56 protein-coding genes, 1 pseudogene and 1 riboswitch (1 of these 58 running past the window's edge) are annotated in these 55,945 nt (G+C 63.2%); of the genes and pseudogenes, 33 read left to right on the top strand and 24 right to left on the bottom strand.

Going from position 1 to position 55,945, the window contains the following annotated elements; translation table 11 throughout:
* The 4 genes from APH28_RS01170 to APH28_RS01185 form a co-directional block, all read left to right on the top strand.
* Positions 1 to 229: the 3' end of a hypothetical protein gene (locus tag APH28_RS01170; RefSeq protein WP_060507216.1), read on the top strand. The gene continues 536 nt to the left of window position 1, outside the view; the window shows 229 of its 765 coding nt (coding positions 537-765); its start codon lies beyond the left edge, outside the window; the stop codon is at positions 227 to 229.
* An 11-nt stretch (positions 230 to 240) separates the two neighbouring features.
* Complete coding sequence (locus tag APH28_RS01175) at positions 241 to 1,935, top strand: DNA cytosine methyltransferase (protein WP_060507217.1); 1,695 nt, start codon at positions 241 to 243, stop codon at positions 1,933 to 1,935.
* Between the two features lie 302 nt (positions 1,936 to 2,237).
* Complete coding sequence (locus APH28_RS28545) at positions 2,238 to 2,486, top strand: hypothetical protein (RefSeq protein WP_060507218.1); 249 nt, start codon at positions 2,238 to 2,240, stop codon at positions 2,484 to 2,486.
* 161 nt (positions 2,487 to 2,647) lie between these two features.
* Entirely contained in the window at positions 2,648 to 2,908 is a 261-nt protein-coding gene (locus APH28_RS01185) for a hypothetical protein (RefSeq protein ID WP_060507219.1), read from the top strand.
* A gap of 50 nt (positions 2,909 to 2,958) precedes the next feature.
* Here APH28_RS01185 and APH28_RS01190 read toward each other — a convergent pair whose 3' ends face one another.
* Together APH28_RS01190 and APH28_RS01195 are read right to left on the bottom strand one after the other, a co-directional pair.
* Positions 2,959 to 3,258: a hypothetical protein gene (locus APH28_RS01190; RefSeq protein WP_060507220.1), complete on the bottom strand. Its 300-nt coding sequence runs from the start codon at positions 3,256 to 3,258 to the stop codon at positions 2,959 to 2,961.
* 154 nt (positions 3,259 to 3,412) lie between these two features.
* A complete protein-coding gene (locus APH28_RS01195) occupies positions 3,413 to 3,625 on the bottom strand; it encodes a hypothetical protein (RefSeq protein ID WP_156340854.1) in 213 nt (70 codons plus the stop codon).
* A gap of 241 nt (positions 3,626 to 3,866) precedes the next feature.
* Between APH28_RS01195 and APH28_RS01200 the strand changes: the two genes are divergently transcribed.
* The 7 genes from APH28_RS01200 (at position 3,867) to APH28_RS01230 (ending at position 9,902) form a co-directional block, all read left to right on the top strand.
* Positions 3,867 to 4,262 (top strand): hypothetical protein, encoded by a 396-nt coding sequence (locus tag APH28_RS01200; RefSeq protein WP_060507222.1) that lies wholly within the window; start codon positions 3,867 to 3,869, stop codon positions 4,260 to 4,262.
* On the top strand, positions 4,259 to 4,645 hold the full coding sequence (locus APH28_RS01205; protein WP_060507223.1) for a DUF2591 family protein: 387 nt from the start codon (positions 4,259 to 4,261) through the stop codon (positions 4,643 to 4,645). Before APH28_RS01200 ends, APH28_RS01205 begins: the two co-directional genes overlap by 4 nt.
* A gap of 52 nt (positions 4,646 to 4,697) precedes the next feature.
* Complete coding sequence (locus APH28_RS01210; RefSeq protein ID WP_060507224.1) at positions 4,698 to 5,180, top strand: methyltransferase; 483 nt, start codon at positions 4,698 to 4,700, stop codon at positions 5,178 to 5,180.
* A gap of 54 nt (positions 5,181 to 5,234) precedes the next feature.
* Entirely contained in the window at positions 5,235 to 5,558 is a 324-nt protein-coding gene (locus APH28_RS01215) for a hypothetical protein (protein WP_060507225.1), read from the top strand.
* A gap of 212 nt (positions 5,559 to 5,770) precedes the next feature.
* Positions 5,771 to 6,964, top strand: a complete 1,194-nt coding sequence (locus APH28_RS01220; RefSeq protein ID WP_060507226.1) for a site-specific integrase — start codon at positions 5,771 to 5,773, stop codon at positions 6,962 to 6,964.
* A 20-nt stretch (positions 6,965 to 6,984) separates the two neighbouring features.
* Positions 6,985 to 8,571, top strand: coding sequence for an ABC-F family ATPase (locus APH28_RS01225; protein WP_060507227.1), 1,587 nt, complete (start codon positions 6,985 to 6,987; stop codon positions 8,569 to 8,571).
* A gap of 137 nt (positions 8,572 to 8,708) precedes the next feature.
* On the top strand, positions 8,709 to 9,902 hold the full coding sequence (locus APH28_RS01230; RefSeq protein WP_060507228.1) for an MFS transporter: 1,194 nt from the start codon (positions 8,709 to 8,711) through the stop codon (positions 9,900 to 9,902).
* Here the strand turns inward: APH28_RS01230 and APH28_RS01235 are convergent.
* Together APH28_RS01235 and APH28_RS01240 are read right to left on the bottom strand one after the other, a co-directional pair.
* Positions 9,873 to 10,907, bottom strand: coding sequence for a dienelactone hydrolase (locus APH28_RS01235; RefSeq protein WP_060507229.1), 1,035 nt, complete (start codon positions 10,905 to 10,907; stop codon positions 9,873 to 9,875). The two genes, APH28_RS01230 and APH28_RS01235, sit on opposite strands and share 30 nt — an antisense overlap.
* 132 nt (positions 10,908 to 11,039) lie before the next feature.
* Positions 11,040 to 11,651, bottom strand: coding sequence for an FMN-dependent NADH-azoreductase (locus tag APH28_RS01240; RefSeq protein ID WP_060507230.1), 612 nt, complete (start codon positions 11,649 to 11,651; stop codon positions 11,040 to 11,042).
* 184 nt (positions 11,652 to 11,835) lie between these two features.
* On the opposite strand from APH28_RS01240, the gene APH28_RS01245 reads away from it, so the two are divergent.
* The 4 genes from APH28_RS01245 (at position 11,836) to APH28_RS01260 (ending at position 15,080) form a co-directional block, all read left to right on the top strand.
* Positions 11,836 to 12,615, top strand: coding sequence for a helix-turn-helix transcriptional regulator (locus APH28_RS01245; protein WP_060507231.1), 780 nt, complete (start codon positions 11,836 to 11,838; stop codon positions 12,613 to 12,615).
* A gap of 93 nt (positions 12,616 to 12,708) precedes the next feature.
* Complete coding sequence (locus APH28_RS01250) at positions 12,709 to 13,668, top strand: zinc-binding alcohol dehydrogenase family protein (protein ID WP_060507232.1); 960 nt, start codon at positions 12,709 to 12,711, stop codon at positions 13,666 to 13,668.
* Between the two features lie 117 nt (positions 13,669 to 13,785).
* Positions 13,786 to 14,709 carry a LysR substrate-binding domain-containing protein gene (locus tag APH28_RS01255; RefSeq protein WP_060507233.1) on the top strand — a complete coding sequence of 308 codons (924 nt, stop codon included), beginning with the start codon at positions 13,786 to 13,788 and terminating at the stop codon, positions 14,707 to 14,709.
* A gap of 26 nt (positions 14,710 to 14,735) precedes the next feature.
* Complete coding sequence (locus APH28_RS01260) at positions 14,736 to 15,080, top strand: MmcQ/YjbR family DNA-binding protein (RefSeq protein WP_371263054.1); 345 nt, start codon at positions 14,736 to 14,738, stop codon at positions 15,078 to 15,080.
* On the opposite strand, the gene APH28_RS01265 is transcribed toward APH28_RS01260, so the two are convergent.
* Both APH28_RS01265 and APH28_RS01270 read right to left on the bottom strand, forming a co-directional pair.
* Positions 15,081 to 15,476: a DUF1294 domain-containing protein gene (locus APH28_RS01265; RefSeq protein WP_060507235.1), complete on the bottom strand. Its 396-nt coding sequence runs from the start codon at positions 15,474 to 15,476 to the stop codon at positions 15,081 to 15,083.
* A gap of 1 nt (position 15,477) precedes the next feature.
* Positions 15,478 to 16,308 carry an undecaprenyl-diphosphate phosphatase gene (locus tag APH28_RS01270; RefSeq protein ID WP_060507236.1) on the bottom strand — a complete coding sequence of 277 codons (831 nt, stop codon included), beginning with the start codon at positions 16,306 to 16,308 and terminating at the stop codon, positions 15,478 to 15,480.
* Between the two features lie 299 nt (positions 16,309 to 16,607).
* Between APH28_RS01270 and APH28_RS01275 the strand changes: the two genes are divergently transcribed.
* The 10 genes from APH28_RS01275 to APH28_RS01320 all read left to right on the top strand — a co-directional run bounded on the left by APH28_RS01275 (position 16,608) and on the right by APH28_RS01320 (position 27,510).
* Entirely contained in the window at positions 16,608 to 18,242 is a 1,635-nt protein-coding gene (locus APH28_RS01275; protein WP_060507237.1) for a methyl-accepting chemotaxis protein, read from the top strand.
* A gap of 106 nt (positions 18,243 to 18,348) precedes the next feature.
* A complete protein-coding gene (gene pnuC / locus APH28_RS01280) occupies positions 18,349 to 18,915 on the top strand; it encodes a nicotinamide riboside transporter PnuC (protein ID WP_060507238.1) in 567 nt (188 codons plus the stop codon).
* Positions 18,912 to 19,463, top strand: coding sequence for an AAA family ATPase (locus tag APH28_RS01285; RefSeq protein ID WP_060507239.1), 552 nt, complete (start codon positions 18,912 to 18,914; stop codon positions 19,461 to 19,463). Before pnuC ends, APH28_RS01285 begins: the two co-directional genes overlap by 4 nt.
* Positions 19,464 to 19,760: 297 nt before the next feature.
* On the top strand, positions 19,761 to 20,192 hold the full coding sequence (locus APH28_RS01290) for a hypothetical protein (protein WP_060507240.1): 432 nt from the start codon (positions 19,761 to 19,763) through the stop codon (positions 20,190 to 20,192).
* Between the two features lies 1 nt (position 20,193).
* Positions 20,194 to 20,778 carry a hypothetical protein gene (locus tag APH28_RS01295; protein ID WP_060507241.1) on the top strand — a complete coding sequence of 195 codons (585 nt, stop codon included), beginning with the start codon at positions 20,194 to 20,196 and terminating at the stop codon, positions 20,776 to 20,778.
* A gap of 53 nt (positions 20,779 to 20,831) precedes the next feature.
* Positions 20,832 to 22,319 carry a hypothetical protein gene (locus tag APH28_RS01300; RefSeq protein WP_060507242.1) on the top strand — a complete coding sequence of 496 codons (1,488 nt, stop codon included), beginning with the start codon at positions 20,832 to 20,834 and terminating at the stop codon, positions 22,317 to 22,319.
* A gap of 68 nt (positions 22,320 to 22,387) precedes the next feature.
* Positions 22,388 to 23,068 carry a C39 family peptidase gene (locus APH28_RS01305; RefSeq protein ID WP_060507243.1) on the top strand — a complete coding sequence of 227 codons (681 nt, stop codon included), beginning with the start codon at positions 22,388 to 22,390 and terminating at the stop codon, positions 23,066 to 23,068.
* 32 nt (positions 23,069 to 23,100) lie between these two features.
* The gene (locus APH28_RS01310; RefSeq protein ID WP_060507244.1) at positions 23,101 to 23,853 is read left to right on the top strand and encodes a hypothetical protein; all 753 of its coding nucleotides are present in this window, start codon (positions 23,101 to 23,103) and stop codon (positions 23,851 to 23,853) included.
* A gap of 47 nt (positions 23,854 to 23,900) precedes the next feature.
* A complete protein-coding gene (locus APH28_RS01315) occupies positions 23,901 to 25,181 on the top strand; it encodes a transporter (protein WP_060507245.1) in 1,281 nt (426 codons plus the stop codon).
* Positions 25,182 to 25,305: 124 nt separating this feature from the next.
* Positions 25,306 to 27,510, top strand: a complete 2,205-nt coding sequence (locus APH28_RS01320) for an LTA synthase family protein (protein WP_060507246.1) — start codon at positions 25,306 to 25,308, stop codon at positions 27,508 to 27,510.
* Here the strand turns inward: APH28_RS01320 and APH28_RS01325 are convergent, their stop codons facing one another.
* A complete protein-coding gene (locus tag APH28_RS01325; RefSeq protein WP_060507247.1) occupies positions 27,511 to 28,836 on the bottom strand; it encodes a sigma-54 dependent transcriptional regulator in 1,326 nt (441 codons plus the stop codon). It lies immediately after the preceding gene.
* A gap of 344 nt (positions 28,837 to 29,180) precedes the next feature.
* On the opposite strand from APH28_RS01325, the gene APH28_RS01330 reads away from it, so the two are divergent.
* Positions 29,181 to 29,447, top strand: a complete 267-nt coding sequence (locus APH28_RS01330) for a hypothetical protein (protein ID WP_027919312.1) — start codon at positions 29,181 to 29,183, stop codon at positions 29,445 to 29,447.
* 114 nt (positions 29,448 to 29,561) lie between these two features.
* Here the strand turns inward: APH28_RS01330 and APH28_RS01335 are convergent, their stop codons facing one another.
* From APH28_RS01335 to cobW, 4 genes are read right to left on the bottom strand one after another with little or no spacing between them, the layout of a single operon-like run.
* Positions 29,562 to 30,194, bottom strand: a complete 633-nt coding sequence (locus tag APH28_RS01335) for a VWA domain-containing protein (RefSeq protein ID WP_060507358.1) — start codon at positions 30,192 to 30,194, stop codon at positions 29,562 to 29,564.
* 35 nt (positions 30,195 to 30,229) lie between these two features.
* Entirely contained in the window at positions 30,230 to 31,234 is a 1,005-nt protein-coding gene (locus tag APH28_RS01340) for an ATP-binding protein (protein WP_060507248.1), read from the bottom strand.
* A gap of 1 nt (position 31,235) precedes the next feature.
* Positions 31,236 to 34,997: a cobaltochelatase subunit CobN gene (gene cobN, locus APH28_RS01345; RefSeq protein ID WP_060507249.1), complete on the bottom strand. Its 3,762-nt coding sequence runs from the start codon at positions 34,995 to 34,997 to the stop codon at positions 31,236 to 31,238.
* 3 nt (positions 34,998 to 35,000) lie between these two features.
* A complete protein-coding gene (cobW, locus tag APH28_RS01350) occupies positions 35,001 to 36,068 on the bottom strand; it encodes a cobalamin biosynthesis protein CobW (protein ID WP_060507250.1) in 1,068 nt (355 codons plus the stop codon).
* Between the two features lie 99 nt (positions 36,069 to 36,167).
* Positions 36,168 to 36,374: riboswitch (cobalamin riboswitch) on the bottom strand.
* Between the two features lie 152 nt (positions 36,375 to 36,526).
* On the opposite strand from cobW, the gene fni reads away from it, so the two are divergent.
* The 3 genes from fni (at position 36,527) to APH28_RS29380 (ending at position 39,415) form a co-directional block, all read left to right on the top strand.
* Positions 36,527 to 37,573: a type 2 isopentenyl-diphosphate Delta-isomerase gene (gene fni, locus APH28_RS01355; RefSeq protein ID WP_060507251.1), complete on the top strand. Its 1,047-nt coding sequence runs from the start codon at positions 36,527 to 36,529 to the stop codon at positions 37,571 to 37,573.
* 51 nt (positions 37,574 to 37,624) lie between these two features.
* Positions 37,625 to 38,536: a LysR substrate-binding domain-containing protein gene (locus APH28_RS01360; RefSeq protein ID WP_060507252.1), complete on the top strand. Its 912-nt coding sequence runs from the start codon at positions 37,625 to 37,627 to the stop codon at positions 38,534 to 38,536.
* Positions 38,537 to 38,662: 126 nt separating this feature from the next.
* Positions 38,663 to 39,415 (top strand): RHS repeat-associated core domain-containing protein, encoded by a 753-nt coding sequence (locus tag APH28_RS29380; protein WP_371263055.1) that lies wholly within the window; start codon positions 38,663 to 38,665, stop codon positions 39,413 to 39,415.
* A 369-nt stretch (positions 39,416 to 39,784) separates the two neighbouring features.
* Here the strand turns inward: APH28_RS29380 and madM are convergent, their stop codons facing one another.
* The 9 genes from madM to mdcA form a co-directional block, all read right to left on the bottom strand.
* On the bottom strand, positions 39,785 to 40,549 hold the full coding sequence (madM, locus tag APH28_RS01365) for a malonate transporter subunit MadM (protein ID WP_060507253.1): 765 nt from the start codon (positions 40,547 to 40,549) through the stop codon (positions 39,785 to 39,787).
* A gap of 2 nt (positions 40,550 to 40,551) precedes the next feature.
* Positions 40,552 to 40,974, bottom strand: coding sequence for a malonate transporter subunit MadL (gene madL, locus APH28_RS01370; RefSeq protein WP_060507254.1), 423 nt, complete (start codon positions 40,972 to 40,974; stop codon positions 40,552 to 40,554).
* A 60-nt stretch (positions 40,975 to 41,034) separates the two neighbouring features.
* The gene (gene mdcH, locus APH28_RS01375) at positions 41,035 to 41,955 is read right to left on the bottom strand and encodes a malonate decarboxylase subunit epsilon (RefSeq protein WP_060507255.1); all 921 of its coding nucleotides are present in this window, start codon (positions 41,953 to 41,955) and stop codon (positions 41,035 to 41,037) included.
* The gene (locus APH28_RS01380; RefSeq protein ID WP_060507256.1) at positions 41,952 to 42,566 is read right to left on the bottom strand and encodes a malonate decarboxylase holo-ACP synthase; all 615 of its coding nucleotides are present in this window, start codon (positions 42,564 to 42,566) and stop codon (positions 41,952 to 41,954) included. Before APH28_RS01380 ends, mdcH begins: the two co-directional genes overlap by 4 nt.
* A gap of 1 nt (position 42,567) precedes the next feature.
* Complete coding sequence (gene mdcE / locus APH28_RS01385; protein ID WP_060507257.1) at positions 42,568 to 43,359, bottom strand: biotin-independent malonate decarboxylase subunit gamma; 792 nt, start codon at positions 43,357 to 43,359, stop codon at positions 42,568 to 42,570.
* Positions 43,356 to 44,204, bottom strand: coding sequence for a biotin-independent malonate decarboxylase subunit beta (locus APH28_RS01390; protein ID WP_060507258.1), 849 nt, complete (start codon positions 44,202 to 44,204; stop codon positions 43,356 to 43,358). The genes mdcE and APH28_RS01390 overlap by 4 nt, the downstream gene beginning before the upstream one ends.
* A complete protein-coding gene (locus tag APH28_RS01395; protein WP_060507259.1) occupies positions 44,197 to 44,496 on the bottom strand; it encodes a malonate decarboxylase subunit delta in 300 nt (99 codons plus the stop codon). The genes APH28_RS01390 and APH28_RS01395 overlap by 8 nt, the downstream gene beginning before the upstream one ends.
* 1 nt (position 44,497) lies before the next feature.
* Complete coding sequence (locus APH28_RS01400) at positions 44,498 to 45,340, bottom strand: triphosphoribosyl-dephospho-CoA synthase (RefSeq protein ID WP_256248319.1); 843 nt, start codon at positions 45,338 to 45,340, stop codon at positions 44,498 to 44,500.
* Positions 45,341 to 45,453: 113 nt separating this feature from the next.
* Entirely contained in the window at positions 45,454 to 47,115 is a 1,662-nt protein-coding gene (gene mdcA / locus APH28_RS01405; protein ID WP_060507261.1) for a malonate decarboxylase subunit alpha, read from the bottom strand.
* Positions 47,116 to 47,369: 254 nt separating this feature from the next.
* On the opposite strand from mdcA, the gene APH28_RS01410 reads away from it, so the two are divergent.
* Positions 47,370 to 48,440: an enoyl-CoA hydratase/isomerase family protein gene (locus APH28_RS01410; protein WP_060507262.1), complete on the top strand. Its 1,071-nt coding sequence runs from the start codon at positions 47,370 to 47,372 to the stop codon at positions 48,438 to 48,440.
* 16 nt (positions 48,441 to 48,456) lie between these two features.
* Positions 48,457 to 49,608: an acyl-CoA dehydrogenase family protein gene (locus tag APH28_RS01415; protein ID WP_060507263.1), complete on the top strand. Its 1,152-nt coding sequence runs from the start codon at positions 48,457 to 48,459 to the stop codon at positions 49,606 to 49,608.
* A 6-nt stretch (positions 49,609 to 49,614) separates the two neighbouring features.
* Here the strand turns inward: APH28_RS01415 and APH28_RS01420 are convergent, their stop codons facing one another.
* The 4 genes from APH28_RS01420 to APH28_RS01435 all read right to left on the bottom strand — a co-directional run bounded on the left by APH28_RS01420 (position 49,615) and on the right by APH28_RS01435 (position 53,799).
* Positions 49,615 to 50,571, bottom strand: coding sequence for an AraC family transcriptional regulator (locus APH28_RS01420; protein ID WP_060507264.1), 957 nt, complete (start codon positions 50,569 to 50,571; stop codon positions 49,615 to 49,617).
* A 280-nt stretch (positions 50,572 to 50,851) separates the two neighbouring features.
* The gene (gene proX, locus APH28_RS01425) at positions 50,852 to 51,880 is read right to left on the bottom strand and encodes a glycine betaine/L-proline ABC transporter substrate-binding protein ProX (protein ID WP_060507265.1); all 1,029 of its coding nucleotides are present in this window, start codon (positions 51,878 to 51,880) and stop codon (positions 50,852 to 50,854) included.
* 65 nt (positions 51,881 to 51,945) lie between these two features.
* Entirely contained in the window at positions 51,946 to 52,899 is a 954-nt protein-coding gene (proW, locus tag APH28_RS01430; protein WP_060507266.1) for a glycine betaine/L-proline ABC transporter permease ProW, read from the bottom strand.
* 21 nt (positions 52,900 to 52,920) lie between these two features.
* Positions 52,921 to 53,799, bottom strand: coding sequence for a glycine betaine/L-proline ABC transporter ATP-binding protein (locus APH28_RS01435; protein WP_256248281.1), 879 nt, complete (start codon positions 53,797 to 53,799; stop codon positions 52,921 to 52,923).
* Positions 53,800 to 54,158: 359 nt separating this feature from the next.
* Between APH28_RS01435 and APH28_RS01440 the strand changes: the two genes are divergently transcribed.
* The gene (locus APH28_RS01440; protein WP_060507267.1) at positions 54,159 to 55,142 is read left to right on the top strand and encodes a LysR substrate-binding domain-containing protein; all 984 of its coding nucleotides are present in this window, start codon (positions 54,159 to 54,161) and stop codon (positions 55,140 to 55,142) included.
* 95 nt (positions 55,143 to 55,237) lie between these two features.
* Positions 55,238 to 55,853: pseudogene (locus APH28_RS01445) on the top strand (alpha/beta hydrolase); the annotation flags it as partial.
* Between the last annotated feature and the right edge of the window lie 92 nt (positions 55,854 to 55,945).

The following is a 55,945-nucleotide window of genomic DNA, read 5'->3' on the forward strand; positions in this document are numbered from 1 at the left end:
CGAAGGTTACTTCCGGGCGATCCGCCAGGACTTCCCTGAGCAATTTGAGGCGCTGTGCGCAATTCAGGACGACTTGGGCGAAGGGTCCTACCTGTTCCGCAACCGCACCACCAACGTTCGTTTCTCCCTTCGTGACCTCGGCGATGGCCCAGTTCGGCGAAACGAGAAACTGCCCGCCTGCTCCTTCTTCTGCGAGCTGGCCGAGGCCGACATCATCGCCCGCGCCTGACCGGAGATCCTATGCCCATTACCTACGGAAGCGTCTGCAGCGGCATTGAAGCTGCGACCGAGGCCTGGCATCCGCTGGGCTGGAGTGCCGACTGGTACGCCGAGATCGAGCCGTTCCCATGCGCCGTGCTGGCCTACCACTACCCCGAGACGCCGAACCACGGCGACATGACCCGCCTGGCAGCCATGGTGCTGTCCGGCAAGATCCAAGCGCCCGATGTACTGGTTGGAGGAACACCCTGCCAGGCCTTCAGCGTGGCCGGCATGCGCGAAGGCCTGGCCGACCCGCGCGGCGCCCTAACCATCAAATACGTGGAGCTCCTCGATGCAATTGACCATGTTCGAATCATGCGCGGCGAGCCAGAGGCCGTCTGCACTTGGGAAAACGTCCCCGGAGTCCTCTCCGACAAAGGCAATGCGTTTGGCTGCTTCCTCGGCGCCCTGGTGGGCGAATCCGAAGAACTCCAACCGCCAGGGGGCAAATGGAAGAACGCTGGTTGTGTGTATGGACCCACGAGAACAGTCGCATGGCGGGTTCTGGATGCCCAATATTTCGGCCTGGCCCAACGTCGCCGCCGTGTGTTCGTTGTCGCAAGTGCTCGAGCAGGATTCGATCCCCTCGAAGTACTTTTTGAGCGCGAAGGCGTGCGCCGGGATACTCCGCCGCGCCGAGGCGAGGGGCAAGACCTTGCCGGAAGAGCTCCATTCGGCCCTGCGCTCCAGTGCGGATGCGGATACGTCTTCGGTCCAGGCCTAGGCCATTACGGCTGCCCCAACTGCGAGGGCGAGGAAGGGCCAGCGGTCGAAGTGTTGGCCGGCGTGCCAGCTTATGGCGGCCACGGCCTTCAAGGTGATGTCAGCCAGGCTGCAACGCTAACTGCGAAGGACACGCGCCTGGACATCGAGAGCGAGACCTTTTGCATTTCCCCGTCGCTCCGGGCACAGCCAAATGCCAGTCACCGGCTCGACTCCGACGCGTACGTGACCGGCACCTTGAGCTCTCGGACCAGCGCAGGGGGCGGTCTTGGCACAGACTTCGACCTTGATGGCGGCCTGCAGATCGCCAGCGCGCTCACTGCGAGCTACGCGAAGAATGGTGGGATCCCGGCCGGAAAGGACTGCATGCCAACCAATCTGGTTGCGGGAACGCTACAGGCCAACGGCAAAGCGGCCGGCAGCGCTACCCAGCAGGACGCCGAGAACGGCATGCTCGTGGTGCACGGCACGCAGGATCCATGCGTTCTTAATGACCAGGCATTTGCCTTGGGCCGGAACAGCGGTCAGGAGAACGCCCTGCTGGCCTTCAGTTGCAAGGACCACGGTGCCGACGCCGGAGACCTTGCCCCGACGCTACGTGCAATGGGCCACGGCGCCAGCCACCCCAACGCCGGCGGTCAGGTCGCCGTTTGTATCACTGGCGAGATCACCCACACGCTGAAGGCTGAAGGCTTCGATGCAAGCGAAGACGGCACCGGGCGTGGCCAGCCTATGGTCCAGGGGGGGGCTGGTGTTCGCCGCCTCACCCCTCGCGAGTGCGAATGGCTTCAGGGCTTCCCCGGCGACCACACTCGAATCCCCTATCGCGGCAAGCCCGCCGATGAATGCCCGGACGGGCCGCGCTACAAGGCTATCGGCAACAGCAAGGCCGTGTTCGTCGTCCGCTGGATCGGCCGGCGCATCCAACAACAATTTGAACGACTCGCTTGAGGTATCCCCATGCCCACGGAAAACCAATCCAGCAACACCGAGATGGTCAGCGTGCCGCGCGTGCTGACGCGTGAAATGCTCAATGGCGTATGCATGCACCCGGACCTTGCAAGGTCTCTTTGGAGTGCACTGCTGAAGAATGCGCCGCAGCCAGCCCCGCAGCCCCACCCCGAGCCAATAGCCTGGATGGTTGGTACTGCCATCTGGTGGACCAAGAAGAAGCAGAGAGGGATGCGGCGGAGACTGGGTTGCCGATTGTCCTTGTCGGGCCGTTGCCATCCATCCCTGACGAATACTGCTTGATGCCCAAGCGGCTCACGGCCGAGAACGGCGCCAAGGCACTGCTGCTCGGTGAGTTCAAGCTGGAGGTCACCCAGGAATGCCCGGAATGCCGCGAACTGGATGAGCCGGTAGAAGGCTGCGAGATATGCGATGGCGAGGGTGAATATGGCCAGCGCCACCTCATCCCGTGGGACAAGATCAAGTACATCTACAGCGAAGCCGTCAGGGGTCTCGCGCTCCAGCCCGACCCCACCAGCAAGCCATCCTGACCCGAGGAGTACGGATGTACTCCACCCGACTGTAACCCCTCTCACCTCTATTCACTGCCGCGATATGCGCCCAGAACAGAATGATATTGGCTGGGGAAAGCTCTATTTCGGTAGGCTGAGCTAGCCTATTAAGGCAACGATGAGGGAATTATGGAGTTCTGATGCGTAGTAACCATAAGATGATCAGCGTACCGCTCGACGTGCTGGAAGCAGCGCTGGAGGAACTACCCGAAGGAAGCGCAGCAGCGGTACGAATATTGAAAGCGCTGGAAGAAACACCGTCGAGGGAGCCTGTGGCCTACCTGGCCCAACGCCGAGATGGGAAGCAAGGCGGAAAGTTCTTTGCCACGAAGCCAGGGCGCCATTACGACCCTCAGCTCTACCGCGGCCCGATACCCGTATATGAGGGGCCGGTTGAATGATCGTGTGGGGATTGGACCGAGGCTAACGGTCCAACCCCGCCAGCACCACACTACCCAGCAGCAGCTTTTGGTTTAACTGCCGGCTTGCCCTCGACGGCGATTTTCCGCGCCATCCCTACGCCCCATGCCATCGCACGAGTCATCGACTCGCCAGGACGGGAATCGAACGCCTCCTCGTGCACAGCCATGCCTTGAGGTGCGTAGACGCCGATGAACATTTGTGTCTGCCCTGTGGATGAAAGCCTCACCTGCACATCAATATGCGTTCCGTCGTCGAGGGTTTCGTCATGGGTACGGTGGTGAAGCGCCGGATCTGCCCATTCCCAAAACACATTTCCACGAACTCGCATGTGACCCTCCTCCAATCTTTGTTGTTCATCCATTAGAGGGTCAAAATAAATCGCGCACAAAAAACTGCAAGTGACTTAGATCAGAAAATCTAGCGAAGCGACGGTCGGCATTAAAGTTATACAGATTTTCACTTTTGTATAAGCCTCATCGTGATTAAGAGGCGCGGTCTTTGTCTTTCGCTTCGGCTGTAAGCGAATCGGCAAATTCAATCCAGGCGTTGAACGCAGCGCGGTGTGCCTCGCACGCGGCTCGCCATTCGGCCCCTCCCAACCGGCCGTACGCTACCTGATTCATGGTGGTTGAGGTGAGCGCGTCCAGGTCCCGAAGCAATTTGTAAGCGCGATATCTTTTTTCTATATCCGGCATGGTCTTTCCATCCAACTTGCACAGCAAGGATTTGAGCCTTTCCAAGACTTCTGCCTGATGGACCTCCCCTGGTCTCACTTATTTCCATCGATCTTAACTAATCCGCCGAATGGCGGCGAGGCGAAGCTATGTTTCAAGCATTTCTTTACAGACAACCAGCGCCAGCTCTCCCGCACGAAACCCAACCCGAACCTACACCCGCTCTGGCGTCTGGGCGCTGGATTGATGAGAGGTATGAGCTGTGAAAAAAGCCGGCCGCAAAGATGTGCTCGACGAAATGACCAAGGATGACCTGGTGGACTGGATCAGGTCGCAGCACTTTTTCATCAAACCCAAGAGAAGTGACGTCCTGTACCTGCGCTGGAGCCGGCAATCGGCGGCCGTCATTGATGAGATGGAGAAGGAAAACCGCGCACTTGACCACCTCGACTTTGGTGAGCGAGATCGCCTGGCCAGGCAATTCAACACGTCGAAAGACCCGAATGAACGCCTTCGGCTGATCGAGAAGATCGAGCCCTATGACAAGGCAATGAGGGACCATCTGACCCGCTCCGAAGCGATCAACCGAAAGCAGAAGCGCGTTGACGCCCTCTACGAGCAGATCGATGTGGAGCGTAAGAAGGAGCAGCGAGGATGACCGACCTGATCGAAGTGAAGACGGCCAGGTTGATCGGCGCGCCGCTGGACTGGGCTGTGGCCATGGCAGCTGACGCAGCCGAGATCGCAATCGGTGAACATGGCGTCATCTGTATCTACGACACGCCCGAAGGCGGCTGCTGGACGAACCTCTATCAGCCGTCGAATGACTGGAGCCAGGGCGGCCTGTTGATCGATGAGCACTGCGGCAGCACTCAGCACTCTCCGGGCCTTACCGAGGACGCCTGCTACAGCGGCGGGCCGGCCGGAGCCGCGGTCTGGCTCTACGGTCCCACTGCACTGGTCGCGTTCTGCCGAGGCCTCGTCCACTACAGGCTCGGCGATACCGTCCAGGTGCCGAAGGAGCTGATGCCATGTTCTTGATCCCGCTCGCCGCACCATTGCTCATCGCCTACCTGATCTACAGGGGGACGCGATGAGCGCTGCAGCGAAAGTGCTCGATCCCTGCAGCGCCAGCCGCATGATGTGGTTCGACAAGGAAGACCAGCGCGCCCTGTTCGGCGACATCCGCGACGAGGAACACCTACTCTGCGACGGCCGCGTGCTGAAGGTTGAGCCCGATGTGCTGATGGACTTCCGTAGCCTGCCCTTCGAGGCCTCAACCTTCCGACTGGTCGTGTTCGATCCGCCGCACCTCACCCGGGCCGGCGTCGATAGCTGGATGCGCGCTAAGTACGGACTGTTGACCAGCGACTGGCGGGAAGACATCCGCCAAGGCTTCGCCGAGTGCTTCCGCGTGCTGGAGCCAGAGGGAATCCTGATCTTCAAGTGGAACGAAACCCAGGTGCTGGTAAGCGAGCTGCTGGCCCTAACCGATGAGAAACCCCTGTTTGGCCACAAGTCCGGTAAGCGCGAGAAGACGCACTGGATCACCTTCATGAAACGCCCCGCAGCCTAATCCCTCCCCTACAACTCAAGCCCGCCGACATGCGCGGGCATGGAGAGCCACGCTATGACGAAAGAAGAATTGGCCGGTCTGCCCGAGAAGGTGCGCATTGCCACCGAGGCCGGCAAAGCGGCCGCAGCGGCCTGCACCAATGATGGCGGCAGCGCCAACCTCGACCGCGTTGTCATCCCCGTTCCAGGCTTCCGCGCCAGCCAGCTGCCCAGCCTGCCGGGCTACGTGCAGAAGAAGAGCCGCTACCACCAGCAGGGCGTCCATCTGGACACGTCTTGGCCAGGCATCGGCAATCAGCACAGCGCTGGCGTGCAAGCGATGCAAGCCTCGCTCAAGGCCCAGGGCGTCAACTGCTACGTCTACTGCCAGGTCGACTGACCACCAACCTGCCGCCACCGGCGGCGTGGAGACCATCCCATGGAAAACGAAAGCACCGGCGACGTCGACAAGGTCACTGAACAGAAAATGGCCGATCTACTCGGCTGCACCAAGAAAGCCCTGGAGCGAAGACGCCAGGACGGGAAAGTACCTGAAGGCGTCTGGATCAAGCACGGCGGCCGAATCATCTACAGCAAAAGGAGATACGACGAATGGCTGGAAAGCCAATGGCTCTACCCAGAGGAGTCGAAGTCTTCCGCAACTCCCTCCGCATTCGTTTCACTTGGGACGGTATCCGTCGATGCGAAACGCTCCCCTATCCCCCGACACAGAAAGGGATCAAAGCTGCATCCAGCCTTCGCGATCAGGTAACCAGCCTCAACAAGCTTGGTCTCCTTGACCAGGACAAATATGCCGAGCTGTTCCCCAGCTCGCAGGCTGCGGTCGGCGGAAAACCGACCTTTGGCGAGTACGCTCAGCTCTGGCTGGACAGCCGCGAAATTACCCAAGGTACTCACAACAACTACAAGAGTGCCCTGAACCTCTATTGGGTACCGCGCCTGGCTATGGTCCGTGTTGACCTGATCACAACCACCCTGCTGCGCCGCGTCATCGCTGACACCGACTGGACATCGGCAAACGTCAAACGCAATGCGATCACCAGGTTGGCAACGATTCTTGGTGCAGCTACCCGGGAAGGACTTCTGACCAAAAATCCCGCCGAAATGATTGAGCTGCCAAAGCGTTCGAGGAAGGAGATTGACCCCTTCACCCTGGCAGAAGCCAACACCATCATCGACAAGCTGTACCAGCATAAGCACTGGCCGAGCCTCATCTACGCCGCGCTGTTCGAGTTCATGTTCTTCACCGGCCTCCGCCTGTCGGAGGCTTTGGCAGTTCGCTGGGATGTGATCGATATGGAAAAGAGGACGGTGCACGTTAAGAGGACCGTTGCCCTGGGGAAGGTGGAGGAAAGGACAAAAACCGGGCGAGACCGGTTTGTCCTGCTGAATGATCGGGCCTTGCGGGCAATCCAGTTCGCGAGGGAGTACGCGGACCGCCGCAGGCACGGGAAGGGAGTGGTGACCGAAACGCCGTTCTTGTTTCCGCCGTCGAAGAACGCCGCGTACGTGAGACAGACGTCTGATCTGCACAAGCAGTGGGTGCCAGTGCTGAACGATTTGGGGATCAGGCGTCGTCCCCCATACAACTGCCGTCACACCTATGCGACAATATGCTTAATGTCCGGCCTCAACCCCGCATTTATCGCCCAACAGCTGGGTCACAGCGTTCAGATGCTGCTGTCGACGTATGCCCGTTGGCTCAACTCAAGCTCCGACTGGAGCGAGCTGGAAAAACTCAAGATTGGTATCAAATCGGTATCAGCTGAAAATCCAGCGTCGTAAGTTACTGATAGGTAAGCCCTTTGATCTCCACCGCCAACATCACCATGCAGTTCGGCTCCAAGCCGCTGTTCGAAAACGTTTCGGTCAAATTCAACAACGGCAACCGCTACGGCCTGATCGGTGCCAACGGTTGCGGCAAGTCGACCTTCATGAAGATCCTCGGCGGCGACCTGGAGCCGTCCGGTGGCCAGGTCATGCTCGAGCCGAACACCCGCCTGGGTAAACTGCGCCAGGACCAGTTCGCCTACGAAGAATTCACCGTGATCGACACCGTGATCATGGGCCACGGCCAGCTGTGGAAGGTCAAGGCCGAGCGCGACCGTATCTACTCGCTGCCGGAAATGACCGAGGAAGACGGCATGGCTGTCGCCGAGCTGGAAACCGAATTTGCCGAGATGGACGGCTACACCGCCGAATCCCGCGCCGGTGAACTGCTGCTGGGCCTGGGTATTCCGCTGGAACAGCACTTTGGCCCGATGAGCGAAGTGGCGCCAGGCTGGAAGCTGCGTGTGCTGCTGGCCCAGGCGCTGTTCTCGGACCCGGACGTGCTGCTGCTCGACGAGCCGACCAACCACCTGGACATCAACACCATCCGCTGGCTGGAAACGATCCTCACGGCGCGTAACAGCACCATGATCATCATTTCTCACGACCGTCACTTCCTCAACAGCGTGTGCACGCACATGGCCGACCTGGACTACGGTGAGCTGCGCCTGTTCCCCGGCAACTACGACGAGTACATGACCGCCGCCACCCAGTCGCGCGAGCAGCTGCTGTCGGACAACGCCAAGAAGAAAGCCCAGATCGCCGAGCTGCAGACCTTCGTCAGCCGCTTCTCGGCCAACGCCTCCAAGGCCAAGCAGGCCACTTCGCGCGCCAAGCAGATCGACAAGATCCAGCTGGCCGAGGTCAAGCCTTCGAGCCGTGTCAGCCCGTTCATCCGTTTCGAGCAGAACAAGAAGCTGCACCGCCAGGCCGTGGTCGTCGAGAAGATGGCGAAGGCCTTCGATGACAAAGTGCTGTTCAAGAATTTCGACATCACCGTCGAAGCCGGCGAGCGCGTGGCGATCATCGGCCCCAACGGTATCGGCAAGACCACCCTGCTGCGCACCCTGGTCGGCGAAATGACCCCGGATGCCGGTTCGGTGAAGTGGACCGACAGCGCCGAAGTGGGCTACTACGCCCAGGACCACGCTCACGACTTCGAAGACGACGTGACCCTGTTCGACTGGATGGGCCAGTGGACCAGCGGCGAGCAAGTGATCCGCGGCACCCTGGGGCGCATGCTGTTCTCCAACGACGAGATCCTCAAGTCGGTGAAGGTGATTTCCGGTGGTGAGCAGGGCCGCATGCTGTTCGGCAAGCTGATCCTGCAGAAGCCGAACGTGCTGGTGATGGACGAACCGACCAACCACCTGGACATGGAATCGATCGAGGCGCTGAACCTGGCGCTGGAAAACTACCCGGGCACCCTGCTGTTTGTCAGCCATGACCGCGAATTCGTGTCGTCGCTGGCAACCCGCATCATCGAGCTGAGCGCTGATGGTGTGGTGGACTTCAGCGGCACTTATGACGATTACCTGCGTAGCCAGGGCGTTCTGGTCTGAGGTAGCTGAGCTGGCCTGGCCGCCTTGTGGTGGCTGGGCCGGCGCTCCCCGACGAATAATTCGTTAGCCTGCTTTCATTTCCTTCGCGCAGCGGCCATCATTAGGGCACGCCCAACCGCCCGCCCGCGAAAGAGCCCATGACCGCGCAACAGCCCGCCCCCGCCAGCAGCACCTTCAGCGTCACCCTGCAGATCCTGTCGATCGTCTTCTACACCTTCGTTGCCTTCCTTTGCATCGGCTTGCCGATCGCGGTACTGCCCAGCTATGTGCACGACCAGCTGGGTTTCGGGGCAGTGATCGCCGGAGTGACCATCGGCCTGCAATACCTCTGCACCCTGCTCAGCCGCCCCTTTGCCGGGCGCGTAGCAGATACCTTGGGGGGCAAGAAAGCGATCCGCTTTGGCCTGCTGGGCATCGCCGGCTGCGGGGTGCTGACGCTGCTATCGGCCTGGTCGCTGCAGCTGCCGCTGCTGAGCCTGGCACTGCTGCTCGGCGGCCGTGTGCTGTTGGGGCTTGCCCAGGGGCTGATCGGCGTCGCCACCTTGAGCTGGGGCATCAGCCAGGTTGGCCCGGAACACACGGCGCGGGTGATCTCGTGGAATGGCATCGCCTCTTATGGGGCTATCGCCATTGGTGCGCCGGTGGGTGTGCTGGCGGTCGCCGGCCTGGACTTCAGCGTGCTCGGTCCTGCCCTGCTGGTATTGGCGCTGCTGGCCTTGCTGGTGCTGCGCAAACGTCCGGACGTGGTCGTGACCCGCGGTGAGCGGCTGCCGTTCTGGTCGGCCTTCGGCCGCGTCGCACCCTGCGGGCTGGGGCTGACCCTGGCGTCGATCGGCTACGGCACCCTGACCACCTTCGTCACCCTTTATTACCTGGAGCGCGGCTGGATCGGGGCGGCCTGGTGCCTGAGTGCCTTTGGCCTGTGCTTTATCATTTCGCGGTTGTTGTTCGTCAATGCGGTCAACCGCTTCGGCGGCTACAACGTGGCCATGGCCTGCATGGCCACCGAAGTGCTCGGCCTGAGCCTGCTGTGGCTGGCGCCTTCGCCGCCGTGGGCACTGGTCGGTGCCGGCCTGACCGGCTTCGGCCTGTCGCTGGTATACCCGGCACTGGGTGTCGAAGCGATCAAGCAGGTGCCAAGCAGCAGCCGCGGCGCCGGGCTGGGTGCTTATGCCGTGTTCTTCGACATGGCGCTGGCCGTCGCCGGCCCGGTGATGGGCGCGGTAGCGGTACATCTGGGTTATGCCTCGATCTTCTGCGTCGCAGCCCTGCTGGCCTTGGCCGGGGTCGGCCTGACGCTGCTACTGTCGCGGCGCAGCCACCGCAGCTGAGCGCTCGGCGTGCTCCGGTGCGCCCAGGGCCTGGGTGAAGAAGGCCGCCGTGTCGCGCTGCAGCGAATGGTGGATGTAGCGCCGGTCGACACCCTCGGCGTCCTTGCACAGCGCTGGCATGCGCGCATGCTGCTCCTCGTCACAGCGGGCCATGAACACGAAGTGGCCGGCCCCGGCGAGCAGGCGGTAGTCAGGGGTAATCGGTAGCTTGCGCGCCAGCTCCTCGGCATTGCGGTCCACTGCCACCAACTGGTCGCTGTCGCCGCTGTAGATCAGTGCTGGCACCTTCACCCCGGCCAGGGCATGGCGGCCGAACATCAGGCTCAGCGGTGCCATCAACATCACCGCGCCAATTCGTGAGTCGGCCTTGGGTGCCAGCTCGCTGCGGTCGGCAATCAGCACACCGTGGGTCTTGCAGGCATCGGCATCACCCGGGCGCTCCAGGCAATAACGGCGCAGGCGATCCAGGTCGGGCTGGGCGCCAGACAGGATCAATGCGGTTTCACCGCCGGCCGAATAACCGATCACGCCGACCTTGCCGTCATTCAGGTAAGGGCCCAACAGTGTGTCTTCACGGGCAGCGGTGATGGCCTCGCTGACCTGCAACGGCCGGCCGTACAGATTGCTCAGCGTGCCCAGGCGGCTGTGGTCACGGGCGTTGTCGCCCGGATGCACCACTGCCACCACGACGAAGCCCCGGCGGGCCAGGGAGGTGGCCAGGTAGTGCAGCGCCAGCGGGGTACCGGTATTGCCGTGGGACAGCACCAGCAGCGGGAACTGCCCGAGGGCGACCGGGGCCTCTTCAGCGACGTCGATGGGGTAACCGTCGATGCGGATATTGCGCAGTGTGCCATGGGACGGGTAGAACGCCAGGGCATGCATGGGCCTGGCATCGACCGGGTCGTCGAGGGTCATGTGATGCAAACCGGCGACCCAGGGGGATGCTTCAGCGTGGGCCAACAGGCCGCCGAGCAGCAAGGCCAGCAAACAGCGGGAAGTGTTCATCGGTCAGCTATCGCGCAGCAGGCATCAAGATACCGTCAGCATAGAACCGGCCTTACCACCGCCAGATGAAAACTGCATGAAAAAACCGGCTGGCGCACGGGGCGCCAGCCGGTTTTTTTATCGCCAGCCCGATCAGGCTGCAGCGAACAGCTCGTTGGCAATCTGTGCCTGGGCGGCATCGATGGCCTGGGTACGGTGTTCCGGGCCATAGGCCAGGCCGTGGGCGCGGACAACTTCCAGGTCGGTGATGCCGATGAAGCCAAGGAACACCTTGAGGAAGTCCTCATGGCCAACACCGGTAGGCTGGCCAGCGTGCAGGCCACCAGCGGTAGAAACCAGTACCACTTTCTTGTTGCCGCACAGGCCTTCCGGGCCGGCTTCGGTGTAACGGAAGGTCTTGCCGGCAACGGCTACGCGGTCAATCCAAGCCTTGAGCTGGGTCGGTACGCTGAAGTTGTACATTGGCGCGCCAATCACCACTGCGTCGGCGGCGAGGAATTCTTCCAGGGTTTCAGCGCTCAGCTTGGCTTCGAAGGCTTGGGCGGCGTCGCGGGCTTCTTCCGGGGTGCCGGCTGCCACCAGGGTGGCGGACGAGAAGTGGGCGATGGCATCGGCAGCCAGGTCACGGTAAACCACTTCGATGCTCGGATCAGCAGCTTTCCAGGCTTCGACCACTTCGCGGCTCAGTTGGCGAGAGGCGGAATTGTCGCCCAGGATGCTCGAATCGATATGCAACAGTTTCATGGGACTCTCCAGTGAGTGAAGACCGCAGCGGTGGGCGATCACGATGGAGACAATCCTACCGGGGTGTCGAATAACTGATAAGTCGGTAAAAATGCGTTAGTTCGTCCCACTGATGGGACAATCATCAGATTTGATCGGTGTATAGTGGCGGCCCAGTACGTCTACCTGCCTGGAAATGCCCCTCATGGCCGTCGCCACTCCACCAGACTTCGCCAGTGCACAGCACCCGATCCAACCACTTGCCCGTACCTATCCGCGAGGCCTGGCAATCGAGCCTCACCTGCACGACTGGGGGCAGTTGCTGTATGCCGAAAGCGGCGTCATGTGGGTCGACACACCGCGAGCCGCGCTGCTGGTACCGCCCCATCGCGCCGTCTGGATTCCCCCGTATATTCACCATGGCATTCGAGTGGTCTCTGACCTGGAGATGCGCAACATCTACCTGCGCGAAGAGCTGGCCACGCGAATTGGCAGCGACCTCACGGTCGTCGAGGTCAGCCCCTTGCTGCGCGAACTGATCAGGCGCCGGGTAAAGGTAGGGCCTACGCCCGATGAGGTCTACAGGGATGCACTGGATGGCTTGCTGGTGATCGAACTGCGTCAGGCACGCAGCGCGTCGCTGCAAGTGCCGATGCCAGCCAATGGCGATCGACGTCTGCGAAACTTGTGCGAGAACGTGCTGCGCACACCTTCCCTGGCGCTCTCGTTCGAACAACACGCCCAAGCCATAGGCGCCAGTACGCGAACACTGGCCCGGCTGTTCAATGCCGAGCTTGGCCTGGGCTTCACCGAGTGGCGGCGCCAGGTGCAACTCACCTATGCGTCTGCGCGCTTGCTCGATGGCGCGGCGGTGAGCGCGGTCGCTGACGAACTGGGCTTCAACCTGGGCAGCTTCAGCGAAATGTTCCGCCGCGCAGTAGGGATTGCACCGTCCGTCTACGCCGCCCACCACTTGCACACGTGAAGGCAAACTGTCCGATACGCGTAACTATCTGGCAGGCATGGCACAACGGACGACCTTAAGCTGGGACGCATCATCCACTTGAGGTAACGCAACATGAAGGCTCTGCAGTTCACGGCTACCGGCAGCCTCGATCACCTGGCGCTGGTCGACCTGCCTACCCCTGCTCCCGCTACCGACGAGGTTCTGGTTCGGGTCAAGGCGGCTGGCCTGAATCCAAGCGATGTTAAGAATGTACTGGGGCGTTTCCCCTACACCACGCTGCCTCGCGTACCTGGCCGGGATTTCGCCGGGATTGTCGAGCAGGGCCCCGAGGCGCTGATCGGCCAGTCCGTATGGGGCACGGGCAGAGGCCCTGGATTTCTACGTGATGGATCCCATGCCGAGTTCCTTACCGTGCCTGCAAGCGGCGTGGCGTTGAAGCCGAAAAGCCTGTCCTTCGCCCAGGCGGCAGCCATCGGTGTGCCATATACCACGGCCTACGACGCAGTCGAGCGCACCGGCATCAAGCCAGGCACCACGCTGTTGGTCATTGGTGCCAATGGCGCTGTAGGCACTGCTGCATTGGCGCTGGCGAAGATCCGCGGCGCACGTGTATTGGCCGCTGTGCGCAGGCCAGAGCAAGCTGCAGCGCTGGAGGCCAAGGGTTACCCGGCCATCGTCCTCGAATCGGCTGAGTCGCTGGCCGCTCAGGTGTCAGAAGTTTTCCCGGGCGGCGCAGAGGTGGTGTTCGACACTACTGGGTTCTGGTTGCCGGCGTCAGTGTCTGCTTTGGCCAGTTTCGGGCGTATCGCGATCATTGCCGCCCCCGTTGATGGCATGGTCAACTTCCCGGCACTGGCGCTGTACCGCAAAGGTGGCGTGCTGGTAGGCGTGAACTCTCTGCTGTATGACACCACCCAGTGCGCGGCCATGCTCAAGGACTTCGGCCACTACTTCGACGAGGGTGCCCTGCCAGCACCAGAGGGTGTTCGCCAAGTTGCGCTGGTGGATGGCATCGCCGAATACAAGGCGGTTGACGGCGGCAGCAGCGACAAGACGGTATTGGTACCCTGACACAACTCAGACCCGCCGGATCACCCGCTGCGGGTCGTCCCCCCCCGGTAAACGTCGATCTCAGGCATAATGGCCACGGCTGCTTGCCTCGTTCCCATTTCCTAAGGTCGTTCGAAAGTGCCTATTGGTGATCCCCGCAATCTGAGTGACCTTTTCTATTTTGCCAAGGTCGTGGAAGCCGGTGGTTTCGCCGCCGCTGGCCGGTTGCTCGGCATTCCGAAATCAAGGTTGTCCCGGCGCATCGCCGAGCTGGAGGAGCGCCTGAATGCCCGCCTGCTCCAGCGCACGACGCGCAAGTTGCAACTTACCGCACTGGGCGAGCGCTATCTGCGCCACTGTCAGGCCATGCTTCTGGAAGCAGAACAGGCCGATGAAGTGATCGCCAGCGCGACCAGCGAACCCCGTGGCCCGCTGCGCGTGAGCAGCCCTGTCGGGCTGGCTAATCAGTTTCTCAATCCGCTGGTGCGGGATTTCCTCACGCGTTACCCGCAAGTCCAGCTCGATCTGCTGCTGGTCAATCGCCGGGTCGACCTTATAAATGAAGGGATCGACGTAGCGCTGCGCGTGCGCGAGGCCGATGACGAAGAGCCCAACCTGGTCACCAAGCGTTTGCGCGAGGCCCGCACCGAGGTTGTCGCATCACCCGGCTTCAAGGCCGCTCACCCGGTCGCTCACCCCAAGGCGCTGACCGCGCTGCCCTTCCTGGGGGCACTGGATGCCGATCGGCTCGCCAGAATGCGCTTGTTCAACGAGGCTGGAGAGCGCTTTGATATTGCCATGCCGGCACGCCTGGGCGTGGAGGACTTTGTCATGCGCAAGGAGGCGGCGATGGCAGGCCTGGGCTTCACGGTATTGCCGTTGATGCATTGCGAAAGCGAGCTTGCCAGTGGCGAACTGGTGCGCATGCTGCCCGACTGGCGCTGTGCGTCGGCCTGGCTGCAGGCCGTCTACCCCCACCGGCGTGGGGTATTGCCGGCTGTGCGGGCCTGGCTGGATCACCTTGAGCATACATTCGATCTTTGTGGTGATCGGCCCCTTTGAAGGAGAGCGCATTGTCCAGTCAGAAAATCACCGAGCAACAGGTGGCAGCGTTCTGCCTGAGCCTGCCGGGTGCACGGGAAGACTACAAATGGGGTGGTATCCGGGTGTTTTCCGTGGCGGGCAACAAGATGTTCGCCGTGCTCGACCTGGCCGGGGCGGGGTTGTCGTTCAAGGTCGCCGATGAGCTGTTTCTGGGCTATTGCGACCGGCCCGGCGTGCGGCCAGCGCCTTATCTCGCACGCGCCAAGTGGATCAGCTTGGAACCGCCCTACCCCATGGGCCGGGATGAATTGCTCGACCTGCTGCAGCGTTCGCACCAGCTGGTGGTGCGACGGCTGCCAAAACGGCTGCAAGCGGGCCTGCTGAACTGATCAGTTGAACGGCAGGAAGCGGCTGCCCAGGAACAGGTAGTCGAGCCAGAACACCTGATGCAGCAGCACAATGCCCCAGAACACCAGCTGGTAAGACAGCTTGCGCGTCTTGTGCCGGAACAGCTGCTGGGCGACCAGCGCGCCGGGCCAGCCCCCCAGCAGCTCGCTGGCATGCAGCACCTTTTCGGGTGTACGCCAGGCATCGCCTTGGGCCTGGCGCTTGTCCTGCCAGTACAGCAGCAGGCTGATCAGGCTGACCAGCGGGTACAACCCCATTGGCACCCAGGTCTGCCCGCCCCAGCCCATCTGGGCCGCGCCAATCCCCGGCAACAGGCACAGCGCACCCAGCAGCAACAGTTTAAGGCGCGCATTGCGCACGCCCTCAATGCGCACCATATCAGCTGTGGGCCGTCGACCAGTCGACCCAGCCGAACTGCCAGGTCGCCAGAATCAACAGGCCAAAAACGATGCGGTACCAGGCAAAGGCTGCATAGCTGTGGTTGGCGATGAACTTGAGCAACGCGCGCACGGCGATCATGGCGAAGATGAACGAGGTCACGAAGCCGAGGGCGAACACCGGCAGGTCGCTCGGCTCGAACAGGTGGCGATACTTGTAACCGGAGTACACCGCCGCACCGACCATGGTTGGCATCGCCAGAAAGAACGAGAACTCGGTGGCCGCCTTGCGCGACAGGCCGAACAGCAGGCCGCCGATGATGGTGGAACCGGAACGCGAGGTGCCCGGGATCATCGCCAGGCACTGCACGAAGCCGATTTTCAGGGCATGGGTCCAGCGCATGTCGTCGACATGGTCGACCGCCACGGTGTGCTGGCGACGCTCGGCCCAAAGCATGATCACGCCACCGATCACCAGCGCCGTGGCGACAGTGATCGGGTTGAACAGGTACTCGTGAATCAGGTCGGCGAACAGTACACCCAGCACCACCGCTGGCATGAATGCCAACAACAGGTTACCGGTGAAGCGCCGTGCCTTTGGCTGGCTTTTCAGCCCGAACACCACGTCGAGGATCTTGCCGCGAAACTCCCACACGACCGCTAGGATCGCCGCCAGCTGGATGATGATGTTGAACGCCATGGCCCGTTCGCCGCCAAAGCCAATCAGGTCGGCGACGATGATCTGGTGGCCGGTGCTGGAAATCGGCAGGAACTCCGTGAGCCCCTCGACCACACCTAAGATGATTGCCTGGAAGGCAGTCCAAAAATCCATTCTTCCCCCGATGAAGCACTGCTGCTTGCAGGCCCCTTATTCTTGGTTTGCTTGTGATTGCCGCACGCGGCGCGCCTTTTTTACAGCGACTGGTGGGACCGACGCCAGTGGAAAAGTTCAGCCTGGCTAAAGGTTTCATCTGGCGCGGCCGAGATCCTATCAAAGCGGCATGGTAAAGGCTCGTGCGGCCTGTGGCAGAGTAGCCAATAACTAGCACTTAGCCATTAGTCGGGTGCCTGCCGCCTGCAAAGCATGCTTGGATGCAGCTCAATAAAAAGAACAATGCGGGAGTGGATTCGATGAAGGCATTGCGGTCGATGTCGATCAGCCGGCGTCTGTGGCTGATTCTGGTGGTTGCGGTGGGCATGCTGGTGGTGCTCGGCCTGTTGATGCTGCGCCAGATCCATGGCGACCTGTACCAGGCCAAGGCGGAAAAGACCCGCCACGTGGTGCAGACTGCGGCTGGCGTACTGGCCTACTACCAGGGCCTGGAAGCCGCTGGCACGCTCAGCCGCGAGGCAGCCCAGCAGCAGGCGCTGCACGTGGTGCAGGCGCTGCGCTATGACCAGAACGACTATTTCTGGATCAACGACCTGGGGCCGAAGATGATCATGCATCCGGCCAACCCCAAGCTCGACGGCCAGGACCTTTCCGCGATCCGCGACCCGGACGGCTTCGCCGTATTCAACGAGATGGTCGCCCTGGCCCGCAGCCAAGGCGCCGGCCCGGTCAACTACCGCTGGCCGAAGCCGGGCGCCAGCGAGCCGGTGGCCAAGACCTCTTATATCCAGCTGTTCAAACCCTGGGGCTGGATCATCGGCTCCGGCGTCTATGTCGACGATGTGCAGGCCGAATTCGCCCGTCAACTGCGCGACGCCTCGCTGGTCGGCCTGGTCATCGCCGTGCTGATGGCCCTGGTGGTCATGCTCATCGCCCGCAGCATTGCTCGCCCCTTGCAGGAGGCCGTGCAGGCCATGGGCAACATTGCCAGTGGCGAAAGCGACCTGACCCGCCGCCTGGACACCCACGGCCGTGACGAGATCACCCGCCTGGGCCAGCACTTCAACCAGTTCAACGGCAAGCTGCAAGGCGTGGTCGGCCAGCTCCAGGGCGCCGCCCACGCCCTGGCACAGTCGGCCGGGCATGTCGGCGACAATGCGGGCGCCGCGCAGCAGCACAGCGCCCAACAGTCGATGCAGATGGACCAGGTGGCGACGGCGGTCAACGAAGTCACCTATGCCGTGCAGGACGTGGCCAAGACCGCCGAACAGGCCGCCGACGAGATGCGCGCCGCGCAACAGCAGGTGGAACACGGCCAACAGGCCATCCACGGCAGCCTGCAGCAGATCGACCGCCTCTCGGCGACCATCGACCAGGCCGTTCAGGTGATCCGTGATCTGGCCGGGCACAGCACGAAAATTGGCGGGGTGCTCGACGTGATCCGAGCCATCGCCGAGCAGACCAACCTGCTCGCCCTCAACGCCGCCATCGAAGCCGCACGCGCAGGCGAACAGGGCCGCGGCTTTGCCGTGGTTGCCGACGAGGTACGCCTGCTGGCACAACGCACCGCGCAATCGACTGCCGAGATCCACACCATGATCGAACACCTGCAAGGCCAATCGGATGCGGCGGTGAAAGCTATCGACACCAGCAGCGAGGCCTCGCGCCACACCGTGCAACAAGCCCGGGAGGCAGGTTCCAGCCTCGACGCCATCAGCCGGGCGCTGCACAACCTCACCGCCCTCAATGCCTCGATCGCCAGTGCCACCTTGCAACAGTCGCATGTGGTCGAGGAGATCAACCGCAATGTGCTGGACACCGCCGGGCTGTCACAGCAGACCGCCGACGCCGCGCGCCAGTCCAGCGATGCCGGCGTGGCCCTGGGGCAGCTGAGCGAGGAGCTTGAACAATTGCTGCGCCAGTTCCGGGTCTGAGTTGGCATGATCACCGGCCCGGCAAGCGGGCCGGTGCCGGTTGCGCGCTACACCTCAAGCCCCGCACAAGCTACAATCGCCGCCCTTTGCCAACCAAGGATCGCCGATGTCCGGCCTTGAACTCATCGCCGCCGTGCTCGGCGTCACCGCCGTGTGGCTCACCGTCAAGCAGAACGCCTGGTGCTGGCCGATCGGCCTGGTCATGGTACTGATCTATGGCTGGCTGTTCTACGAAGTGAGGCTGTACTCGGGCATGCTGCTGCAGCTGGCCTACGCCGTGCTGCAGCTGTACGGCTGGTGGCAGTGGAAGCGCCCGGACCGGGTCGAGGATGCGCGCCAGGTCTCACGCCTGCCAGCCCGGGCGCTGTTCGGTGGCTTGCTGGCAGGGCTGCTGCTGAGCGTGGCACTGGGCGCGGCAATGGCCGGCTGGACCGACGCCGCCCTGCCCTGGCTGGATGCCACGCTGACCGGTTTCAGCCTGGTCGCGCAACTGTGGATGGCACAGAAGCGCGTGCAATGCTGGCCGCTGTGGATCGTGGTGGATGTGGTTTATGTCGGCCTGTACCTGAACCAGCAGCTGTACTTGACGGCCGGTTTCTTCGCCGTGCTGAGCCTGATCGCGGTCCGCGGCTGGCTGGAGTGGCGCCGTGACCCTGCGCGGGTACACGCATGAAGGTCCTGGTGCTGTGCGGCCCCGAGTCCAGCGGCAAAAGCTGGCTAAGCGGTGAAATCCAGGCACATTTCGGCGGTATCGTGGTGGGCGAATATGTTCGCCACTTCATTGACCAAGAGTGCCGGGACACCTGTTACGCCGATATCCCCACCATCGCCCGCGGGCAGCTGGCATGGGAGGACCAGGCCCGCCAGCATGCACCTGAACTGCTGATCCTCGATACCCACCTGCTCAGCAACATGCTGTGGAGCCGCGCCCTGTTCGACGCTTGCCCGCCCTGGCTGGAACAGGCCTTGCTTGAACGCCATTACGACCTGCACCTGTTGCTCAGCCCGCAAGGTGTCGGGTGGGTTGCCGATGGGCAGCGCAGCCAGCCGGACCTGGCCGACCGCCAGAAATTCTTCGAAGACAGCCGCCGCTGGCTGGAGCGCCATGGGCAGCCACTGCAGGTCATCGAAGGCCAATGGCCGCAACGCAGTGCAACGGCCCTGATTGCCGTGCAGCGCCTGCTGGAAGGAAAACCCCCAGTCTGCGTCACCGAGTGTTAACCCCGTGACACAGCCTCGCGCGCCTAAGCCCCCGTATCTGCGGGCTCTCAGCCATTTGTGGGGCCAGTGTCAAGGTTGTGAAACATTCGTTAAAAACCCCCTTTGGGTAACGCAAATGCTGGGCCCGACGCTGATTCACTGAAATCTTGTCTCAGCGCTGATACAGAAAATTCACGGCACGTTCAGGCAATGCGCCCAAACCACTGATTTCCAACAACTATCAAAAACCGGCATGGCTTTCGCTCTGCTCCTTCGCAACGCTGAATCAGACCAGCGCCCGAAGAAGGAGTATTCGTCATGGGGAAACTGGATAAAGGTATTTCCAGCCTGTTGCTGGTCGCTTGTGCACTGGGCTCGGCGCTGCCCGTACAGGCCGACAACGGCATCATCGTCATCACCCGCGATGTGCAACCGCGCATGGCCATACGTGCGCCCATGGCGCCCGACCCCCACCCAACCACCGCCAATGCCAACCCTTCCGAATATGTGCTCAGACAGACCAACGAACTGAGTGATGGCGACTTTGCCAGCATCACCAGCGGCACCGGTATTTCCTCGCTGATCACCCAGCAGACCAACAACATCGGCGGCAACGTCAGCAACCAGACGCAACTGGCGAACCAGGCTGGCGGTCGCGGCACCGGATCGGGCAACGGCATTGCCAACATGGTCAATTCAAGCGTCCAGCGCGGTCTTGCCCCCCTGCAGATCCTCACGGGAGGCAAATGAGATGAGGCAGACGCTGTTTATTCTGGCGCTGTTGAGCAGTGCCTCGGCGCTGGCGCAATCACCCTCACCGGTCCCGGTAATCAACGACGCCAACATCGACAGTTCCGGCGCCCTGTACCAAGGCAATTTCAGCGTCAACCAGGCTGCCGGCGACCAGCAGCAACAAGCCAACGCCCGGGCAATCGCCGCAGGCCACGCGGCTACCGCGAACACCCAGATCCGCCAGCGCCAGCAAGCCATCGTAGACCCCAACATGGGCGCCACCGCCACTATTGGAGGCAGTGCCTTCAGCCATGGCAGCGGCGCACTCGGCGTCAACCAGAGTGCGGGCGCAGCGACCCAGCAGGCCAATGCCCTGCGCATCAGCATCAGTTCACAACCGCAAAGCATCGATGACAGCGTCCTGTTGCAACAGAACGTGGCGCTGATCAACAGCTCCGATCCATCTGATACCTCACCCGGCTATCGCCATGTCACCACCGGTGACCAGGCATTCACCGGTAGCCGCGGGGTCATTCAGCTGAATCAGAGCGCTGGGGTGGGCAACCAGACGGCAAACACCCTGAGCGTACGGGTCGCAAACTGACCCTGCAGGTAACAGGTAAGAACAACACTTAACCTAAAGAACGGAGAAACACCATGAAACCCTCGATGGCAATCAAGCCTCTGGTATTCGCAATTGCTGCGGTCATGGCTGTTGCTGCACAAGCGGAGCAAAACGATCGGCGTGGTCACGACAACCACAACAACCACACCCCACCGGCCCGTGCGGTACTGACCGATGCCACGGCCAATGCACGCGATGGCCAGACCAGCACCGGTAATACCATCAACAACCAAGGCACCGTCAACGAAGCCGAGATGAGCAGCTCGGGCGCTGGCGCCAGTGGCAACGTGGGCGTCAACGTGGCGGCCGGTAACGGCAACCAACAGGCCAACGCCTCGGCTATCGCCAACACCTCGTCCGACAACGCAGCAATCGACAATAGCTTCGTCTTCGGCACGTCCACTGCCACTGCCCAGATTACCCAGCGCAGCAACGCCAATACGGTCAACAACTGGGGCACCCAAAGCTCTGCCGTCATGAGCGGTTCCGCTCAAGGCAGCAGCGGCAACGTGGGCATCAACATTGCTGGCGGCGATCTCAACCAGCAGAAAAACAGCATGGCCATCGCCAACAATTCCGCAGCAATCGGTGACTCGACCGCTACGGCCTCGGCCAATCAGAATGGCCCTGGCCTGCAGGTGAACAACGCTGCCGACCGCACCTACCGGGTCGACACGCTGACCTTCACCACCTCCTCGAGCGGTTCGGCCTCGCGCAGCGGCGCATTCGATGCCAGTGTCGACAAAAGTTCCAGCTCGAGCTACAGCGCTTCGGGTAGCCAGAGTGCCAGCGCCAGCGGATCGAAGAGCAGCAGTTCCAGCGGCTCGACCAGCCTGACCGCCAGCGGCTCCAACAGCAGCAACTCCAGCGGCAGCAACAGCTCAACCGCCAGTGGTTCCAACAACTGGGCTGCAAACGGCTCTTCCAGCCGCGACCACAGCTCTTCGTCCAATACCACGGTCAGCGCCTCGCTCGATGCCAACGTCAATGGCAGCGCTTCGTCGTCGCAAACCGTCGGCAACGTGACCCGTTCGCGCAGCTCCGACTTCGACGCAACCTTGGGTGCATCGCTGGATGCATCGATCGACAAGTCCCATGAGTCGTCCAGCAACTCGTCGTTCGACAAGTCGTTCAGCTCGTCCTTCGACAGGGCCAATGACTCTTCGTATGACCGCAGCCATGACTCGTCCTACGACAAGGCTCGCAATACCTCCTACGAGAAGGCCAACGCATCGGAATGGGCAAAAGCCAACGAGTCTGCCTACGAGAAGGCTGGCGAGAAAGCTTCGCAATCGTCGGACAGCATCTCGAAGAGCTTCAGCGAGTCTAGCGAGTATGCCTTGAGCAACACCGTGTCGTTCCAAGTGCTGACCCCGACCGGCTGGGCCAACCCTGTGACCAACACCGCCACCCTGAGTGGTTCGGTGAACGGTGGCAGCGGCAACCTGGGCGTGAACGTGGCAGCGGGTGTAGGCAACCAGCAGAGCAACTCGCTGGCCATCTCCAACACCTCGATGTAACCACTGTGGTCTGGAGGCTCCCTTCGGGGAGCCTCTTTCTAACAAGAAAAAGGCAGGGGGCGTCGAACATGCGCATTATCGCCTTGGCATTTCTGCTGTGCCTCGCCAGTGTCAGCGAAGCTTCGCAGATGCCGTTGTCCGTGCTGCCGGGTGGTGCAGTGGTCTACAAACCGGTCCAGAGCATCCGCGAACGCAAGTTCGCCGACCTGGTCCAGCAGAAAACCGATTTCAGTTGTGGTGCGGCCGCCCTGGCGACCATCCTGCGCCAGGCCTACTGGCTGGATGTGGATGAACACCAGGTGATCGAAGGCATGCTCGCCCACGCCGATGAGGACCTGGTGCGTACCCAAGGGTTCTCCATGCTCGACATGAAAAAATATGTCGAAAGCCTGGGCATGCGCGCACGTGGCTACAAGGTGGCCCCAGACACCCTGCCCAGCATTCGCATCCCCGTGGTCGTGCTGATGGACATTCGCGGCTACAAGCACTTTGTGGTCATGCAGAAAGTCGACAGAGGCTGGGTGTACGTCGGCGACCCGGTACTGGGCCACAAACGCTTCAAGCTCGACGATTTCGTCAAAGGCTGGAACGGCATCATCTTTGCCGTGATCGGCCAGGGCTACGACAAGGGCAACATCCTGCTCGACCCGCCGCTGCCACTTAGCGCCAAGAACCGCATCAGCAACTTCACCCCGGTTCAGGACGCGGAATTGATCGACTTCGGTTTCATTCGAAGCGACTTCTTCTAACGACTCAGAGCAAGACGTTACGGGAGCACCCCATGAAGACTTCCCTGTGGCTAGCCGTCGTTTGCCTGGCCGCCAGCCTGCCAACCCATGCAGAAACGTTCAAACCGATCGAACTGAAGGACCAGGAGCTGGCCAGCCTGCGCGGGCGCTACGTGATGCCCGGGCGGATCGTGAGCTTCGGCATCGTCATGACCAGCACCTGGCAGAACGCCAATGGCGAAGTCATTGGCGCAACCTCGGCGATGCAGGTTCAGCAGTCGACCATCAAGCCGCAGTTCTACGTCTCCATGATCGATGAAAAAGGTACCGGCAGCGCTCAGCCCGCCCGTACCGGTACGGGTACGGGTACCGTGACCGGCGGCAGTGGCCTCAACACCACCCAGGGCGTGACTCAGGTGGTACGTGCGGCCGGTGATTTCAACGCGGCCAACAACGACGTCGATATCAATGTCAGCAAAGGCAACGAAGCGCCGGCAGGACAGCCCCAGGGGCAGGCCCTGGCTGCAGGCTCCACCTTGACGGGGAGCAATGGCGCAGGCTCGCTGAGCGTGTCGTCCACCGGCGCTGGCGTACAAATGAACATCATCGCCAACGGCAACCAGGGCAGTTCAGCGCAAAGCCTGGGCCAGGGTGGGCTGATGCAGAACACCACCCTGCTGGGCGCCAGCAACCGTGTAAGCAACCTGACATCACTGAATGTCGTGCTGCGTGACAACGCACCGATGGCCGGTTCCGTGAGCGCTAATCTTGAGCAGCTCAAAGGCCTTCGCAATCTCGGATACTGATCTACGCTCAAGTCTCATCGTATGTAGTCAGAAGGGACGGCTAATCCATGCACCGTTTGTTGACGTTCAGAGCTATCGTTTGCATTACAACATTGGCCCCGGCCACTCTGCTACAGGCGGCAACCGACCCTCAGGTCGAAGCACTCAAACAGGAACTGATTGCGCTGAAACAGCGCTACGAAGCCCAACAGAACGCACTGATGGTCCTGGAACAACGGCTCAAGCAGGTCGAGGAGGCCCCCGCTCAGCCTGCACCGAAGCGCCTGACCAAGTCCCCTGCGGAGGGGGTAAAAGGTGGCCAGACCGTGGCCACCGGCACGCCAGGCAGCAGCGGCAGCTCCTATGGGCAGTCACTGCAGGACAACTCGGAGCCCGCGCAAAGCGTGTCCAACCTGTATGACGAAGCGAGCGGTTTCTTTGGTGGCGGCAAGTTCAGCGTCGAAACCGGGCTGACCTACACCCATTACGATACCCGTGCATTGACCCTCAACGGGTTCCTGGCACTGGACTCGATTTTCCTGGGCAACATCAACATCGACCGCATCAAGGCCGATAACTGGACCCTGGACCTGACCGCACGCTACAACGTCGACCAACGTTGGCAGTTCGACATCAACGTGCCTATCGTGTACCGCGAGTCCACCTACTCGTCCGGCGGGGCAGGCGGGGCCGCCGGGACCACGTCCGATGCCTCGGTCACTCGCGACCCGACCATCGGCGACGTCAACGTCGGCATCGCCTACAAATTCCTCGATGAGGACGAGACCTGGCCAGATGCCGTGGCCACGCTGCGCGTCAAGGCACCGACCGGCAAGGACCCGTACGGCATCAAGCTGATCCAGAGCACGGGCAACGACAACCTCGCAGTGCCCGAAGACCTGCCTACCGGCAACGGCGTCTGGTCGATTTCGCCCGGGCTCTCGCTGGTCAAGACGTTCGACCCGGCCGTGCTGTTTGCCAGCTTGCAATACACCTACAACATGCAGGACTCGTTCAGCGACATCAGCCCGCAGGTCGACACCAAGGTGGGGGGCGACGTGAAACTGGGCGACTCCTGGCAGGTTGGCGGCGGTATCGCCTTCGCCCTCAACGAGAAGATGAGCATGTCGTTCTCGGTGACCGATCAGTTCTCCAGAAAGAGCAAGATCAAACCTGACGGCGGTGACTGGCAGTCGGTGACCAACAGCGACTACAACGCCGCCAACTTCAACGTCGGCCTGACCTTTGCCGCCACCAACAACCTGACTATCGTGCCGAACTTGTCAATTGGCCTGACAGAAGATGCACCAGACTTTTCCTTCAGTCTGAAATTCCCGTATTACTTCTGACATGCGGGGGCGCAGCGCGCCCCTCAATTGGTTACCAACCTTGTAGCCAACGGCTTTCCTGGAGTCGGCCTGTTATCATCGCGCACAAATGTGTGACGATTTCATGGCAAAAAGGAAAGTTTTCGTGAAGAACCTGCAAGGCCCACCACGCACCCGGCTTCTCGCCCTGACCACACTGGTGCTGGTGATCCCCCTGGTCATGCGTGCCCTGCTAGGCTGGTCCAGCCCGTATGGCTACCTGTCGGACCTGGCGCTGGGCAGCCTGCTGGTGCTGTTGTTGCAGCGCCGCCCGTGGTGGCTGGCACTGCCGGTGCTGCTGGCCTGGGCTGGATTGTGGGTGGCTTCGGCCGAACTCGTCAGCGCCGTTGGCAGGCTGCCGAACAGTGCCGACCTGAGTTATCTGTTCGACCCACAATTCATGGAAAACTCCACCGGCGGCGGCCTGGCCCATGCCTGGCTGCCTGCCTTGCTGGCGGGAGGGCTGCTGGTCTGGCTGGGCAGCGCCTGGCGCAGCCGCAGGCAACCCGGCGCGAAGTTCGCGCGCAAGGCCTGGGCCATCCCGGCGCTGCTGTTTGCCACGCACTGGGGCAGCCAGTACCTGGCGCCCAGCGACGCCGACCAGTGGCGCCAGTACAACCTTTCCCATCAGTTGCTGTCAGCCGCCGCCGGCGACCTGCAACGTCACGCCCAGCACTGGGCGGGCCACGCCCCGACGGTGACGCCGCTACCAAGCGCTGGCCTGACCCAGCATGACTTGAGCGGGCAGAAGCTGCTGGCAGCGCCAGGCGGCGCGCGCAATTTGCTGGTCATCACCCTCGAAGGCATCCCCGGCGCCTATGTGCGCCCCAACCGCCAGGCCCTGCACAGCCGTTTCGACGAAGACCTGATGCCCAAGCTCAGCCACTGGGCCGAACGCGGCATGAACACCCCGGACTATGTGTTGCACACGCACCAGACCATCCGCGGCCTGTATGCGATGCTGTGCGGCGACTACGACAAGCTGGCCAACGGCACGCCAAAAGGCGTCGAACTGCTCACCCAGCAGCAGCGCAACCAGGCCTGCCTGCCGGCACAGCTGCGCCAGGCCGGCTTCACCACCCACTACCTGCAAGGCGCAGGCCTGCGCTTCATGGCCAAGGACCGGATCATGCCGCATATCGGCTTCGACTCGGTTCACGGGCTGGAGTGGTTCAGCAACAACAACTACCTGGAATTCCCCTGGGGCAAGGATGATCGGGCGTTCTTCGAAGGGGCGCTGGATTATGTCGGCCAGTTGCGCCAGCAGGACCGCCCGTGGATGCTCACCTTGCTGACCGTCGGCACCCACCAGCCCTACTCCGCCCCGGACGAATACCTGCAGCGCTACGACACCGCCAAGCAAGCGGCGGTCGCCTACCTCGATGACGCGATCGGCGCGTTCCTCGATAACCTCGAACGCCAGGGCGTACTCAAAGACACACTGGTAGTGGTCACCTCGGATGAATCTCACGGTATCGATGGTGTGCGCCTGGCTTCGTCCTGGGGCTTCAACCTGACCCTGGCGCCGGAGCAGGCCCAACTGCCGCACATCAAGAACGGTACCTATGGCCACATCGACCTGGCCACTTCCCTGCTCGACTACTTTGCCCTGCCAATCCCGATCGCGCTCGGTGGGCGCTCGCTGTACCGCGACTACGACACCGGTCGGGAGATGATTTCGTACACCAACGGCATGCTGCGCTACCACGATGGCAAGGGCATCTTCACCGAATGCGACTTCCAGCAGCGCTGCCGCCGCTACCAAAGCCCAGGCTTCATCGCCGACCAGGCCAGCTACATCGGCCCCGGTGACGGCACCCTCGGCGCGCAGATGGGTGAGCTGGCCGGAGTGCTCGACCAGTCCCTGCTGCAAACGCCGCTCAACCTGCGTTACCAGTTCGGCGGCCCGTCCGCCATTCAATTGCAGGCGCGCATTCGTGACGACTGGGCCGACAACCTGATCGGCGCGCAGTACCTGGAAATGCCCGAGGGCTCGCACACTCGCGTGCGGGTCAAGGTACGCGCACTGGACCCGCAGCATGCGGCCTTTATCAAGCTCAAGGCCAAGGAGCTTGAGCAGGATGTACCGCTGGGGCTGCCCGAGGAGATTCAGGTGACCACCGACAAACCGCTGGAGATGGAGTTCGGCTTCGATAACCCGACCGTGCGCAAGGCGTTTTCCTTCCATTTGCTCGGTTATGGCGGCGGCGAAGTCGAGGTCAGCGATTTCAGCGTGATTACTGCGCTACCGGGCGAAGAAGAAGCGCCGTTGGAAGACTTGTCTGACGGGCATATCGCGCAATCCAGCTGATCAGCGAATCTGGTGCTTGTGCAGCAGCCGGTAGAACGTCGGCCGCGATACCCCAAGCACCTTCGCGGCAATGCTCATGTTGTTGCTGTGCCGGTCCAGCACATCGCAAAGCGCCTGGCGCTCAGCACGATGCTTGTAGGCTTCTAGCGTCCCCAGCGGCTGGTCTTCCTGCTCCAGGCCTTGCAGGCCAAGGTCCTGGGCCTCGATTTGGCGCCCTTCGGCCAACACCAGCCCGCGCCTTACCCGGTTGGCCAGCTCGCGCACGTTACCCGGCCAGTTGTGGCGCCCCATCGCTGCCAGGGCATGATCGCTGAACGACCGTGGCCTGCGGCCGGTTTCCAGGCTGTAGAAGTGTGAAAAGTGGTTGGCCAGCATCGAGAGGTCGCCATGCCGGTCGCGCAGCGGGGCAGTCATCACCTGCAGCACATTTAACCGATAGTATAAGTCTTCGCGAAAGCGCCCCTGTTCGATGGCTTTCTCCAGGTCCATATGGGTTGCCGCCAGTACCCGCACATCGACGGGAATCGGCTGGCTTCCACCGACCCGCTCGATGTGCTTTTCCTGCAGGAATCGCAGCAAGTTGGCCTGCAGCTCCAGCGGCAGGTCGCCAATTTCGTCGAGGAACAAGGTGCCGCCATGGGCTGCCTCGATCCGCCCTACCTTGCGCTGGTGGGCACCGGTAAAAGCCCCCTTTTCATGCCCGAACAATTCGGACTGGATCAGGTTTTCAGGTATCGCCCCACAGTTGATGGCGATAAACGGCATTTCGCTACGCTGAGATTGGCGATGCAGCGTGCGCGCCACCAACTCCTTGCCCGTGCCGCTCTCACCGCGGATGAGAACGGGGGATTCGGTCGGCGCCAGCTTGCCGAGCAATTTGCGCAGTTCGAGGATTGGCCGGCTGTCACCGAGCAGCTCATGTTCCAGGCCATCCACCCGCACCGCACCCTTGCCGCGCAAGCGGGCCATGCCGAAAGCCCGCCCCAGCGTCACCAGCACGCGTGAGAAGTCGAATGGCAAGGTGTGAAAATCGAAAAACCACTCGCAGACAAAGTCACCGACATTCTGCATGCGCAACTGCTCGGCATCGAGCACGGCAATCCACTCGGTGTTGCTGCGCTTGATCATGTCCTTGACCGCGTCGGGATGGCGCAGGTGCGAGGCCTGCAGGCGCAACACACCGATATCGCAACGGTGCTCCAGAGCCTGGTCCAGGCCACAGCTGTAAACCTCCCAGCCGGCACTCTCAAGGCCAGGTAAAAGACGGTGGCAATCGTCGCAGGGGTCGACGATGAGCAAGCGACGAAGAGCGGCAGTCTCGTGCATGACCGTTCCTTGGCGCCAATTGTTGGTTTTTTTCGTTAAAACAGCAAGTTGCGGCGCCGAATTAACAGTAGCAACGAACTTGACGCTGCCCACGACCGTCTGTCTGCCGGATTCTGCCGGGCCGGAGCCGCTCGGGAATTTTCCTTATTTATTGGCGTCACAGCCGGCGCCGGGAAACAAAAAATGTGTAACCCGCAAAAAATTTACATTATCTGTGTGACTCCACCCCTGACGTGGAGCATCAGTACGAGTAACCCCGCGCTGCGGATCGCGATAACACCTGAAGCGACGTAGCAGTTACGCGGACCTTATTTCGATGTTTGGGACCATAGAGAGACCGAACCATGAATGCCCCGCTCCGTGTCAACGAAGCACTGCTGATTGCCGACCACGCGTTCGAACCGTTCCAGTGCGTAGCCTGGGATGCGCCCAACGGCACCGGTGAGTTGAGCCTTGCGGTCATCGACCGGACCAGTACCCGTATTGGCAGCAAGCAAGTATCGTCGCGTATCTATTCGGACCCTGCGCAATGGGCCAGCCTGATCGAGGAAGTGCGCGCCGAACTGTGCCAGAAAGGGTATGACCTGCAGCCTTGGTCGATGCCGAAGTAATATCACTGTTTACCGTCAAGTGCGTGCCGGTCACGCACTTGAACAACTTTACAAAGGCCTGTCAGGCAACTTTCTTATTGCGACATAGTGTCGCGCCTCCGCCATTCGTACAACTCATTCCAATACCTTGAAGTGTTCAAGATGCTGATAGTCGGCCTGTAGCTCCGAGGCCAACTGTTGTGCACGCCCCAAGCGAACTGGCGCCAATTCCATGTCCACCAATAAGGTGGCACAAGGCATGGGTTGCAGTGCATGCCAGCGCTGCAGGCGGCCATCAGTGAACACCAGGCAGCGCTGCAACTCGTGAGGATGGGCTTTTTGCCGGGCCTGCAACCAGCGCCGCGCCTGCTCAAGCGCGGCGATCAACGGCGTGCCGCCACCCGCGCCCAGGGCCTGCAACCAAGGCTGCAGGCTTGCCGAAGCCTTGAGCCCATGGCGATGCCATTGCGCAGCGCCGCCACTGGCGGTCAGCAGGGCAAGACGGGCGCGTTGTCGATAGGCCTGGTCGAACAGCTCGGCCAGCAGGCCTTTGCACTGCGCCAGGGCCTGATGGCGCCGCGTCGAAGCCGAGGCGTCGACGATCACCAGCCATAACTCATTGGCCTGGGCTTGGCGCTGCTGCCAGCAAAGGTCCTGGCGCAGCTTTGGGCGCCCCCTGAGCAAGGTCGGCAGCCAGGCCACTCGGCCAGAGGATGCCGAACAGCCGCGGCCACGGCTGGCACCCGCCAGTTTTCCGACACGGGGCATGGCATCCGCCATCTGCAAACCTGATTGACGGATGCTCAGGGCTTTTTTGCCCAGTTCGGCACCTCTCGCCGCGCGCCGCTGGTCACAGGCTGCGCTGGCAACGCGCCCCAATCGCCCTGCCCGCCTTCGCCCTGGCTGTCACGGCCATCCGCAGCGTCTGGCGGCGGTGCAGAGGCCGGCGCATCAGGCGCCGTGCGGCGGCGATGGCGCAAGGCGAACTCGGCCACGGCGTCGACATCCCCTTCTTCGATTACCTGGCCACCGCGCCAGGCACAATGGGCGCGGGCGGCGCGCAGCCAGACCAGGTCGGCACGCAGGCCATCGACGCCAGCGGCGAAACAACGCTCGGTGATCCAGGCCAGGGCCTGATCGTCCAAGGCAATCGCTGCCAGGCCTTGGCGCGCTGCCTGACAACGCTCACGCAATTGCGCCTGGGCACTGGCCCACTGCTCGCAGAACGCCTGCGGGTCGCTGTCGAAGGCCAGCCGCCGGCGAATGATCTGCTGGCGCGCTTGCGGCGCTGGCAGGCCCTCCAGCGCCACATTCAAGCCAAACCGGTCGAGCAACTGCGGGCGCAATTCGCCTTCCTCGGGATTCATGGTACCGATCAGGACGAAACGGGCACTGTGCCGATGGGAAATGCCATCACGCTCGATACGGTTGGTGCCACTGGCAGCCACATCCAGTAGCAGGTCGACCAAGGTGTCAGGCAGCAGATTGACTTCATCGACATACAGCACGCCACCATCGGCGTGAGCCAGCACGCCGGGAGAAAACTGTGCCTTGCCTTGGCCGAGCGCGGCGTCCAGGTCCAGCGTACCGACAAGACGTTCTTCACTCGCCCCCAGCGGCAAGGTCACGAACGGGCCCTCACCCAGCAGGTCGGCCAGGCCACGGGCCAAGGTGCTCTTGGCCATGCCACGCGGGCCTTCGATCAGCACGCCACCGATCTTTGGGTCGATGGCGGTGAGGCACAGGGCCAGCTTGAGATCGTCGGCACCGACCACGGCAGCCAGCGGAAATTGTACGGGTTCACTCATTTCAGGCCTGTTCCTCGCCGTCGAGCAGCTGTTCCTCGAGCGCCTCACGGTAGTCACCTGGGGCTTCCCAGAGCCCACGCTGCTGGGCTTCCAGCAAACGCTCGGTGAGGTCGCGCAGGGCTTCGGGGTTGTGCTCGCGCATGAAGTCGCGGGTCGCCGGGTCGAGCACGTAGGCATCGGCCAGCGACTGGTAATGATGGTCATCGATCAGGTGCGTCGTGGCATCGAAGGCGAACAGGTTGTCGACGGTCGCGGCCAGCTCGAACGCGCCCTTGTAGCCATGGCGCTTGGCACCGTCGATCCACTTCGGGTTCAACGCACGGGCACGGATTACGCGATTGAGCTCTTCCTTCAAGGTACGGATCCGCGGCCGGTCAACCTGGCTGTGGTCACCGTGGTAACTGGCCACTGCCCCGCCGGACAACGTCTCCGACGCCGCCAGCATGCCACCCTGGAACTGATAGTAATCGTTGGAATCGAGCAGGTCGTGCTCGTGGTTGTCCTGGTTCTGCAGCACCGCCTGCACCTGGCCCAGGCGTTGGGCGAACTGGGCGCGCGCCGGGGTGCCTTCATCGCTGGCACCGTAGGCGTAGCCGCCATGGTTGAGGTACACCTCGGCGAGATCGTCGCGGCTGTGCCACAGGCGACCATCAATGGCGTTCTGCACGCCGGCCCCGTAGGCGCCCGGTTTGGCCCCGAACACCCGCCAGCCGGCCTGGCGCGCTGCCTGTTCGGCCTCCACCCCTTGTGCCTGCAGGCTGGCGCGTTCGTTGCGCACCCGGGCGGCCAGGGGGTTGAGGTCGTCCGGCTCGTCCAGTGCCGCCACGGCCTGCACCGCGGCGTCAAACAGGCGGATCAGGTTGCCAAAAGCATCACGGAAGAAGCCCGAAACCCGCAGCGTCACGTCCACCCTTGGGCGATCCAGCAGGCTCAGCGGCAATATCTCGAAGTCGTCGACGCGCTGGCTGCCGGTGGCCCACACCGGGCGCACGCCCATCAGCGCCATGGCCTGGGCGATGTCGTCGCCACCGGTGCGCATGGTCGCCGTGCCCCATACCGACAGGCCCAGCTGACGCAAGTGGTCGCCATGGTCCTGCAGGTGCCGTTCAAGGATAAGGTTGGCTGAGGCGAACCCCAGGCGCCAAGCCGTGGTGGTCGGCAGGTTGCGTACGTCCACGGTGTAGAAGTTGCGCCCGGTGGGCAATACATCCAGGCGCCCACGGCTAGGAGCACCGCTGGGGCCGGCCGGCACGAAACGCCCGGCCAGCGCAGCAAGCAGGCCATTGAGTTCTGCAGCGCCGCAGGCGTCCAGGTCCGGCGCAACCTGCTCGCGCAGGGTGTTAATCACGTCGTGCACCGGCAGCCATTCGGGCTGCTCAGGCAGTTGCACATGCCCCTCCAGGGCCTGCTCGATGATGCGCAGCGCCAGCAACTCGAGGCGCTCTCGGGTATCGCCACAGGTTCGCCACGCGGCCTCGTCCTCGGCCTGCAGCAGCGCCGGACGCGGGCCAGACCAGGCCTCGCCGAGGTCGCAATCGAGAGGGTCGAAGCCCAGCGCCAGTGCCTTGGCCAGCGTGCGCAACAGGCTGGCGTTGCCACCGCGGCCATCGCCACGCTCGACGCGCAGCAAGGCCAGCAAGGTATCGATGCGCAGGCGGGCCTGCGGCGATTCGCCGAACACATGCAGGCCGTCGCGAATTTGCGATTCCTTGAGGTCGCACAGGTAAGTGTCCAGGCGCGGCAGCCAGACCGCTGCATCGTCCAGCTGGCCTTCCAGCTGCAACTCACGGTCGATGTGGTTGGCCTTGACCAGCTCGAGAATGTCGCGCTGCAGCTCGCGCGCGCGGCGTGGGTCGAGCAGCTGGGCTTCGTAGAACTCGTCCGCCAACTGTTCAAGGTGGCGCAGAGGGCCATAGGTTTCGGCGCGGGTCAGCGGTGGCATCAGGTGATCGATGATCACCGCCTGGGTCCGGCGCTTGGCCTGGGCCCCTTCGCCCGGGTCGTTGACGATGAACGGATAAATGTTCGGCAGCGGGCCGAGCAACGCGTCCGGCCAGCACTGTGCGGACAGGCCAACGCCCTTGCCAGGCAGCCACTCCAGATTGCCGTGCTTGCCGACATGGATGACGGCATCAGCGGCAAAGGCATGGCGCAGCCAGAAGTGAAACGCCAGGTAACCATGGGGCGGTACCAGGTCCGGGTCGTGGTACACGGCGCTGGGGTCGACCTGATAGCCGCGCGCCGGCTGGATACCGACGAACGTCAGGCCAAAGCGCAGGCCGGCCACCATCAGCCGCCCACTGCGGTACATCGGGTCCTGCTCGGGCGGCCCCCAGCGTTCCAGCACGGCCTGGCGGTTGGCCTCGGGCAGGCGTTCGAACGCTGCCTGGTAGTCCGCCAGGCTCAGGCTCTGGGCGCAGGGGCGCTGGTCGAGGTGCTCGAGGTCATTGGTGACCCCGCCGAGCAACTGATGAATCAACTGCGTGCCACTATCGGGCAGCTCCGCGAGCGGATAGCCCTCGCCCTGCAGCGCCTTGAGAATGTTCAGGGCGGCAGCCGGGGTGTCCAGGCCGACGCCATTGCCGATGCGGCCATCGCGGGTCGGGTAGTTGGCCAGCACCAGCGCCACACGCTTCTGCCCATTGGGCAGGCGCGCCAGCTCGACCCAACGCCGCGCCAGTTCGGCAACGAAGTCCATGCGTTCGGGGTGAGCGCGGTAACAAACCACGTCAGACTGGCTGCGCTCGCTGCGCCAGGCCATGTCCTTGAAGCTCACCGGGCGGGTGATGATGCGCCCGTCCAGTTCCGGCAAGGCGATGTGCATGGCCAGGTCGCGGACCCCGAGGCCCTGCTCGCTGGCTTCCCAACCGGGTTGGTTGTCTTGCGCGCAGATGGCCTGCAGCACCGGTATATCACGACGGAACGGCCGCAGATTGGGGCGTTCCGGGCTGGACAGGGCAAAACCTGTGGTGTTGATCAGCACCTCGGCGCCCACCTCGTCCAGCCAGGCCTCGACCTGCTCCAGGCAGGCACTTTCCTTGAGGCTGGCCACCGCGATGGGCAGCGGGTTCAGGCCGGCCGCCTGCAAGCGCTCGCAGAACACGTCGATGAATGCAGTGTTGGCGGCCTGCAGGTGCGAGCGATAGAACAGCAATGGGGCCACCGGGTACTGGGTGTTCCACTGACTGAACCAATCTTCCAGCTGCGCGCCGGGTTTGCCTGGGTGATACACCGAAGTGCGCGGCAGCGGCTGCGGTTCATCCCAACTGTAATCGCACCCCAGCCACTGGTTGGCCAGGCATTTGAACAGGTTGACGGCATTGCTCTTGCCGCCCTGGCGCAGGTAGTGCCAGAGGCGCTCGGCCGGCTCGCCGACGACTGTACCCAGGCCGGTCAGCTCCGGGTCCGGGCGATCATCGCCGGGCACCAGGATCAACTGAACGCCGCGTGCGGCCAGTTCGACCAGCTGCTCGACGCCGTAGCGCCAGTAGCCGACGCCGCCGTGCAGCGACACCAGGATCACCTTGGCATGGCGCAGCACCTCGTCGACGTACAGGTCGACCGAAGCATGATTCTGCACCTGCATCGGGTTGGCCAGGCGCAGGCTGGGGAAGTCGTCCGGCAGTTGCTCGGCGGTTTCGGCGAGCAATGCCAGGTGTGAATCGCCGCTGCAGAGAATCACCAGCTCGGCGGGTGTCTGGCCGAGGTCGGCGATGCTGTCATCCGGCACGAAACCGCCGGGCTGGGTCCGCAGCAGGTGCATGGGTCAGGCGCCCAGGGCCTGGCGCAAGCGCGCTTCCAGGTGCACGGCATCGAGGTCCTGGCCAATCAGCACCAGGCGGGTGATGCGTGGCTCATCGGCGCGCCAGGCGCGGTCGAAGTGCTTGTCGAAACGGGTACCCACGCCCTGCACCAGCAGGCGCATCGGTTTGCCAGGGATGGCCGCGAAACCTTTGGCGCGCAAGATGCCGAACTCCACCACCAGCTGGGTCAGGGCATCGAGCAGCAGGCTTTCGTCGGCTTCGGGCAGGTCGATGGAAATCGAGTCGAAGGCGTCGTGGTCGTGATCGTCATGATCGTCGCCGTCATGGTGCGAGTCGTGATGGGTGCGGCGGCCATCGATGTGCGCCTCGGCCTGCGCGCCCACGCCCAACAGCACTTCCAGCGGGAGCCGGCCGCTGCTGGCTTCGATCACCTTGACCGCAGGCGGCAGCTCCTCGGCCACTTCGGCACGCACCTTGGCCAGGCCTTCGGCATCGATCAGGTCGGCCTTGTTCAGCACCACCAGGTCGGCGCTGGCCAGCTGGTCGGCGAACAGTTCGTGCAGCGGCGATTCGTGGTCCAGGTTAGGGTCGAGCTTGCGTTGCGCGTCGACCTGTTCCGGGTAGGCGGCGAAGGTGCCGGCGGCCACGGCCGGGCTGTCGACCACGGTGATGACCGCGTCGACGGTGCAGGCGTTGCGAATTTCCGGCCACTGGAAGGCTTGCACCAGGGGCTTGGGCAGTGCCAGGCCGCTGGTTTCGATGAGGATGTGGTCGAGGTCGCCACGGCGTGCCACCAGTTCACGCATCACCGGGAAGAACTCTTCCTGCACGGTGCAGCACAGGCAGCCGTTGGCCAGTTCATAGACGCGGCCGCTGGCTTCTTCCTCGGTGCAGCCGATGCTGCATTGCTTGAGGATTTCGCCGTCAATGCCAAGCTCGCCGAATTCGTTGACGATGACCGCGATACGACGGCCCTGGGCGTTGTCGAGCATGTGGCGGAGCAAGGTGGTCTTGCCCGAGCCGAGGAAGCCGGTAACGATGGTGACGGGGAGCTTGGCCAGTGTTTTCATGTCGCGTTGCCCTTGGCAGGTTGGCGCGGGCACACGGGACGAAAGCCGCAGGCCAGGCCGGCCGGGCTCGTTCGCCACCGGATCACCCCGCCCGGTTGAAAGTCGAAATCGTCTCGAGGCAGGTCTCCTGGCTTGCACCGTTCCAGCCCAATAAAGAGTCTGGCGGGATGACGCCTTCCCGCGCGTGGGCGCAGTGGCTGTGTCGATCCGTTGTCGGTGCCTACAGTTGCGGGGGCAGCCGCGGCTTGTACCGCGTTCCCGTCTTAGCTTCGGCATGGCCGAAGAACCTCGAAGTGGCAAGGCTACGCGGGGGGTGGCGGGTGGTCAACCGGCAGGTGTCCGCCGATAACCTTGCAGCGCCCTCCAAATGAACCCGCAGCATGCCTTGCTGCCTGATATTTCAGCTTATCTGTACAACACAAGCGCCACACAACTGCTGCCCCCAACATGGAGCCGGCATGAAGAAAAACCCGCTAAGCCAACGCAAGGACGATCACCTGGATATCGTGCTGACCGCCAGCACCCCCACCCATACCGTGGACCCTGGCTGGTCAGCACTGCGCTTCGAACATTGCGCATTGCCGGAAATGGCCCTGAACGACGTCAACCTGGCCACCAAACTGTTCGGCCACGCACTACGTGCCCCCCTGCTGATCAGCTCCATGACCGGTGGCGCCGACCGCGCCCGCTTCATCAACCAACACCTCGCCGAAGCTGCTCAGGCGCTGGGCATCGCCATGGGCGTAGGCTCGCAGCGGGTCAGCCTGCGCAGCGGCCAGGACCAGGGCCTGACCGGCGAGCTGCGCCGCCTGGCACCGGATGTGCCGCTACTGGCAAACCTCGGCGCCGCCCAGCTGCGCGAGACGGACGGACTGGACCTGGCACGCCGCGCCGTCGACACCCTGCAGGCCAATGCCCTGATCATCCACCTGAACCCCCTGCAGGAAGCCGTACAGCCAGAAGGTGACCGTGACTGGCGCGGCGTGCTGAAACGCATCGAAACCCTGGCCACCCAGTTGCCAGTGCCAGTGATCGTCAAGGAAGTCGGCGCTGGCATTTCACCTCGCGTGGCGCGCCTGCTGTGCGACGCCGGCGTGGCCATGATCGACGTGGCCGGCGCTGGCGGTACCAGCTGGGCAGCCGTGGAAGCCGAGCGCGCCGGCAGCGCCGCCGAACGCGAAGTCGCCCTGGCGTTTACCGACTGGGGCATCCCGACCGCACAGTGCCTGCTGGCGGTGCACCGTGCCGTGCCGGAAATCGGCCTGATCGCCTCCGGCGGTGTGGCCAACGGCGTCGATGCCGCCAAAGCCATTCGCCTCGGTGCCGACCTGGTAGGCCAGGCTGCCAATGTATTGAGTGCGGCAATGACCTCCACCGAGGCCGTGGTGGAACATTTCGATATTCTGCTGCGCCAGCTGTGCATTGCCTGCTTCTGCACCGGCTCGCGCAATCTTGCGCAACTGCGCCGGGCGCGCTTGCTGCCTAGCAACCTGACGCCGCCATGAAGTCTGCGGCTGTGGCATGATCAGCGACTCCCTTCACGCTGGCCCTTTTGCATGCTGATCGACGAAGAACTGACCCTGAAAAAGCTCGAGACCTTCCTCGCCTTCATGCGCAGCGGCAACCTCGGCCGCGCCGCCGCCGAGCTGTCTACCAGCGCGGTCAGCGTGCACCGGGCCATCCACTCCCTGGAAAGCGCCCTGCGCTGCCCGTTGTTCAAGCATGAAGGCCGCCAGCTGATCCCGCTGGAAAGCGCCTACGTGCTGGAGAAGAAAGCCCGCCAGCTGATCCAGGACGCCGAGCAGATGGTGCGCCAGACCCGCGAGGCCGCCGGCTTCTATGCCGAACGCTTCCGCCTCGGCGCGCTGTATTCGCTGACCGTGAAAACCGTGCCAAAGTTGGTGATGGGCCTGAAGCTGCGGCGCAGCGAGCTGAATATCGACCTCACCCTGGGCTCGAACGTCGACCTGCTGCAACGCCTGAAGAACCACGAACTGGAAGCGATCCTGGTGTCGCTGGACGAAAGCGTGGCGGACCCCGCCTGCGAGCAACTGCCGCTGTTCTCCGACGACATCTTCCTCGCCGTGCCCACCGATTCACCGTTCGCCGAGCAGCAGGAAGTGGACCTGGCGGACCTCGCCGACTCCACGTTCATCACCCTGACCCAGGGCTTTGCCACCCACCGCGATGGCGCACGGGTGTTCCAGCAGGCCGGGTTCGAGCCGAAGGTGGCGATGCAGGTGAACGACATCTTCACGCTGCTGAGCATGGTCAGTTCGGGGGTGGGGTTTGCCCTGCTGCCAGGTCGGATCGCAGCGGTGTACGAGAACCGCGTGAAGCTGATTGCGCTGCAGGCGCGCTATCGGTTGCAGCAGCATATCGGGGTAGTGTTTTTGAAGGCCCGGGAGCGGGAGCCGAATTTGTTGGCCTTGTTGGCTGAATGCAGGATGTACAGCCGCGAAGCCTGACGCCGCGCAACCTGTCAGTTCTGCCAGTGGCGGCGCCCGGTGCATACAGCCATGATCCAGTCTCATATCGAGCATGCATCACGGAGGTAGATAATCTTGCAGCGCTCACCTAATCGTCTGCATCAGTTGTGCAACCTTGATGCACCCACCGCACGCACCTATGCATGTTACGGCTTCTCTGTACTCACTGATGAATGCTCTTCGCTCCTGGGCTTCAACGGTGAACGCAAGGAGCCATGGGGAAGCTGCTATGCGCTGGGTAGCGGTTATCGGCTTTACAGTGCAGTCCTGATGCGCTTCCAATCACCCGACAGCTACAGCCCGTTCGGCGTAGGCGGCATCAACACTTATGCCTATTGCGCAGACGACCCCGTCAACCATAAAGACCCGACCGGGCACATGTTCACAAACATGACTATTGGGAGGGCTGCGAGCCGTGGACGCCAGAGTAGAGCCCACCTCCCGCGCAGTCTTGGTCTGCTTGACTTGCACAAGGCGAGTAAACATGGCGGCAACAGTCGAAGTCCCACCCCTAGCCCTGATCGACGATCAGTGACCTCAGACAGCTCGCTCTCCAGCCGCGAGCCATCCAGAAGCCCAGTCCGACGTCAGCCATCGTTTACCGAACAGAACCGAAGTGACTCCGACCTGAGCAGCAGTAACTCGGATAGCGGCTCTTCCTATTACCCGGAACTGGATCGCAGCAGCGTTTCGACCAGTCCTCCGAGCAGTCCTTCGAACAGAGCAACTCACAGCCTGTCGCGCTCGCCCTCCCCGGATAACCGGTCTCCGTTGGCACAGCTTGAGCAATTGGTCGAAGAGCTACCTCGCAGGATCAACTCACTGGAAATCAGGAACATACGTGATCCGGGGCCGTGAACCGGCCTCTCTCCCTAATCCTACCAATCCCCGCTAATCGCCTAACCTCACTCGTTACATGCTGTTACGCCTAGCCGCTGAAAAATCAGATTTAGCCCCTTCCTCGTACATGGAAGACAAACCTCAGCTGCTCTGGGCCTCGCACTACCTCAGCGCCCTGGCCGAGGCGCTGCTCGATGATGCCGAACTGGGCATGATGAAAACGCCTTGAGTCACCCACTTCCAGGCATGCGCTGTACTTGTGGGAGCCGCGCTTGCCGGCGATGGGGCGCGAAGCGGCCCCGGCAATTTATGCAACAACCTTGAAATCGCGGGGCCGCTTTGCGGCCCATCGCCGGCAAGCGCGGCTCCCACAGGGTGGACGCGCCACTAGCCAACCAATCCCCTGACACAGAAATACAGCACTGAAGGACCCATCAAGCACCCAAGTCCGGTATGGAAGGTGGCAGTCAGCGCACCATAAGGCACCAAGCGCCGATCAGTAGCCGCCAACCCGGCAGTCACCCCCGACACAGTCCCCGCCAACCCACCAAACACCATCGCCGAGCGTGGGTTGTCCAATGCCAGCAACCGCGCCGAAACCGGCGTGAACACCATCACCAGGATCGCCTTGATCAACCCGGTGGCAATCGACAGCGCCACCACATCCGAGCTTGCCCCCAAGGCTGCCCCGGTCACCGGCCCGACGATATAAGTCACCGCCCCGGCGCCGATGGTGGTCATGCTCACCGCATCCCGGTAACCAAAGGCATAGGCCACCGCGCAGCCGACGATAAACGGCAGCACCGTGCCCAGCAGCAGCGACAGCGCACCAATCAGCCCGGCCTTGCGTGCCTCGGTCGCTTGCACCTCGAAGGCCGTGGCGACGATGGCGAAGTCGCGCAGCATGGCCCCGCCCATCAGGCCGATGCCGGAGAACAGCGCCATGTCCGCCAGGCCCTTCTGCCCACCGGTGACGGTACCGCCAACCCAGGCCAGCACCAGGCCGATGACGATGGCGATGGCCGAGCCGTGCACCCGCCCAAAGGTCAGGTACTTCGACAACAGCACCGACAACCACATGATCCCGCCAACCACCGCGAAGGCGGTGATCAGGCCGTTGTGTTCAAGGGCATTGTCAATGATCGGCCACATGATCAGCGCCCTCCTGCAGGGGCAGCCTGCGCAGTGGCGACTTCAGGCCCATCAGGCGCCGGCAAGGGTTCGCCGCGATGGCTGCGACTGATCACGGCAATGGTCAGCCCGCACACCAGCACCGCACCAATCGCCGCCAGCAGCGCCACCGGCCCGCCGTGCAGGGCGGTGACCACGTTCTGTTGGGCGGCCATGGCCACCACCACCGGGATGTACAGGGCGCCCCAGAAGCCGACGCCGAACTCGCATTCCTTGCTCATGCCGCCATTGCGGTGCATGTAAAGGCGTGCACAGATCAGCAGGATCATGGCGATGCCGACCCCGCCCACATTGGATTTGACGCCCAGCAGCACGCCCAGGAAGTCGCCGACGATAACGCCAGCCAGCGTGCACACCGCCAGCAGAGCCACACCATAGATGATCATTGTTGTTGTCCTCAGCTTTAGTCGAAGTTGCTTGTTGTTGTTCTTCGAGTTGCAGCGCCGTCATCGGTTGTTGGCCACCTCCTGGCGCAACAGCGCGTCGACGGTGTCCCAGCGGGTGGCTTCGAGGGCCACCACCCTGCCCTGTTCGAACACCGGGCGGGCCAGGCCGCTGAGTACGCTGCCCGGCGGCATTTCCACATGCAGGCGCACGCCGCGTTCATAGGCGTTGCGCAACGTAGCACGCCAGTCGACCAGCCGGGCCATGTTGCCGGCCAGGTCATCGCGCAGGCGTTGTGGGTCGAAAATCGACCGCGCACTGCTGCCGCTCAGGTAGGTGATGCGCGGGCGACGTAGCTCGACGCTGGCAAAGGCCGTTGCCAGTTCGGCGGCCGGGCCGTCGAGCAATGTGCAGTGGGACGGCACGCTCACCGCCAGGCGCCGGGCGACGCCCTGGCCGCGGCTGCGCGCCCTGGCGGCGACCTCGGCCATGGCCGTGTCGCTGCCGGCGATGACGATCTGGTTGTCGCTGTTGAGGTTGGCCAGGTACACCTCACCGCCCACGTCGGCCAGCAAGCGTTCGACAGTGCTCAGGTCGAGGCCGCTGAGGGCGGTCATGCCGTAGCCCTGCGGGTAGGCCCGCTGCATCAGCTCGCCACGCAGCGCCACCAGGCGGACCGCATCGGCGAACCGCAGTGCCCCGGCCGTCACGGCGGCGGGATAAGCGCCGATAGACAGACCGGCTACGTATTCCGGCGCCGGACTGCGCTGCAGCAACCAACGCGCCCAGGCCACCCCGGCCAGCAGCAGGCAGAGCTGCACGGCGCGGGTCGACTGCAAGGCCTGCACACTGTCGAGGCCCATTACCGGCTCGCCCAACGCGTCACTGGCCTCTTCCAATAGCAGCGAAGCGCCCTCAGGCAGGCACTGCAGCATGCCGGCTTGCTGCGCGCCCTGGCCCGGGAAGGCGAACAGGCTGCTCACGCTGCATGCTCCAGCGCATTCCACGGATCAGCGACAAGGCGTGCGCCCTGGGCCGACTTCAGCAACACCCGGCTCGCCACGCCAGCCCACTCGCGCAGCGCTACCGCACCCGCCGGCGTCTCCAGCTGCACATCGATGCGGCACGGGCCGCACTCGAGAATGTCCAGCAGTTCACGTGCCGTTGCCCGGGTCATGAATTGTGGCGTGCGCACCAACAAATCGAGGTCACTGGCGCCATGCACGACGTTGCAGCCGGTGGCCAACTGGTAACCCACACCTCCCGTCGGCCCCCAGGCCAGCCCGCGTGCCTCGAGCACGGGTGTTACCGAGGCCAGTGCCTGCAAGGCTGGCCAGGGGCTCTGCCCCGCCCAGCGCAGTGTCTCTGGGCTCATTTGCCGCTGGATATCACGTAAGCGCATCAGCACACCCAGGCGCTGTTCCCGCCCTTGCCCCCGCACGCCCACCGCTATCCAGCCGCTGGCGCAGGCGGCACGCCGCACCACTACCGGCTGCCCAGCCGCCAAGGCGTGAACAGCCCAGGCTGGCGCATCGGCAGGCAGGTCGGCCTGGGGCATGCCCCAGAGCAGATCATGTGGCTGCGGCAGGTTCATGTCAGGCCTCCTGCCACTGGCTGCGCAGGCGAGCGCGCACGTCGCGGGAGGCACTACGGTGTTCACCCTCCAGCCGCGATTCAAGGTCAGTCGAGTGGCCGATGTCGCGTACCGCCTCGGCCAGACAGGCACGCACCTGCGCGATGTCGCTGGCACTGGGTGCATCGGCGCTTCCCACCTGCAGGCGCCGCCAGAGCAAGCCCAGTGAGGCATAGCTGGCGAGGTCATAGGCCATCGGCGGCACCTCGGCGGCCAGCGCCTCCAGCTGTTCGACGCTGCGCAGGGTAATGCGCGCGGCCGCCGCCTTGCTCATGGCATGCACCATCACCCCGCTGTCATCCAGCGCGATCAGCCGCTGCGCCTGGTAGCCGTGGGCCAGGAAGGCGCCAGACATGGCCTTGCCGACCAGCAAGCCAATCACCGGGTGCCCGGCCAGGCGCGCCTGAGCGTAAGCCTGCACGGCGCCAGCCAGTGCCTGGTGGATACCCAGCGCCTCCTCGCGGCGGCCATAGGCCTGACTCGGCACATCAATGACGGCAACAATGGCGCGTTTCTCGCCACCGCGGTCCAGCTCGACCGCTTCGCTCACCGCCTTGGCCAGGCCCCAGCCTTCAAGCAAGCCGACTTCGCCTTCTCGCGCCCGTGGGAACGGGTTGTGCGCGTCCGGCACCACGGCAATGAAGCGCGCCAGGCGGTTGTCCAGTTCGCCATCGACCACCCGCAACGAGGCGGGATAGCCTGCCAGCGGTTCGCCACCAGCCAGGCCCGGCAGCCAGTTCAGCGCACGGTTCATTGGGCTTCTCCTTGGTAGAGGGCACGCACGGCAGCGGCGTCCAGTTGTGGGCAGTCGGCGCCCAGGCTGGCCAGGCGTTCCAGGTACCAGGCGTGGCGGGAGGCGCGGTTGGCTGATGGCCTGTCCAGCAGTTGCAGCAGCTGCTGGCGGATGTCGTCGACGTCATCGGCCGCATAGGCGTCCACCAGGCCGCTGGCATGGCGTTGTTCGCCACCGGTCAGGCTCCAGATGAACGGACGGTCCTTGGCGTCGTACTCGGCGATACCGGCCTCCTGCTCGATCACTTGCGGGCCATTGAGGCCCAAGCGCGCTTCGCGGGTGACCAGCACGTGGCTGCACAGGCCGGCGGCGATGGACATGCCACCGAAGCAGCCGACCGAACCTGCGATCAGGCCGATCACCGGTTGGTGAATGCGCAACTCGACGATCGCCGCCTGGATCTCGGCAATGGCTGCCAGGCCGAGGTTGGCCTCTTGCAGGCGCACGCCGCCGGTCTCCAGCAGCAGCACAGCGCAGGTGGGGATGCCGTTGCGGTTGTCCTCAATGGCCAGCTCCAGGGCGCCGGCAATCTTGGCGCCGCCCACCTCGCCCATGCTGCCGCCCTGGAACGCGCCTTCGATGGCGGCGATCACGGCAGGACGGCCAGCGAGCAGGCCCTTGGCGATGACCACACCATCGTCAGCCTGGGGCACGATGCCCTGGCGCGGCAGCCACGGCGACATCAGGCGGTCGAACGGGCCCAGCAGTTCACGGAAGCTGCCAGCATCGAGCAAGGCGCGGGCACGCTGGCGGGCGCCGAGTTCGACGAAGCTGCGGCTTTGCAGCAGGCGGGCGATGTCAGTCATGGGCAATTTCCTCGAAACCTTGTTCCAGGCGCAGGCGCACCACCCCTGGGGTTGCACCGAAGTCGTGGATGTCAATCTTCACGGCCGGCAGCGAGCGGCCGTCGAACAAGCGCTGAAACAGCTGGCTCCAGCGCGCGCTGCTGCCATTGACCGACGTGACCACCTGGATCTCCAGGCGGCCGGCGTTGCCGGGCTCGATCAGCACTTCCAGGTCGCCGGAGCTGACGCAGCCGACCAAGGTGCGGCCACGGCCAGGCTCGGCGGCGGGAAATTGAAAGTTCAGGGTTTCCATTTCACAGGCTCCCGGCTTTGTCGAGGAACAGGCAGGCGGCCAACAGATCGGCAGCGCCGCCCGGTGAGGCGTTCAGGTGCAGCAGTTGCGCGTCCAGCTGGCGTAGCAGGCGGCGGCCGTCGAGGCTGGCGCTGCCACCGGCATCGAGCACCGCGCGGGCGCCCGCTTGCAGGGCTTGCAGGCCTTGCGGGCCGGCACGCCAGAGCACACAGGTGTCGCTGAGCGCGGCCATGATCGCCAGCAAGGCATCGAGCCGGGCGTGGCGTTCGCTGGCGCCAACGGCGCGGCTGCGGCGCAGTTGTGGCAGGCCGTGTTCGAGCACGGCAGGGAAGCCTTGCTGGGCCTGTTCGCGGGCACCGCTGGCGCCATAGCGGTGGCGGACCTGGGCGCCGTGGCTTTGCTGGACAGGGGCTGCGGGATCATCGATCAGCGCAATACGCCCGGCCCGTGCGGCCACCGCCAAGGGCTTGGCATCAACATCAAGGGCTTGTGCGGCTACCAACAGGCCGAGGGCCCAGATCGCGCCGCGGTGCGTGTTGATACCCCCCGTGGTGGCGAGCATGGCCTGTTCGCCTTCACGGCCAATACGGCCCAGCTCGGCGCGCAGCGGCTGCCCGACCTCGCCATGGGCCTGGGCGACTTCGGCCATCTGCCGCAGGCAAGGCCACAGGGCCAGTGCCGAGGCGTGCATCAGGGCCAGGGTCATGTCGGTGTGGGCGCCACTGCTGCGGCGGTCGACCAGGCCGGGTTTGGGGGACAGGTCGGCTTCATCGATGAGGGCCTCGACGGCCAGATCGGCCAGTTGGTCGGCCTGGGAGATATCGGTTTGCAGGTCGGGCCTCATCGCGGGCACGCCCGCTCCCACAGGGATCGCGCTGGTTTCAGGTACGGCACAGTACCTGTGGGAGCGAGCGTGCTCGCGAAGAAGCTGGCGCGGTTTCAAGTCATGCACAGTCATCACCAGCTCCTGAACCGTGCGGGCGGGTTGTAGAGGCCGCCGGACCACTCGACCAGGTCGGCGATGCTGCGCGCGGCGAGCAGCTCGCGGCTGGCGTCGGTGCGGCGGATGCCAAGGTCTTCGGGCAAGGCGATCAGGCCTTGCTGGCGCAGGCGCAAGGTAGCCTTGGGGTCGTGGCGCAGGCCGATGGCGGTGACACCAGCCACGGCGGCGATCATCTGCTGGCGTTCTTCCAGGCTGCGCGCCTTGTACAGGTAGGCGATGCCTTCCTCGGTGAGCAGGTGGGTGACGTCATCGCCGTAGATCATCACTGGCGCCAGGGACATGCCGGCTTTCTTTGCCACTTCCACGGCGTCGAGGGTTTCGACGAAGGTGGGTTTACCACCTTCCTGATAGGTCTCGACCATCTGCACCACCAGCTTGCGGCCGCGTTCGAGCATCGTCTCGGGCACGGTCATGTCGAGCCAGGCCGGAGTCGCATGGCGCCGGCCGCGGGGGTCGTGGCCCATGTTCGGCGCGCCGCCGAAGCCCGCCAGGCGGCCACGGGTAACGGTCGAGGAATGGCCGTCGCCATCGACCTGCAAGGTGGCGCCGATGAACAGGTCGACTGCGTACTGCCCGGCCAGCTGGCACATCATGCGGTTGGAGCGCAGCGAGCCATCGCGGCCGGTAAAGAACACGTCCGGGCGCTGGGCGATGTAGTCCTCCATGCCCAGCTCGGTGCCGAAGCAGTGCACGCTTTCGACCCAACCGGTCTCGATAGCCGGGATCAGGGTCGGGTGCGGGTTCAGCGTCCAGTTGCGGCAGATCTTGCCTTTGAGGCCCAGCGACTCACCGTAGGTCGGCAGAATCAGCTCGATGGCGGCAGTGTTGAAGCCGATGCCGTGGTTCAGCGACTGCACCTGGTGTTTCTCGTAGATGCCGCGGATCGCCATCATCGCCATCAGCACGTGCACCGGCTTGATGTGGCGAGGGTCACGGGTGAACAGCGGCTCGATGTAAAACGGCTGGTCGGCGACCACCACGAAGTCGACCCAAGACGCCGGAATGTCCACCCGCGGCAGGTCGTCGACGCGGTCCACCAGCTGGTTGACTTGGGCAATCACCAGGCCGTCACTGAAGGCGGCAGGCTCGACCAGCGCCGGGGTGTCTTCGGTGCTGGGGCCGGTGTACAGGTTGCCCTCGCGGTCGGCCATGAAGCCGGCGACCAAAGTGACATTGGGGATCAGGTCGACCAGTAGCCGCGAGTACAGCTCGATATAGGTGTGGATGGCACCGACTTCGAGCAGGCCGTCTTCCAGCAGCTGGCCAATGCGCAGGCTCTGCGGGCCGGCGAAGGAGAAGTCGAGCTTGCGGGCGATGCCGCGTTCGAACAGGTCCAGGTGCTCGGCACGGCTGACACTGGGCATGATCATGTGCAGGTCGTGCAGGCGCTCGGGATCGGCCTTGGCCAGCGAACGCGAGAGAAAGTCGGCCTGCTTCTGGTTGTTGCCTTCGAGCACCACGCGGTCACCGGGGGCGATCAGCAGTTCCAAGGCTTCGACGATGCGCTCGGTAGGCAGCACCACACCGTCGGCCAAGTGCCGGACGCGGTCCAGGCGGCGCTGCTTCTCGGCGCGGCGCCTGGACCATTGCGGCGGTGGATTCTTCGTTATGGTCATTGGGTGACTCCACGGGTTCGCTGTCGTGGGGGCACATTAGGGCGAGCGGGTTTGAGGGATCAATCAAGCTGGGGCGCTAATCGTTACGGTCAGATTAATGAAAATTGGGATTCGGCAGGTTTCAAGGCAAAAACGCACGGCCCCCCTGCAGATTTGTCCATTGTGCAAGATAATTTCGCATGCCAGGATCCACTGATCCTCCAGTGCACTCCAGACTTCACTTGGAAAATCAATAACAAAGCAGGGAGAACGCGATGACCGCGCACGCTCATACCTCGGCAACGGCTCATGTACTGGCCGAGGTCCGTAACCAGATTGGCTACCTTACCCTCAACCGCCCTGCCGGCCTCAACGCCCTGACCCTGGACATGGTGCGCAGCCTGCGCCAGCACTTCGACCAATGGGCCGAAGACCCGCAGGTGCAAGCCGTGGTGCTGCGTGGCGAAGGCCCCAAGGGCTTCTGCGCCGGCGGTGATATCCGCTCGCTGCACGACAGCTACAAGGCGGGCGAAACCCTGCACGAAGATTTCTTCGTAGAGGAATACGCCCTCGACCTGGCTATCCACCACTACCGCAAGCCGGTGCTGGTGCTGATGGACGGCTTCACCCTCGGTGGCGGCATGGGCCTGGCCCAGGGCTGCGACCTGCGCATCGTCACCGAGCGCAGCCGCCTGGGCATGCCCGAGGTTGGCATCGGCTACTTCCCGGACGTCGGCGGCAGCTACTTCCTGTCGCGTATTCCCGGCGAGCTGGGCACCTACCTCGGTGTCAGTGGCACCCAGATCCAAGCCGCCGACGCCCTGTATTGCGGGCTGGCTGACTGGTACCTGACCAGCGACAGGCTTGCCGACCTGGATGAAGGCCTCAATACCCTGCGCTTCGGCGACCACCCGCTCAAGGACTTGCAGAACCTGCTGGCCAGGCTCGGCAGCCAGGTGCTGGATGACGCGCCGCTGGAGAAGCTGCGCCCGGTCATCGACCACTTCTTCGCCCAGCCCGACCTCGCGGCAATCATCGAGCAGCTGCGTGCGGTGAGCATCGACGACAGCCACCAATGGGCATTGGCGACCGCCGACCTGCTGGAAAGCCGCTCGCCGCTGGCCATGGCGGTTACCCTGGAGATGCTGCGACGCGGCCGCCGCCTGGCGCTGGAAGACTGCTTCGCCATGGAGTTGCACATCGACCGCCAGTGGTTCCAGTACGGCGACATCATCGAGGGCGTGCGCGCCCTGATCATCGACAAGGACAAGCAGCCGCGCTGGAACCCGCCGACCCTGGCCGGGCTGTCGCGCCAGCGGGTCGACCAATTCTTCGAAGGCCTGTGAGCCCGGGAGTACACAGATGCAAGACCTGGAACTGAGCGAAGAACAGATCATGATCCGCGACATGGCCCGGGACTTCGCCCGCGGCGAGATCGCGCCACATGCCCAGGCCTGGGAAAAGGCCGGCTGGATCGACGATGGCGTGGTGCGCAAGATGGGTGAGCTCGGCCTGCTCGGCATGGTCGTGCCCGAGGACTTCGGCGGCAGCTACACCGACTACGTGGCCTACGCCCTGGCGGTCGAGGAAATCGCCGCTGGCTGCGGCGCCACCGGCGCGATGATGAGCATCCACAACTCGGTCGGTTGTGGGCCCTTGCTCGCCTACGGCACGCCAGAACAGCAACAGACCTGGCTGCCGCGCTTGGCCACGGGCGAGGTGATCGGTTGCTTCTGCCTGACCGAGCCACAGGCCGGCTCCGAAGCGCACAACCTGCGCACCCGCGCCGAGCTGGTCAATGGCGAGTGGGTGATCAACGGGTCCAAGCAGTTCGTCAGCAACGCCCGCCGCGCAGGCCTCGCCATCGTCTTTGCCGTCACCGACCCGGAGCTGGGCAAGAAAGGCCTTTCAGCGTTCCTGGTGTCCACCGACAACCCAGGCTTCAAGGTCGACCGCAGCGAGCACAAAATGGGCATTCGCGCCTCCGATACCTGCGCGGTGACCTTCGACAACTGCCGCATCCCGGCGGCCAATATTCTCGGTGAGCGCGGCAAGGGGCTGGCCATCGCCCTGTCCAACCTCGAAGGCGGGCGTATCGGCATCGCCGCCCAGGCAATGGGTATCGCCCGTGCCGCGTTCGAGGCGGCGCTGGTGTACTCGCGTGACCGCATTCAATTCGGCAAGCCGATCAACGAGCACCAGAGCATCGCCAACCTGCTGGCCGACATGCAGGTGCAGGTGAATGCTGCGCGCTTGCTGATCCTGCATGCCGCGCGGCTGCGCACGGCAGGCAAACCGTGCCTTTCGGAGGCGTCGCAGGCCAAGCTGTTCGCTTCGGAAATGGCCGAGCGGGTGTGCTCGATGGCGATCCAGGTGCATGGTGGGTATGGGTATCTTGAGGATTACCCGGTCGAGCGTTACTACCGCGATGCGCGCATCACCCAGATCTACGAGGGGTCGAGCGAGATCCAGCGCATGCTGATCGCGCGCGAACTCAAGCACTACCCGTTGTAAGCCCCCTCAACGCCGCTGCCTGAAGGTTTCCGAAGGCAGCTCGCCAAAACGCTGGCGATACACCTCGGAAAACCGTCCGAGGTGCACGAAGCCGTAATCCATGGCCAGTTCGGTGACGCTGCGCACCGCGCAGCTGTCATCGCTCAGGCACGCATGCACCCGTTCCAGCTTGCGCTGGCGCACGTACTGCTTGGGCGTGGTGCCCAGTTGGCGATCGAACAGCGCGTACAGCGAACGCACGCTCATGCAGGCCTGCTCCGCCAGCGCCTCGGCTGGCAGCTCCAGCTTGAGGTTGCGGTCGATGTAATCGAGGATTCGCTCCAGATTGGCACCCGGCGTGCCCAGGCTTTCTCGACGGATATTGGTGCTCATCAGGGTCATCAGCTTGCTGGCGACGATCTGGCTGTAGTGGCCCTGCACCCGCGGCAGGGAATCACTGACCTCGGCTTCGTGGCACACCATCGCCAGCAGGTTGACGAAACCCTCCAGCTCTTCCAGCCGATAGTGGTTGCGCAGAAAGCGCACGCCGCCATCCGGGCGCTGCCAGCGCTGCTCGTCGCAAATAGTATCGAGGAGTCGGGTCGGCACCTTGAGGATGAATTTTTCGCAGTCTTCGGAATAGGTCAGGTCGACCGGGTCGTCTGGATTGATCAGCAGCAGTTCGCCGGGTACGAGGTAATGCTCACGCTGGTGCCCACGCCACAAGCAGTTGCCGTTAAGCAGGACCTGCAGGTGGTAGATGGACTCCAACGCCGGTGAAGTAACCCGCACGCTGCCGCCGTAGCTGATGCGGCACAGGTCGAGTTCGGCGAACTTGCGGTGGCTGAGGCTGGACTGCGGGTGGGTGGTGCGCGACAGGCCGATGCAGTGCTGGCCCACGTGCTGGTTGACGTAGTCCGACACCGCATAAGGGTCGGCGTGATGGAACACGCTACTGCGCTCGCTCAGCAGGCGGCTTTCCATAGGCAAGGCACTCGGCATCGTTATTGTTCTGGGGACAGCGGACCACGGGTGTATCAGTGACACAGCTAAGCAAAAAGGCGGGGGTTGGGCAATCCGATGTTGGGATTGGGTGGGCGGATAGCGGACAGTGGGCTTGTGATATCCGGGCGATTATCGAACAGAATTGATATTTGTAGCGCCTGTATCGGCCTCTTCGCGGGCACGCCCGCTCCCACAGGGGATAGCTCAGTCCCTGTGGCAGCGGGCGTGCCCGCGAATGCTACACACCGCTGAAACAGGGTTAATTGCTGGCCTGGGTAGCCGCAGCGCGGGAAGCTTGCAGCCACTGATCGAACTGCTGACGGTGCGCCGCAACCCATTGCTTGGCATGGCGAGTAATGTCGGCAGGCTTCTTCTCGCCCTGCTGCATCTTCAGGTTCTGGTTGCTCTCGTCATCGGTGGTGATCTGCACCAGCGACAGGAACTTCTCTGCAGCCGGGTTCTTCTTTGCGAAGTCCTTGTTCAGTACCGCCACTACCTTGTCGATGGCAAAGCCGAGGTTTTTGCCGTGGTACCTAGTATCGACGCTGTTGTCGCCGCCCGGCAGCTCGGTTTTCGGCACCTCCAGCCAGACCACGTCACGCCCTTCGACCAGCACGCTGGCGATCCACTGCGGCACCCAGGTGAAGTACAGGATCGGCTTGCCTTCCTTGTAGCGGGTGATGGTGTCGGCCATCAGCGCGAAGTACGAGCCCTGGTTGACGGTGATGCTCTTGCTCAGGTCATAGGCCTTCATATGGTGGGCGATCACCAGCTCGCAGCCCCAGCCCGGGTTGCAACCGGTCATGTCGGCCTTGCCGTCGCCGTCGGTGTCGAACAGCTTGGCGACCTCTGGTTTCTTCAAGTCGGTGATGTACTTGATGTTGTATTGGTCGGCGGTCTTCTTGTCGATCAGGTAGCCCTGGGCGACGCCCGGCAGAATGTTGCCAGTCTTGACCATTGCATCGTCACCGCCGGCCTGCTGGTAGAACTTGTCATGGAGTTTTTCCCACAGGTGCACGGTGAAGTCGGCGTCGCCGTTGGCCAAGGCCACCATCATCACGCCGTACTCGGTCTCCTTCGGCTCCTGCACGTTGTAGCCAAGTTCACGCAAGCCCTCCATGGCGACCTCGCCACGGAAGCGTTCTTCGGCGATGGAGGGGAAGATCGGGGTGACCTTGATCCCATCTCCCGGTTTGTCGGCCGAAGCATGGGCGCACAACGCGGCGGCTATCAGAGTCAGCGCCGTGGCGCATTTGAGGATGCTGCGGGAGAACTTGGATTCGTGCATCGTCGCTTACCTTCTTCTGATTGTTATCTTCACGTGCGGCAGATCGAATGTATCCAGGGTCAAGCTCAGGCAGTCTTGCGCCGCCCTTGGGGTTGCGCCGCGCCGCACAGGCGCAGCACCACGCCTACCGGGCCGGTGTGGTACCAGCGCAGGCTCGGGTCGGCGCTGGTACGCGCACCCATGGCTTGGGTCAGGCGGTCGAGGAAGATCGCCAGCAGGACCAGGCCGACACCGCCGACGGTGGCCAGGCCCATGTCCAGGCGACCGATGCCGCGCAGCACCATCTGGCCCAGGCCACCCACCGAGATCATCGAGGCAATCACCACCATCGACAGCGACAGCATCAAGGTCTGGTTGAGGCCCGCCATGATGGTCGAGGTGGCCAGCGGCAGTTGCACGCGGGTCAGCATCTGCCGCGGGGTACAGCCGAAGGCGCGGGCGGCTTCGATCTTGTCTTCCGGCACCTGGCGGATGCCGAGGTTGGTCAGGCGCACCAGCGGCGGCAGCGCGAAGACGATGGTCACCAGTACACCCGGTACGTTACCGATGCCGAACAGCATCACCACTGGCACCAGGTAGACGAACGCCGGCAGCGTCTGCATGGCGTCGAGCAAGGGCCGGATGATGCTTACCAGGCGGTTGCTGCGGGCGCAGACGATGCCCAGCGGAATGCCGATCACCGCGCAGAAGAACACCGAGGTCAGCACCAGGGCCAAGGTGGTCATCGACTCGGACCAGACCCCGATCAGGCCGAGCAAGGTCAGGGTGATGAAGCACAGCAGCGCCATGCGCTTGCCCGCCAGCTGCCAGCCCAGCAGCGCCGAGAGGAGAATGCCGATAGTGGGCGGAATGCTCTGCAGGGTGAACTCGATGCCATTGAGCACCTGGTCGATCGGCCAGCGAATGGCGCGGAACACCTCGCGGAAGTTATGCACGAGGAAGTTGAGGGTGGCGGTAACCCAGTCACCCAGGGGGATGACGGCCGCCTGGAATGGGTCGAGCAGACTGAATTCGGTCACGGGGGCTTACCTCTGGTTCTTTTAGTGGCGGCTCACGGACTGCAGCGGCGCATTCTTGGCCAGCACCGAACACTGGCAACGGCTGTTGAAGCTCTTGAAGAAGCTGCACACGTAGTCGTTGGCCGGCTGGTTGATCAGCGCCTGTGGCGTGCCGATCTGCACCACCCGCCCGCCTTCCATGATCGCGATGCGATGGCCGATGCGGATGCCTTCTTCGATGTCATGGGAAATGAAGATGATGGTGCGCTGCTGTTCGGCCTGCAGGCGCATCAATTCGCCCTGCATCTCGCTGCGGATCAGCGGGTCGAGGGCGGAAAACGCCTCGTCCATCAGCAGGATGGTCGGGTCGTTGGCCAACGCCCGGGCCAGCCCCACGCGCTGCTGCATGCCGCCGGAAAGCTGGTGCGGGTAGCTGTTTTCGTGCCCGGCCAGGCCCACCTGGCTTAGTGCTTCACGGGCACGGCTGTGGCGCTCGGCTTCGGGTACGCCGGCAATCTCCAGGCCGAAGGCGGTGTTTGCCAGCACACTCATGTGCGGCATCAGGGCGAAGGACTGGAACACCATGCCCATTTCCTTGCGGCGTACATCGAGCAGGGCCTTGTCGGAGAGCCCGGTGATTTCCTTGCCGTTGAGGTGGATGCTGCCGGAGGTGGGTTCGATCAGGCGGTTGAACAGCCGCACCATGGTCGACTTGCCCGAGCCGGACAGGCCCATGATGACAAAGATCTCGCCACGTTTGACGGAAAAGCTTGCATCGAACACACCGACGACGTGGCCGGTCTTGCTGAAGATTTCGTGCTTGTCGGCACCGTTGCGCAGCATCTCCATGGCCATGTCGGGGTTGGGCCCGAAAACCTTGAAGATATTTTTTACCGAAAGAATCTCATCGGCATGGCTCATACGACCCTCTTTATTATGCTTATTAACCAATCTTTGAACGTCGCACGTTCAATAAGGCGGGTAGAGATCAGTGCGAGTACGCTTGGCAGTCCGTTCAAATTCGAACGTGAGTCAAAACCGGCACGCAGAATGTCCTGCTTCAAAATTATTCGACATCGCAGTTGCGAATGCCGCGCCGTGGGTTTCACGTTAAGTCTTGATCCAGAGCGGGTCCAACGACATTTGTACGGCGCTAACCATTACCTGAAGTTATCAATCGGCCCAAGCACACGGTGCCAGAGCGCCTGCACATTTACCGTCAGGCCGTAGGCAGGCTAGAGTGACCCACCTGGCTAGACGAAGGACCTCGCCCCACCACCATGGTCAGACACTCCGAACCCGATCAGACGCTGATCAAGATGCCGTCGCTGCGCGCGGTGAAAGTCTTCGTCGCCGCCGCCAAGTACCAGAACTTCACCCGCGCCGCCGAGGCCCTGTGCGTGACCCAGGCCGCCGTCAGCCGGAAGATCCGCGAGCTGGAAACCTACCTGGGGGCCGAACTGTTCACCCGTGTAGGCCGGGCGGTGGAGCTGACCGTGGCCGGCTCGATATTCTTCGATGCGGTGCAGTTGTCGTTCGTCAACATCTCCCAGGCGGCCGAGCGAATTCGCAGCAACACCAACTCCCGGCATGTGGTCACCCTGTGCTGCTCGCCTGCATTTGCCGCGTTATGGATGGGGCCGCGGATGCCCAGGTTCCTCGAGGAAAACCCGGACATCGACATCAACCTGGTGACCACGCAGAACTTCCTGTCGATGGAGCCTGGCGTGCGCCCGGACATCTACATCACCAAGCTGGTGAAGGTGCAGGCGGGCTACAGCTCGCACCCGCTCAACCATGACGTGATCTACCCGGTATGCACACCACAGTACCTGGCCGCACACCCCGAGTTGCGCACGCTGGACGGCTTGCGCGACGGTACGCTGCTTAACCTCACGCCCTATGGTCGCTCGCAAGTCGCGGAGCACGTCGACTGGAATGTCTGGCTGGCACTGCATGATGTAGACCTGAAGAGCCGCGCCAGCACGGCGCCGCACTTTTTCAACGCCAACGACTACAACCTGCTGGTGCAATTGGCGCTCAACAACCAAGGGGTAGCGCTGGGCTGGCATCACCTGATCGCGCCGCTGGTAGCGCAGGGGCTGCTAGTACGGCCGGTGGACCAGAAACTGGTGCTCAAGGACACCTTCCATTTCCTGGCCTTCAACGAGGAAAAGGAACAAGACGCCAGTTGCCGACGCTTGCGCGAATGGCTGTTGCAGGAGTTTCAGCCGTTGCTGACGCAGCTTCGTAACGCGCGATAGCGCCCAGAAACAGCTTGCAACCAAGCAAAACCGCCGCTCGGTAACTTTTCCGATATCGTCCCCTGCGCATCTGCTAAAAATCCGGCATGCCTACCCTCTTCCTGACTCACCTGCGCCGCCGCTGGCTCACCTGGTTGTTCCGCATCGAGCAATTGCACGCCATGGGCTATTCGGTGCTGGCCGTGGACTACCGCGGCTTCGGCCAGAGCCGCGGCGACTTGCCATCCGAAGCCACGGTCTACGAAGATGCGCGCATCGCCTGGGAGCGCTTCGCACAATTGCAGCCTGACGCCGGCAAGCGCCTGATCTTCGGCCATTCGCTCGGCGGCGCCGTGGCTGTCGAACTGGCCGCCGAGCTGGCCGCCCAGGCGCAGAAAAAGGGCGGTGTAGCACTGGCGCGTGGCTTGATCCTAAAGTCGACCTTCACATCGCTGAGGGATGCTGCAGCGGCGGTTGCCAATACGTCACTTCCCGTGCGCTGGTTGATGTCGCAGAAGTTCGATTCGCTGGGCAAGATCAAAAATGTCGGCCTACCCGTGCTGCTGGTGCACGGCCTTGATGAGCGCTTCGTGCCGTCGCGTTTTAGCCAAGAACTGTTCGATGCCGGCCGGCAACCCAAGAAACTGTTGCTGGTACCAGGGGGGGACGCATAACAACAGCATGAGCCTGGCAGGGCAAAATTTTTCGCAGGCGATCCAGGCACTGCAGTGACCGTGGGCACTCACCAGTGCCGCTCTCAGCAACGGCAGGTGCAATACAACTACAATGGCTGTGCAGGTCCTGTTTGCCCCTGTTAATCAGTA

Source organism: Pseudomonas sp. NBRC 111124 (assembly GCF_001320245.1).
Classification (GTDB): domain Bacteria; phylum Pseudomonadota; class Gammaproteobacteria; order Pseudomonadales; family Pseudomonadaceae; genus Aquipseudomonas.

Excerpts from the sequence above, each read along its gene's own strand:
- APH28_RS01300 (WP_060507242.1), top strand. The coding sequence starts at position 20,832 with ATGAAACCCTCGATGGCAATCAAGCCTCTGGTATTCGCAATTGCTGCG.
- APH28_RS01380 (WP_060507256.1), bottom strand. The coding sequence starts at position 42,566 with ATGAACCTGCCGCAGCCACATGATCTGCTCTGGGGCATGCCCCAGGCC.
- APH28_RS01330 (WP_027919312.1), top strand. The coding sequence starts at position 29,181 with ATGAATGCCCCGCTCCGTGTCAACGAAGCACTGCTGATTGCCGACCAC.
- proX (WP_060507265.1), bottom strand. The coding sequence starts at position 51,880 with ATGCACGAATCCAAGTTCTCCCGCAGCATCCTCAAATGCGCCACGGCG.
- APH28_RS01335 (WP_060507358.1), bottom strand. The coding sequence starts at position 30,194 with ATGCCCCGTGTCGGAAAACTGGCGGGTGCCAGCCGTGGCCGCGGCTGT.
- APH28_RS01400 (WP_256248319.1), bottom strand. The coding sequence starts at position 45,340 with ATGAGGCCCGACCTGCAAACCGATATCTCCCAGGCCGACCAACTGGCC.
- APH28_RS01390 (WP_060507258.1), bottom strand. The coding sequence starts at position 44,204 with ATGACTGACATCGCCCGCCTGCTGCAAAGCCGCAGCTTCGTCGAACTC.
- APH28_RS01285 (WP_060507239.1), top strand. The coding sequence starts at position 18,912 with ATGAAGGTCCTGGTGCTGTGCGGCCCCGAGTCCAGCGGCAAAAGCTGG.
- APH28_RS01395 (WP_060507259.1), bottom strand. The coding sequence starts at position 44,496 with ATGGAAACCCTGAACTTTCAATTTCCCGCCGCCGAGCCTGGCCGTGGC.
- APH28_RS01420 (WP_060507264.1), bottom strand. The coding sequence starts at position 50,571 with ATGGAAAGCCGCCTGCTGAGCGAGCGCAGTAGCGTGTTCCATCACGCC.
- APH28_RS01360 (WP_060507252.1), top strand. The coding sequence starts at position 37,625 with ATGCTGATCGACGAAGAACTGACCCTGAAAAAGCTCGAGACCTTCCTC.
- pnuC (WP_060507238.1), top strand. The coding sequence starts at position 18,349 with ATGTCCGGCCTTGAACTCATCGCCGCCGTGCTCGGCGTCACCGCCGTG.
- APH28_RS01185 (WP_060507219.1), top strand. The coding sequence starts at position 2,648 with ATGCGTAGTAACCATAAGATGATCAGCGTACCGCTCGACGTGCTGGAA.
- madL (WP_060507254.1), bottom strand. The coding sequence starts at position 40,974 with ATGATCATCTATGGTGTGGCTCTGCTGGCGGTGTGCACGCTGGCTGGC.
- APH28_RS28545 (WP_060507218.1), top strand. The coding sequence starts at position 2,238 with ATGCCCAAGCGGCTCACGGCCGAGAACGGCGCCAAGGCACTGCTGCTC.
- APH28_RS01240 (WP_060507230.1), bottom strand. The coding sequence starts at position 11,651 with ATGAAACTGTTGCATATCGATTCGAGCATCCTGGGCGACAATTCCGCC.
- APH28_RS01340 (WP_060507248.1), bottom strand. The coding sequence starts at position 31,234 with ATGAGTGAACCCGTACAATTTCCGCTGGCTGCCGTGGTCGGTGCCGAC.
- madM (WP_060507253.1), bottom strand. The coding sequence starts at position 40,549 with ATGTGGCCGATCATTGACAATGCCCTTGAACACAACGGCCTGATCACC.
- APH28_RS01265 (WP_060507235.1), bottom strand. The coding sequence starts at position 15,476 with ATGGTGCGCATTGAGGGCGTGCGCAATGCGCGCCTTAAACTGTTGCTG.
- APH28_RS01175 (WP_060507217.1), top strand. The coding sequence starts at position 241 with ATGCCCATTACCTACGGAAGCGTCTGCAGCGGCATTGAAGCTGCGACC.
- APH28_RS01250 (WP_060507232.1), top strand. The coding sequence starts at position 12,709 with ATGAAGGCTCTGCAGTTCACGGCTACCGGCAGCCTCGATCACCTGGCG.
- APH28_RS01325 (WP_060507247.1), bottom strand. The coding sequence starts at position 28,836 with ATGCACGAGACTGCCGCTCTTCGTCGCTTGCTCATCGTCGACCCCTGC.
- APH28_RS01415 (WP_060507263.1), top strand. The coding sequence starts at position 48,457 with ATGCAAGACCTGGAACTGAGCGAAGAACAGATCATGATCCGCGACATG.
- cobN (WP_060507249.1), bottom strand. The coding sequence starts at position 34,997 with ATGCACCTGCTGCGGACCCAGCCCGGCGGTTTCGTGCCGGATGACAGC.
- fni (WP_060507251.1), top strand. The coding sequence starts at position 36,527 with ATGAAGAAAAACCCGCTAAGCCAACGCAAGGACGATCACCTGGATATC.
- APH28_RS01190 (WP_060507220.1), bottom strand. The coding sequence starts at position 3,258 with ATGCGAGTTCGTGGAAATGTGTTTTGGGAATGGGCAGATCCGGCGCTT.
- APH28_RS01270 (WP_060507236.1), bottom strand. The coding sequence starts at position 16,308 with ATGGATTTTTGGACTGCCTTCCAGGCAATCATCTTAGGTGTGGTCGAG.
- APH28_RS01210 (WP_060507224.1), top strand. The coding sequence starts at position 4,698 with ATGAGCGCTGCAGCGAAAGTGCTCGATCCCTGCAGCGCCAGCCGCATG.
- APH28_RS01295 (WP_060507241.1), top strand. The coding sequence starts at position 20,194 with ATGAGGCAGACGCTGTTTATTCTGGCGCTGTTGAGCAGTGCCTCGGCG.
- APH28_RS01410 (WP_060507262.1), top strand. The coding sequence starts at position 47,370 with ATGACCGCGCACGCTCATACCTCGGCAACGGCTCATGTACTGGCCGAG.
- APH28_RS01315 (WP_060507245.1), top strand. The coding sequence starts at position 23,901 with ATGCACCGTTTGTTGACGTTCAGAGCTATCGTTTGCATTACAACATTG.
- APH28_RS01305 (WP_060507243.1), top strand. The coding sequence starts at position 22,388 with ATGCGCATTATCGCCTTGGCATTTCTGCTGTGCCTCGCCAGTGTCAGC.
- APH28_RS01290 (WP_060507240.1), top strand. The coding sequence starts at position 19,761 with ATGGGGAAACTGGATAAAGGTATTTCCAGCCTGTTGCTGGTCGCTTGT.
- APH28_RS01230 (WP_060507228.1), top strand. The coding sequence starts at position 8,709 with ATGACCGCGCAACAGCCCGCCCCCGCCAGCAGCACCTTCAGCGTCACC.
- APH28_RS01440 (WP_060507267.1), top strand. The coding sequence starts at position 54,159 with ATGGTCAGACACTCCGAACCCGATCAGACGCTGATCAAGATGCCGTCG.
- APH28_RS01215 (WP_060507225.1), top strand. The coding sequence starts at position 5,235 with ATGACGAAAGAAGAATTGGCCGGTCTGCCCGAGAAGGTGCGCATTGCC.
- APH28_RS01245 (WP_060507231.1), top strand. The coding sequence starts at position 11,836 with ATGGCCGTCGCCACTCCACCAGACTTCGCCAGTGCACAGCACCCGATC.
- APH28_RS01435 (WP_256248281.1), bottom strand. The coding sequence starts at position 53,799 with ATGAGCCATGCCGATGAGATTCTTTCGGTAAAAAATATCTTCAAGGTT.
- mdcE (WP_060507257.1), bottom strand. The coding sequence starts at position 43,359 with ATGAACCGTGCGCTGAACTGGCTGCCGGGCCTGGCTGGTGGCGAACCG.
- mdcA (WP_060507261.1), bottom strand. The coding sequence starts at position 47,115 with ATGACCATAACGAAGAATCCACCGCCGCAATGGTCCAGGCGCCGCGCC.
- APH28_RS01205 (WP_060507223.1), top strand. The coding sequence starts at position 4,259 with ATGACCGACCTGATCGAAGTGAAGACGGCCAGGTTGATCGGCGCGCCG.
- APH28_RS01275 (WP_060507237.1), top strand. The coding sequence starts at position 16,608 with ATGAAGGCATTGCGGTCGATGTCGATCAGCCGGCGTCTGTGGCTGATT.
- APH28_RS01220 (WP_060507226.1), top strand. The coding sequence starts at position 5,771 with ATGGCTGGAAAGCCAATGGCTCTACCCAGAGGAGTCGAAGTCTTCCGC.
- APH28_RS01195 (WP_156340854.1), bottom strand. The coding sequence starts at position 3,625 with ATGCCGGATATAGAAAAAAGATATCGCGCTTACAAATTGCTTCGGGAC.
- APH28_RS01310 (WP_060507244.1), top strand. The coding sequence starts at position 23,101 with ATGAAGACTTCCCTGTGGCTAGCCGTCGTTTGCCTGGCCGCCAGCCTG.
- cobW (WP_060507250.1), bottom strand. The coding sequence starts at position 36,068 with ATGAAAACACTGGCCAAGCTCCCCGTCACCATCGTTACCGGCTTCCTC.
- APH28_RS01235 (WP_060507229.1), bottom strand. The coding sequence starts at position 10,907 with ATGAACACTTCCCGCTGTTTGCTGGCCTTGCTGCTCGGCGGCCTGTTG.